Below are 57,671 nucleotides of genomic sequence, written 5' to 3'. Positions count from 1 at the left end.
CGGCTGTGGGGCGTCAACGGAGGTCGCCGAGCCGGAGTGCGGATCATCGGGTCACCTCGTACAACCGGAAGGCATTCGACCGCGCCCATTCCTTCTCGGGGCGCCAGCCGCGCAGCGTCCGCACCGGCCGCACCCGGCCGGTGCGAAGGAGTGCATCCTCCTCCACCGGGTTGCCGTAGACGATCCGCAACCGGCGCGGATGGCGGTCCACGGACTCCAGCAGCCGGGCGACGACAGCCTCGAACAGCCCGCCCACGAACGGGTTGTTGAACAGGGCCACCGTCACCTCGTCGGGAATGTCGAAGGTGGCCGCGTCCGCACGGATCAGCCGCACGTCACGACAGCGCAGCCGGTTCCGGCACGTCTCGACGTTGCGCTGGGCAATCTCGTGCATGCGCTCGGAGAGCTCGACGCCGTAGACCCGCCGGAACGGGTAGTGCAGGGCCGCCTGCAGCACGGCACGCCCCTTGCCGGAACCGAAGTCGATGAACACGTCGTCCTCGGACACCTCCCGAGGGGGCAGGATCCGGCGCAGCCTCATGACGCCGGCCGGCTGGTACCGAACCGACCGGGGATCGGACAGGCCGAGTTCGGCGATGCTGACCTCGCCGTCGGTCTCGACGTGATATCGGCGGTCGAAGAGGGCGTTCCCCACGAAGCGCCGCGCTCGCACGTACGGTGGCTTCACGACCTTCTCGAACACGTAGCCGATCATTGGGACGCTCCACGAGCGATTCCCCGCCTGACGGTCCGGCCGATCGAGCGGGGGCGCACGCGATTGCCGGCGCGGCACCTCCGCTTCGCCCAGGCGACGAGATGGCGTCCGGCGGCCGTCTGGCGCGCCATGTCGTATCCGGCCCTCACGATCGGGTTGGGGATCAGCTCCACGGGCGGCGGGTAACGGAAGACCCGGCCACCGAAGCGGGTCTTGTACCGGTCGGGGCCGGAAAGCGCATCGAGATCCCCCTTGCCTCCGGACAGCAGCGCGGGCACCGACGCCGGGAGCACCCCGCCCAGGTCGAACCAGTGGTAGCCGCTCGCCTTGGCCCACTTCATGGCGTTCCAGTACACCGCGGCAGGCACGTTGAGCCGCCGCCCCTCGTCGGAGCGGTCCAGGCCGAGCAGGCGAACCTTCAAGACGGTGCCGCAGGCAGTGAACACGGTCATCGCCACCGGACGGCCGCGGACCTCGCCGACGAACACGACGAGGTGTCCCGCCGGGGCCAGCTCCCGGTACATGGCGCGCAGGTACTCGATGTCGAAGGGTGTGAAACCCTGGTGCTCGGCTGTCTCGGCGAGCAATTCGGCGAGGGTCGGCAGGTCCTGCTCATTCCCGCGACGAACAATCACCCCTCGTTCCTCCCATGCGTTCGTCCAGGTCCGCAGCCGCTTACTGAGGGCGCGGCGCAAGTGGTCCTCGTCGAAGCGGAGGTCGACGCGCAGTGATGCCGCCGGGGCGACATCCGCGTCGGAGTCCCGGAAACCATGCGCGAGCAGCGCCTCCGAGGCGCGTTCGGCCCCTTCGGGCGGTTGCACAGCCAGCATGCGGAATCGACGGCGGCTCAACTGCGCGAGCGCGCTCGCGATCATGTCGTGCACTGAGTCCGGATCCTCGGTGGCGTGCGATACGACCGGGCCGTACGGGACGTAGCCCAGGGTGCCGATCCCGGGAATGCGGCGCACCATGATCTGCGCGCCGCCCACCAACCGCTTGCCGTGGACGACGAGGATGTACATCGCGCCGTATCCGACGAGCCCGCGGATGCGGGTCCATGCCGATAGTTGCGCGACGTCGGCGAGCGGATTCGAGCAGACCAGGTTGTCCCACTCACCGAGCGTGGACTCGTTCGGGGTCGTGCAGACCACGACCGACATGGAGCTCGTCGTGGGGGTGTGCGGGCCGCTCACAGTGGCTCCCGTCGTGGCGTGCTGCCGGATGACTGCGGTCCCATGGTCAGCAGAAGAACCGGTAGAGGGCGGCCCCGGCGCGCTCGGTCACCACATGCGGCACGGACGGGTCGGTGAGAAGGTCGGTGATCGCCGCGAGGGTCTCCTCCACGTCGGTCCGGCGGCCGAGGGGCTGCCCTCCGGCGTTGAGTGTGCGGATCCGGCCCTCGACGCCGGCCCATCCGAGCTTGTACCTGCACAACCCGGGCTGGTCGAGGTCGGACAGCCCCCAGTCGAGCATCCGGATCCCCCGCCCGTGGGCCCACTGGATCACGTGCCAGTGGATTGCGTCGTTCGGTCGCAGCGGCAGGTACTCCGCTTGTGACGCACCGAACTTGTAGTAGACGGTGTCCTGCCAGACCAGGTACAGCGCGCCGGCGACCGGCCGGCCATCGACGATGGCGAGGGCGGTACGGATCCCGTCTGCCGGGGCGAAGGCCTTCCAGATGCGATCGAAGAACTCGCGGGGCTGGGCGAGCAGCCGGTACTTGCGCTTGCGCAGCTCCACGTGGAGCCGGTGGTACTCCCGCACCGCCTCCCACTCGGCACTGACGACCACGTCGACGCCGGCCCGCTCGGCCGTCGCGATGTTCCGCCGGGTCTGCGGGCGGAACCGTGCGCGCAGCTCGTGCAGCGGACAGGTCAGCGGCGTCGCGTGCCACGCCGCTTCGCCGGTGTGATCGAGCCGCGGGTCGTGGGCGGCCGGTGAGGTGTCCAGGCACCGCAGGGTCAGGGGGACGCCTCCTGCCAGCGCGTCGGCGGCGACGGCCTGCCACGACGCCAGGTCGGCGGCGATGGGGTCGGCCCGGTCGGAGAAGGGCAGGGCCAGGCGCCGCAGGCCACGCAGATCGTCCACGTCGGTCCAGGCGAACCCGGCTCGTGGGCGCCCGAGGCCATCGACCAGGACACGCCCCGACGGCGTGAAGTCGTACATGTCGCTGACGGCCGTGATCCACGGCGGAGACGTGAAGAGACTGCCGCCGGGTCCGCTCGCCAGCTCCTGCCACAGCGGATGGGTACGCGGATCGACGCGCTGGACCGCGGTCACGGACGGCGGCTCCCCTCGACAGGCACGCCGGAGGCGGACAGCTGCGGCAGGCTCATCGGGCACCGTCCCCGCGGAGGAGGGCCGGGATCGTGGCCATGACGATCGCCAGGTCGGTGCCCAGCCGTCGAGTGCGCACGTACTCCAGATCCAGCTCGAGCATGTCCAGCGTTCCCAGGACACTCCGGCCTCGCACTTGCCAGAGCCCCGTCAGCCCGGGTCGGACGGTGAACCGCTCGGCGTACTTCGCCGGGAACATGTCGGCCTCCCACGGCAAGCACGGCCGCGGCCCGACCAGGGACATGTCACCGCGGACGACGTTCAGCAGCTGCGGCAGCTCGTCGCAGCTCGTCCTGCGCAGGAAACGCCCGGCGCGTGTGATCCGGGCATCGTCGTCGATCTTCGTGCTGCCACGACGGCGCGTGTCCTCGCCGCGCAACTCCGCCGCGATCAGCGCGCGATGTGCCGCATCGTCCGCGCCGACGCGCATGGTGCGGAACTTGTAGAGCGTGAATGGCCGTCGCCCCTGGCCGACCCGTTGCTGGCGGAAGAGTGCCGGGCCGGGGGTGTCCAGCCGGATCCAGACGGCAAGGATCAAGGACAGCGGTGCCGTGAGCAGTAAGAGCAGGGCAGCGCCGACGAGGTCCATTCCCCGACGGGCCACCTCGTCCCATGCCGGCGTCCCGTCCTCCACCGGCTGACTAACGTCCATGGGTTCCGGGCCGGGGAGCGGAGGGGTGCCCACGAGTCCATCGGTGGTGGGACTGGCAGACGACGGCCACGCGCTCTGCTGCCTGCCGAGACCCCAACTGGTCCTCCGCGTGGGACGTGGCACCGCTGGCGTGCGAGGAGGCGCACGTCTCAGCACCGGGCCAGGGTTGATTGACGTCGCCGTGCCGAGTTCCCTGGCTCTGTCGTGGAACATTGGTCCGCGGACGAGCGACCGTCAACCCGGATCGGCGCCGTCGGCGTCCCGTCGGGTCGTCCGGTCGTGCCGTGCTCGTGCTGGATAGCCGGGGGAGTCGTGGCGGCCTGGCCTCATCCCCCATCGCACCGGGACGACGGCGCCCTGGCCGGCCGTCGGAGGCGACATGGGCGCCCGACGTCCGTCTGGTGCGGACCGCCGGGCCGGTGAGGGTGTCACTTCCGCACGAGAGCGCTTTCCGTCAGTTGACGATCCGTTATCCGCTCGTTACCTTGCTGGCCGTGCTCACCCCCAACCGGCGCGCGTCGTGACCCGGCACAGCGCCCCCGCACAGTCCCTCCCTACCTTCTGGGTAGCCGGCCTCGCCTTGCTCCTCCTTCTGGCCGGCACGTTCGCCACATCGGCCCCCAGTCCTGAGTCCACGTCGACGTCCACCGCGCCACCGGTGTCCATCCCTTCTCTGGTGGAGGCAGCTGCGCAGAAGACGGCCGACCAGGCCGTCGGCGGCGTCTTCCCCCTCCTGCCGCCGGGCAGCGCCCTGCCCTCGGGTGAGGAGTGCGCCACACGCGTGCAGCGCGACGCGTGGGAGCCCAGGCCGGAGAATGCCACCGCCAATGCGACCCCCCCTGCCGGCCCCGCCCCCTACGGCATGAGCTCTTGGACCACCGCCGCAGCCGACGGCCCCGATTACCGGGGGCGCGTCGACGGGAGCTTCACCGGCACCACCGACGAAATCATCCAGTGGGCGTCCTGCAAGTGGGGGTTCCCCACTGACGTGAACCGGGCTCAAGCCGTCGTCGAGTCGGCCTGGGACCAGGCTGCCGCTGGCGACGGCGGACAGTCGCACGGTCTGTTCCAGATGAAGAGAGAGGTGTGGGGCGGACACCCCAACTCGTCGGCTTCGACGGCCTTCAATGCCGACTGGGCAATGGGGCTGCGCCGTGCCTGCTACGACGGGGTCATGTGGTACCCGGAGCTGCGGGGCAACCTGGAGGCCTGCATCGGCGTCCACTACTCCGGCGACCCGGACGAGTCGACGTGGTACTTCTACACCGACGATGTGCTCGAGTACGAGCGGACCAAGCCGTGGCTGCAGTGGAGCTCGGCTGCGGGGGCCCCGCCCACGGCGATCCGTGGAAGCTGAGCCGGCACGAGCCACGACCGCCGCACGGTGGTAGGCGCCGACGTCCTGCCGTTCACGATCACCTGAGGCCGGCCACTCGGAGAGACGGGCCTGAGCCTGCCGGCGCTCGCGCGCCTACCGAACGACCTGCAGGTGGCCGTGGCCGTGGTCGCCGGCGGACAAACCGTCGAACCGCAGCCGTGAGCACGTCAGAGCTGATCAATCCGAGGCACACTGAACTCCGTCCGCGGGATCAGCCAGTGGTGAGGAAGCACTTCATGCAGCCAGCACCGAGTACCGACTCGGAGGGGCACGTAGGAGTCTTCGACGGGTTCACTGCGGAACGACGCCCGGCCCCGGCCGTCCGGGAGCCCGATTCCGGGCACGCGCCAGCTGTCGTGATCGGATCCGGCTGCGTGGAGATCGTCCGCGCGCTGGCGCTCGCCGGCGTGCCCTCCGCGGTGGTCGCGCCCCGTCATGACGAAGCGCGGTACTCGCGGTACGCAACCACGATCTTCGACTGGGACTGGGGGCTTCCCATCGAGGAATGCGGCGAGCAGTTGCTCGAACGCCTCCTCGAGTTCGGCCGTCGACAGAGCGAGCCGCCGGTGCTGTTCTTCTGTTCGGACCAGGCGGTGATGTTCACCTCCCGCTTCCGGACCCGGCTCGAACCGACCTTCCGCTTCGCCGTGGCATCGCCGGATCTTGTGGAGGACGTGTCGGACAAGCAGCGCTTCAGCAGCCTGAGCGCGCGGCTGTCGCTTCCGGTGCCCGCCACCCGTGTCGTCGAGTCGGCCCAGGCTTTCGCGGATGCCTACTACGACGCACACCTCTTTCCGCTGATCGTGAAGCCGGCTCTGCGCAGCACGACCTGGGCGTCCGCGGAGCCGGCCAAGGCGCTCCGCGTCGACGATCTCGCTGAGCTGAGAGCCCTTGCTCAGACGTTCCGGGCATCGGAGCAGCGGTTCGTCGTCCAGGAGTGCGTGCCCGGCCCGGAGTCCGCGATCGAGAGCTACCACGTGTACGTGGATGGCCGGGGCTCGGTCCGCGCGGAGTTCACCGGCCGCAAGATCCGGACGATGCCGGCCGAGTTCGGGCACTCCACGGCGTTGACCCTCACCGCGGCCACGGACGTCAGGGATCTCGGCCGGGAGCTGGTCACCCTCATCGGGCTGCGCGGGGTGGCCAAGTTCGACTTCAAGCGCTCAGCCCGAGGGAAGCTGTACCTGCTGGAGATCAACGCGCGCTTCAGTCTCTGGCATCACCTGGGAGCCAGGGTGGGAGTCAACATCCCCGCGATGGTGTACGCCGACCTCACTGGTGGTCGATGGGTGAGCAGCCCGACGGAGCGTGCGACCGCTGCAACCTGGGTCCACCCCAAGGACGTCCTCGCGGCGCGGCGGGCGGGTGTCCCGATGCTGCGCTGGTTGATCTGGGCGGCCCGATGCGACGCGAAGGCCTTCTGGGCATGGAACGATCCGTTGCCGCTGCTCGCGGCGTGCGGTGCATGGATCCGCGAGCATCTCCCGACCACTGGCCGACGGAGCTCGTCGCATGACACAGGCGGTTCTCCCACACGGCCCGTGCTGATGGCCCTCGGGATCCGGAAGCGTGACGCCCTGACGGCCGGCGCGTCCCCGAGGCGGGCATCTGGGAGCCGGCAGCGGCGATCCCGACGGACGAGCTGATGCGGATCGGCCTGCTGTCGGATGTGCACGCCAACCACGCCGCACTGCAGGCGGCCCTGCGATGGCTCGAGGACCACGGGGCGGAGCGGCTGCTGGTCGCCGGGGATCTCGTGGGTTATGGCCCCCAGCCCAACGAGTGTGTCGAACGACTGGTCGCGGTCGGCGCGGAGTGCGTCGCCGGAAACCATGACCTCTTCGTCCTCGATCGGCTGCCGCCCACTCGGTTCCCGCCGCTCGCTCGCCATAGCGCGGACCTGACCCGATCGTTGATCTCGGCCGACGTTCGGGCGTTCCTCGAGGCGCTCCCTGTGCGGTTGCACGTGGATCCCATCCTCATGACTCACGGCTCCCTGGACAGCCCCGAGGAGTACGTCGTCGACGAGAGGCGGGCAGGAGAACTGTTGCGCCGCATGCCGCTCGAGGCTCCCGGGAGCGACACGCTCGTCCTGGGGCACACCCACCGGCAGTGGTGCGTGGTTGCGGATCACGGGGCCCTGCGCCCACAAGGCCGACTTCCCCTGCCCGGAACCGCGCGCCTACTGAATCCGGGGAGCGTCGGCCAGTCGCGGCAGCGCGAGAGCCGCCCCCGAGCGCGGTTTGCGCTGTACGACAGCAGCACGGTCAGTGTGGAGTTCATCCGGCTGCACTACGACGTGGACTCCAGCCGGCGGGCACTCCAGCAACTGGGGTTGCCTGATCGCTGTCTGCACGCGCCGCCGCGGGTGCGGGGTCGGATCCGCGGAGTGGCCCGCCGGATCCTCCGCCCCGTCCGCGGCACTCGAGCCAGCCGCATCTGAACCTCGCCCACGGCGGATGACAAGGGTTCCACGTGCGCGGGAGCGGCGGCGCATCGGGTTCAGGGAGGCCGGCGGTCGGGCCCCGTCGCCTGGTCGAGGACCTGGCACACACGGCCGATCTGGGCCACGGTCAGGGTCGGGGACATCGGCAGGGAGAGGATGCGCTGCGCGGCCAGCTCGGTGGTCGGGAGAGGCTCGTCGGCGAACTCGACGAAGGCGGGCTGACGGTGGCAGGGCACCGGGTAGTGCAGACCCCAGCCGATGCCCGCAGCGTCCAAGGCCGCGGTGGCTGCGGCGCGGTCCGCCACCTGTACGACGGCCAGGTGGTGCACCGGTTCGGCCCGCGGATGCTCGGCCAGGGGGAGGCACCCGGCCGGTAGGCGCTCCCGATAGCGCCGCATCGCCCACCGCCTGCGGTCGTTGTCCGCGTCGAGGCTGCGCAGCTTGACGGCCAGGACCGCGGCCTGCAGGGTGTCCAGCCGGCTGTTCCGGCCGCGGAGCTCGTGCAGGTGCCGGCCGCTGCTTGCCCGGCCGTGGTTCGCCAGCTGCCGGATGCGCGCCACGAGCGCCTCGTCGCTGGAGACCACGGCACCGGCGTCACCCAGCGCTCCGAGATTCTTCCCTGGGTAGAAGCTGAAGCCCGCAGCGACACCGACGCTGCCGGCTCTCCGGCCTCCGAATCGCGCCCCGTGCGCCTGGGCGGCGTCCTCGACGATCGCCAGCCCATGCCGCTGCGCGAGTGGGACCAGACGGTCGACGTCGGCCATCTGGCCGAACATGTGCACCGCCATGACCGCCGCCGTCCGGGGGCCTACGGCAGCTGCGGCCGCGTCGGTATCGATCTCCAGCGTGTCCGGTTCCACGTCGACGAACCGAGGTCGTGCGCCCACGGCGCACACGGCTTCCACAGTCGCGACGAACGTGTTGGCGGGCACGATGACCTCGTCGCCCGGTCCGATGCCCAGCGCGGCGAGGACCAGCTCGAGCGCGTCCGTACCGTTGGCGACCCCCACGCAGTGCCTGCTCTCGCAGTACTCCGCGAACCGCGCCTCGAACGTCTCGACCTCCGGACCGCCGATGAAGCGGCCGTGAGTGAGCACGCCCTTCCAGCGCAGGTCCAGGTCCTCGCGCACGAGTTGGGTGATCCCCTGGACGTCGAGGAACGGGATCGACGCGTCGGTCACGACGCGATCCGTGTCGAACGGGGGCGGTGGCCGTCTCGTGACGGTCCCTCCGGGGCCGATCCGGTGCTGGGCTGGTCCGTGGACGCGCCCGCTCCGGCACGCACGTCCTCGCCCGCGACCTGGGTCATCTCGTCCGTCGCAGCAAGCACCCGGACCACTTCGAGGCCACGCTCGCCGGAAGTGTCGGGCCGAGCCCCCGTCCGGATGCAGTCGATGAAGTGCTGATCCTGAACCAGGAGCGGCTCCTGGAACGGGATGTACGGGGAGACGATGTCGCCGGTGCGGTAGGACACGGGCAACGCATGGGCTTCCGCCGGATCGTCGATCTCCTGGACGTCGACACCGATGTCGTAGACGCGGATCCGTTCGTTGTCCGACAGGTCGTCGTAGACGGCCATCTTCTGCTCACCGACGACGGTGACCTGCCGGACCTTGTTGGGCGTCAGCCAGCTGACGTGGACGTAGGCCCGGGTCTGTGACCGAGGGAAGTCCAGGCGGAGGTACGCGACGTCGGCATGCTGCCTGCTGATGTGGCTGTGCGCCCACACGGTGGCGCAGGCCGGCATCTCGTCGAGGATGTACGAGACGATCGAGATGTCGTGCGGGGCGAGATCCCAGATCACGTTCACGTCGCTCTGGTACCGGCCGAGACTCAACCGCGACGTGTCGACGTAGAGGATCCGCCCCAGTGCCCCGGACCGTACGAGCTCCCGGAGCTTCCACACCGCGGCGTTGTACTCGAAGGTGTGGCCGACCATGAGGTGCCGTCCGTGCTGGGCGGCGGCCTTCACCAGACGCTCCGCGTCCTGCACGGACGTGGCCAGCGGCTTCTCCACCAGCACGTGCTTGCCGGCCTCGAGCGCCCGGTGTGCGATGGGCGCGTGGCTGCCGGGTGGCGTAGCGACCACCACCGCGTCGATGTCGTCGAGGACGTCACCAAGATGGGACGCCAGCCTCGCCGAGGGGTAGTGGGCTGCCGCCTCCACGAGGCGCGCCGACTGGCCGTCGACGATGGTGACGTCGACGCCGGGGGTGCTGCTCAGGACGCGGACGTGCTTCGAGCCCCAGTAGCCGTAGCCGATGACGGCGATGCGATCACGGGACGCAGCCGCGTCCTGTTGCCTGCGCGCCGTGCTGTTCCACGCAGGGACTGTGGTTTCGGGGTTGGAGGGGTTGGATGGAGCGTGCATGGCGTGTCTCACCTGACTTGCCCTTGACCGTCTGTGCGCTTGTTCGCAAGCGCGAAGTGAAGTGCTGAGGGGATGCGCGGGATCCCTGAAGGAGTGACCGGCCTGAGCCGGGCTCCAGACATCGTTCGAAACGTCACGGCGATCCGGATGGGCGCGCCGTCGTGGCGATGCGCGCCCTGCTCAGCCGGGGCGAGTGTGCGGGTCGTCCGGTCGGCCGACGACCGGACGACCGGGGTCGGAGGAGCGGGTGGATGCCTGGGCGCGCAGGGCCCCGGCATCCCCGCTGAGGACCGCGAGTGCGGTACCGGAATGGTGGCCGTAATGGGTTCCTGACGCCGAGCTGCTGCCGGAACACGGCGCGGTCGGCGCGGTCGGCGCCGGCGGCGCAGCCAGGGCGGCAGGGGCGGCCGGAGGCAGGGGAGGGGGCGCGCGGAGCGGCAGTTCCTCGGAGGACGGCGCCGACAGTGCCACCGGGGTTGTCACAGCGAGCGTCGTGGCGACGCGCACCTGAGAGCTCGTCCGTCCGCCGAGGCTGCCGGACTCGACGTACCGAGTGACCGCGGCTGCCTGCCCCGTGGTGGAAGTCCACTGGTCGACGGCATTCGAGATCACGCCGAGGCAGGGGATGGACGGCGCGGCCGGCGGAACCGCCCGTGGGCCTGCCGCTTCCGTCGGCGTCGTTCCGACGGGGGGCAGCAGAAGTCCGGAGGGTGGTGCTGTGCTGGGGGTCGTCGCCGTCGCGGTCCTGGTCGAGGCCGTGTCAGCGACGGGCCCGCCACCGGCTCCAGTTGCAGCGGACTGCGATCCGACCGACGGGACCCGGACCGGGGTCGGGACCGCGACCGGGACCGGCATCGGGACCGGGAGCGGAGCGGTGCGGGCGTGACCGTGTCGGCGCTCGACCGCAACAGCGGTGCCGATCCTTGTGGGTGGGGCAGCGCCGCCGCCGGTGACACGCGTGGCGCCGAGATGGGTGACCGGGGCCGGGGTGGTCGCCGGCAGCTCCGAGGAGGCGCCCCGGCGGCCGGGCTTGGGCGGTGTCGGGTCGCTGCGAGCGCCGACCTTCTGCGCGGTGGCGACCGGGCGGTCGGTCTTGGGCGTGTTCGGGGGCTTGGTGGAGTCGACGCGGGACGGCGAGACCGGGGCCGGGGTGGTCGCCGGCAGCTCCGAGGAGGCGCCCCGGCGGCCGGGCTTGGGCGGTGTCGGGTCGCTGCCAGCGCCGACCTTCTGCGCGGTGGCGACCGGGCGGTCGGTCTTGGGCGTGTTCGGGGGGCCGGCGGAGTCGACGCGGGACGGCGAGACCGGGGCCGGGGTGGTCGCCGGCAGCTCCGAGGAGGCGCCCCGGCGGCCGGGCTTGGGCGGTGTCGGGTCGCTGGGAGCGCCGACCTTCTGCGCGGTGGCGACCGGGCGGTCGGTCTTGGGCGTGTTCGGGGGCTTGGTGGAGTCGACGCGGGCTGGCGTGGCCGGGGGCTTGGCGGAGTCGACGGTGGGTGGCGTGGCCGGGGGCTTGGCGGAGTCGACGGCGGGTGGCGTGGCCGCGGCCGGTGCTGCTACCGGTGGCGCGGTGGCGCCCGATCGGTCGGTCTTGGGTGCGGGCAGGTCGATGAGCGGGGCTTCTGCCCGTGGTGGTTTCGTCGGGGACTTGCCCGCCGGTGACGCCGGCGGACCGTGGGGGGCCTGACCGGTCACGTCGGACATCGGACCGGAGAGTGGCGGTGCGGATGGGCCTGGCCTGTCGTTCGACTCGTTCGGGGCCGCGTGGGCCACAGCAGTCAGCGACGCCCAGAGGCTGACGAGGAAGACGAGGACCAGGAACAGCCGGCGGCACCACGACCAGCGCGAAGGGCGCTCGACGGAGGTGCCTCCGTCCGCGATGGACTGCGTCTGCGGGGCGGGCGTTGGTTGCTCGGGCCGACGGCACGGTGACGCGGAACTCCCGGGCATCACCGTCGTGCCCGGTGATGCGGCCGACGTGCCACCGTTCAACGAGGTATCTCCCCTGCGTGACCCCGCACTGCTGCGGCAGTCAAGCCCGACGCGTCCACCTACGGTCGCGGATGGGACGACCATTTCCGGAGCGTTGTGCAGGGTCAACACCCGTGGTCGCCGACCCCGCTCGGCCCAGGCCCGCCCCGGCCGGGCGGAACTATCTGTAATCGGAACGGCCGAAGTAGTGCCGGATCTATGAACGGGGAGGCACTGTCCGCGCCCAGGCAGTGCCGCACCGTGCCCCTGGGGCTGCCGAGTTCCTGCGGTTCCGGCCCGGACGTGGAACCGCTGGGGAGGCGTGGCCAGTGCGCCCGCAACCTCGTCGACGGCGTGGCGGCGGTGCCATCGCGACGGACAGGGCCCGCCCACGACGGCAAGGAGCCGATCGGCCGGCCCGCTGGTGACCTCCCCGACGCAGGGACAGGGAAGATGGGGCAAGCTGCTCAGGTCGCTCACCGATCACCAAGGGGTACCCGTGCGTCTGCTCGTCACCGGCGGAGCCGGGTTCATCGGCGCGAACTTCGTCCACTACACGCGCAGCGCCCATCCCGAGCACTCGATCACCGTGCTCGACGCCCTCACCTACGCCGGCAACGAGGCGTCCCTGGCGACCGTGCGGAACGACATCGAGTTCGTCCACGGCTCGGTGGCCGACGCGGCACTGGTCGACGAGCTGGTCGGCCGCTGCGACGTCGTCGTCCACTTCGCCGCCGAGAGCCACAACGACAACTCGCTGCGCGACCCCTCCCCGTTCCTCGAGACCAACATCATCGGGACGTACACGCTCCTCGAGGCGGTGCGGAAGCACGGGGTGCGGCTGCACCACATCTCTACCGACGAGGTCTACGGGGACCTCGAACTCGACGACCCGAAGAAGTTCACCCCGCAGACGCCGTACAACCCCTCGAGTCCGTACTCGTCCACGAAGGCGGGATCGGACCTCCTGGTCCGGGCCTGGGTGCGCTCCTTCGGCATCCACGCCACGATCTCCAACTGCTCGAACAACTACGGGCCCTACCAGCACGTGGAGAAGTTCATCCCGCGGCAGATCACCAACGTGCTGGCCGGGCTGCGCCCCAAGCTCTACGGCACGGGTGAGAACGTCCGCGACTGGATCCACGTCGACGACCACAACTCCGCGGTGCACGCCATCCTCGACCGCGGCCGCAACGGCGAGACGTACCTGATCGGTGCCGACGGCGAGAAGAACAACCTCGAGGTGCTGAGCCTGATCCTGGAACTCCTCGGCCAGCCGAAGGACGCGTTCGACCACGTCACCGACCGCGTCGGCCACGACCTGCGCTACGCCATCGACGCCACCAAGCTCCGCGACGAGCTGGGCTGGACGCCGAAGTACACCGACTTCCGGGACGGCCTCGAGGCCACCATCGACTGGTACCGCGAGAACGAGTCGTGGTGGAAGCCGCTGAAGGACCAGGTCGAGGCCAAGTACGCGGCGCAGGGTCAGTGACGGCGGTCATCGTCGGGGCCAACGGCCAGCTGGGCCGGGCCCTGCGCGTGCAGTTCCCCGACGCCGTCGCGCTCGGCCGCGGCGACCTCGACGTCTCTGACGGTGGCGCCGTCGCGCGCTACGACTGGTCCGGCGTCGACGTCGTCCTCAATGCCGCGGCCTGGACGGCCGTCGACGCCGCCGAGGACGCCGGCAACCACGCTGCCGTCCGCGCCGCGAACGTCGAAGCGGTCGGCCACCTGGCGGACGCGGGGGAGCGGCACGGGTTCACGCTGGTCCACATCTCCAGCGAGTACGTCTTCGACGGCCGCCACGAGGGCCCGATCCCCGAGGACCTGCCGCCCTCCCCGCTGAGCGTCTACGGGCGCAGCAAGGCCGACGGGGACCGCGAGGCCGCCCGGATCGAGCGCCACTACCTCGTCCGCACCACCTGGGTCGTCGGCGACGGCGGCAACTTCGTCCGCACGATGGCGTCCCTGGCCGACCGGGGCATCTCGCCGTCCGTCGTCGACGACCAGATCGGCCGGCCGACCTTCACCACCGACCTGGCCGCGGGCATCGCACACCTGCTCGGCGCCGGTGCCCCGTTCGGCACCTACAACCTCACCGCCGGTGGTGACCCCGCCTCCTGGGCGGAGGTCGCCGCGGCCGTCTTCCAGGCCCGCGGCCGCAGCGCCGACGACGTCGGGCGGGTGGGCACCGCCGACTACTTTGCGGACAAGCCGCAGGCGGCCCCGCGGCCGCTGAACAGCGTCCTGGACCTGTCGAAGATCACCGCGACCGGCTTCCAGCCCCGCGACTGGCGCATCGGGCTCCGCGAGTACCTCGGCGGCTGAGCCGCTTCGACCCGCTTCGAGCCGGCCCCCGCGGCCCCTCCCATGGGGGGACAGGGGGCAGCAGGAAGACCCCGCTGACGCGTAGTTTCGCAGGTCCGGGCACGCGTCGCTCCCGGAAACACGGGGGAAGGGGAGTCGTGACGCCGAGCGGGGCCCGGTTCAGCATCGTCGTGCCGACCTACCAGCGACGCGACGTGCTCCTCGGGACCATGACCGCCCTCGCCCGGCTGGAGACGCCCTGGCCGATCGAGCTGGTCGTGGTCGTCGACGGCTCCACCGACGGCACCGCCGACGCCGCCCGCGCCGTCCCCCTCCCGTTCCCACTGACCGTGGTCGAGCAGCCCAACCGTGGCGCCGCCGCGGCACGCAACGCCGGTGCCGCCTCCGCCACCGGCGAGTTCCTGCTCTTCCTCGACGACGACATGGTCGCCGACCCGCGGCTCCTCGTCGAGCACGACGCGGTGCTCCGTCAGGGCGCGGACGCCGCCGTCGGCCACATCCCGCTGCACCCGGACTCCCCCCGCACGCTGCTGACCCCCGGCGTGGAGCGGTGGGTGCGCCTGCGCCACGAGCGGCTCACCCGCACCCAGGGGCAGCTCGCGCTCGGCGACCTGCTCACCGGCCAGCTCTCTGTCCGGGCCGCGGTCTTCCAGGCCGCCGGTGGATTCGACGAAAGCTTCAACGTGAACGGGGCCTTCGGCGCCGAGGACACCGACTTCCTGCACCGGCTGCTGAGCAGCGGCGCCGTCGTCCGGTACGCCCCGGGCGCGATCACGTCCCAGCGGTACGTGGTGACGCCGGACCAGTACCTGCGCCAGTGGCGGCAGGGTGGCCGGGCCGACGCCGCCCTCGTCCGCAAGCACCCGGCACTGGCCGACACGCTGGCCGAGCAGCACGGCGCGAAGACGCCGACCGGCCGGCTGCTGGCCCGGTGGGCGCCGTCGGTCCCCTCCCGGGTCGCGCGGGCGCTGGCCGCTCCCGTCGTGGCACGCGCCCGCACGGGCGGCTCGGACCTGCTCACCCGCTGGGCCTTCGCCCGCGTGCGTGACGCCCAGTACTGGCGGGGTCTCGCGGAGGGCGGGGGCCTCCGGACCGGCGCTGCCGTGCTCCTGGCCTACCACGCCGTCGAGGACGTCGACGACGCCGTCATCGGCGACTGGTGCGTCGGCCCGGAGCTCTTCGAGCGGCAGCTGGACGCGCTGACCGCCGCCGGGGTCAGCTGGATCGGGCTCGGTGATCTGCTCGCGTGGCTGGACGGCGCGCCGCTGCCGGACCGTGCCGTGCTGCTCACCTTCGACGACGGGTACGCCGACCTGCTCCAGCACGCCGCCCCCGCCCTCGAGCGGCGCGGCATACCCGCGGTGGTCCTACTCGTCAGCGACCAGATCGGCGGCTGGAACGAGTGGGACGCCCGCCGCGGCGCCGGAAAGCTCCCGCTGCTCACCGAGGAGCAGCTCCACGAGCTGGTCGCCCGCGGCTGGTCCCTCGGCGCGCACTCCCATACGCACGCGCACCTGACCCAGCTCGACGACGCCACGCTGGGCCGGGAGCTGACCGAACCGCTGGCCGGTCTCCGGGCACGCGGGCTGCCGGTCGAGCCGGTCCTCGCCTATCCGCACGGCGAGCACGACGCCCGCGTGCGGGCGGCCACCCGCCGGGCGGGCTACGCGGCGGCCTTCGCGCTCGAGGGCCGCCGGCCGTCGACGGGGGCGCGGGGGCGGTTCGCCCTCCCGCGGATCGAGGTGCGGCGCGACACCACGCCCGAGGCGCTCGTCGACGCTGTCCGCCACCCGCCGCGGCACCCGGCGCGCGAGGTGGAGCGCGAGCTCCGGGGCGTGGCCCGCCGTCTGTTGCGCACCGTCGGGAGCCTCCGCCGGTGACCAGGACCCCACACCCGGGCGCCGAGCCCCGGGAGGCGACGACCGTGCGCCCGACGGCGAGCGACGAGGCGGTGGCCTCCACGATGAGCGGCCTCTTCGGCCGGGACTCCCTCTACCTGCTGTTCTGGTTCCTGCAGGTCCTGGTCGGCGCCCTCGCGACGCCGCTGGCCACCCGCTTGCTGGGCGCCCCCGAGTTCGGCACCTTCGCGGCGGCCAACGCGCTCATGCAGGTGCTCTACGTCGTCGCCGGGCTCGGGCTGCAGGTCGCCGTCCAGAAGTACTTCGAGGAGCGCGGCGCGGACGCCGCTCGCCGGCTGCTCGCGCTCGGCATCGTCGCCGCCGTCGCGATCACCGCCCTCGCCGACCTCACCGGGCACTGGTGGAGCGACGCCCTGGGGTTCGGCGGATACGACGGCGCCGTCCGGCTGGCCGTCCTCTGGGCCGGCGCCTCCGCGATCACCGCGACCGTCCTCGCGCTGCTGCGCAGCCAGGACCGGCTGCTCGGCTTCAGCGTGGTCAGCCTGCTGCAGTCGGTGGCCGCCGAGATCCTCGCCCTGGTCATGCTGGTCGTCCTCGCCCCGACCGCCGAGGCCTTCGTGCTCGGACGCCTGGTAGCCCAGGTGCTGGCCGTCGCGGTGGGGCTGTCCCTCACCCGGCTGCGGTCGCTGCGGCCCGGGGACCTGCCACTCGTGCGGGGCGCGCTGGTCTTCGGTCTCCCACTGGTGCCGGCCATGCTGGGGTCGTTCGTCCTCGGCGCGGCCGACCGGTTCCTGATCCAGGAGCACCTGGGCGAGGCGGCGGTCGCGCAGTACTCGGTTGCCTACAACATCGCCGCGCTGCCCATGCTCGTCCTGAGCGTGCTCAACTCGGTGTGGCTGCCCCGCTTCTTCGCCGCCGGCGCGGGGGCCGACGGCGACGCGGTGGTCACGGCCAGTCGCGACGCCCTGTACCGCCTGCTCGCGCCGGTGATGGTCGGGCTGTCGGTCGCGGCGCCCCTGGTCCTGCGGGTGTGGGCGCCGGCCGAGTTCCGGCCCGACGACCTGCTGCTGGTGACGGCGGTCGTCATCGTCAGCGCCGTCCCCTACACCGCGGGCCTGTCCGCCACCCGGACCCTGCTCACCGCGTCTCGCACCCGGATGATCGCCGGATCTGCCGTCGTGGCCTCGGTGGTGAACGTCGTGCTGAACCTGTGGTGGATCCCGGTGTTCGGCATCCTCGGCGCGGCCCTGGCCACGGCGGCCGCGTACTCGGTGCAGCACCTGCTGCTGCTGGTGCCGACCCGCGGGCGGCCGCTCAGCGGCACCCGGACCCGACTCGTGCAGACGCTGGCCGGGGTCGTCATGGCGCTGCTGGCGGTGCTGCTGCCGGTCACCGCTCCGGGCCTGGTCCTCCGGGCGGTCCTCGCGGTGGCCTGCCTCGGGTGGTTCGCCCGGGCCTGCACGACCGTCCGATCCCCGCGCAAGGAGGCCGTCCGATGACCGCCGCGAACGTCCCGCCGACCGAGGCGGGCACGTGGTGCGCCGAGTGGGAGATGTCGGGTGACCGCGCGCTCCGGGCTGTCCGGCCGCGGACGGCCCAGGCCACCGCGCGGGTGCTCGTGCGCCTGCACGGGGAGCCGCTCGGATACCTGGTGGTGCCCCTCGACGGCGCCGACCCCGACCCCGGCGACCTCGCCCGCACGGCGCATCGGCAGTTCGCCGACCGGATCACGGCCCACCTCGTCGCGGAGGGACTGGCCGGTGACGGGAACGGCCCGTACCCGGCGGCGCAGCCCTCGTGCCCGAACCGCACCGCCGCCGAGGAGCTCGTGACCGTCGTCGTCTGCACCCGCGACCGCGCCGCGACCCTGGCCGGCTGCCTCGATCGGTTGCGGCAGCTGACCTATCCGCACCTCGAGATCGTGATCGTCGACAACGCCCCGTCCGACGACTCCACCCGGCAGGTGGTCGAGGCGGTGGCCGACCAGCGGTTCCGCTACGTCGTCGAGCCGCGGCCGGGCCTGTCCCGCGCCCGCAACCGCGGACTGGCCGAGGCGCGCGGCACCTGGCTGGCCTACACCGACGACGACGTCGCGGTCGACCCCGACTGGGTGCAGGGCCTCGTCCGGGGCTTCGGTCGCCGGGCCGACGTCGGCTGCGTCACCGGTCTGGTCGCAACCGCCGGGATCGACGGCGCCGCCGAGGAGTACTTCGACGCCCGGGCCGCCTCCTGGTCGACCCGGTGCGAGCCGGCGCTGTTCGACCGGCGCGGTCAGGTGACGCCGGCCGTCGACGGCAGCCAGGACACCGCGGGTACACAGGATGCGCTGCACCCGTACTCGCCCGGGATCTTCGGCACCGGTGCGAACCTGGCCTTCGACCGCGCGTTCCTCGTCGAGCTGGGCGGCTTCGACGAAGCGCTCGGCGCCGGCACGCGCACCCGGGGAGGCGAGGACCTGGACGTGTTCGTGCGGGTCCTGCGGGCCGGCCGGACGATCGCCTACGAGCCGGCGGCCCTGGTCTGGCACCATCACCGCGCCGACCGGGCCGCGCTGCTCGCCCAGATGTTCGGCTACGGAACGGGCCTGTCGGCGTTCATCACCAAGTGCCTGCTGCAGCCCGGCACCCGCCGTGAGGTGCTCGGCCGCATCCCGCTGGGGCTGCGCCGGATGGCGGGCATCCGCGCCCAGACGGGGGAGAGGCTCGCCGACGCGGCCGCTCCCCGAGGCGCTCTGCTGCGGGAGTTCCTCGGCTTCGGGGCCGGTCCCGCGCTGTACCTGCGGTCCCGGCGCGACCTGCGCGCCCATGCGAGAGGTGGACGATGACGACCGGGACCCTCACTGCACGAGAGCCGTCGGCCATGGCTCCGCGGTACCGCGCCCACCCCTGGCAGGAGTGGAGCACCTGGGTGCTGCCGGTGGGCACCCTCGGGGCGCTCGCGCTGTGGTTGTGGTCGCTCGGCGACGTCCGACTCGACGACACCGGCGGCTGGGGCCTGCTCTCCGCCCTGCCGGTGAGCTGGTACGCCGCCTTCGCGCTGACGGTCCTGGTCTACCTGTGGGCGCTGATCTCGCGGCGACCGGTCTCGCACCTGCTCGTGGCGCCGCAGGTGCTCCTCGTCGCGATCCTCTTCGCCACCACGGCCCTCGTGTACGACGTCCCCCGGTACCCGTGGACGTACAAGCACATCGGGGTGGTCGAGTACCTCCTGGCGAACGGGGGAGTCGACCGGTCGATCGACATCTACCACAACTTCCCGGGGTTCTTCGTCCTCGTGGCCGGCCTGCACCGGCTGACCGGCATCCCCGTGCAGGACCTGGCCCAGTGGGCCCAGCCCACTCTCGCCCTGATCGCCGCGGCTGCCGTCTACTGGCTGATCGGCGGGCTCAGCACCTCCCGGCGCGTCCGCTACGGCGGCGTCCTGCTGTACACGCTCGGCGACTGGATCGGGCAGAACTACTTCGCGCCCCAGGCGCTGGCCTTCCCAGTGGCCCTGCTCGTGCTCGGCGGGCTGCTGCGCTCCGTCCCGCCCGGCGCGGAGGGTCTGCGCTTCGCCCGGCTCGCCGCCCGCTTCCCGAGGGCGGCCGAGGCCGACCTGCCCCGGCCGAGCCGGTTCTGGCGCACGCGGTCGGCCACGGTCCTGCTCGTCCTGGGGTTCGTCTACGTCGCGGTGTCCCACCCGCTCTCTCCGCTGCTCCTGCTCGCGCAGTCGACGCTGGTCTGCATCCTGCTGCGGCCGGTGCGGCCGTGGCTCCCGGTGGTGTTCCTCGCCATCGAGGAGGCCTGGCTGCTCCAGGCCTGGCCGTTCCTGAACAGCACCTACGACCTGTTCGACTTCGGCTTCCACAACGTCTCACCGCCGCAGGTGGCCGTCGCCGACCCGCTGCCGGGCTACACGGTCGCGCTGTGGGCAGCCCCCTTGCTGATGGCGGTCGTGGCCCTGCTCACCGGGTGGAGCGTGCTGGCCGCCGCCGGCTGGCGCGGCCGCGCCAGCCGGATGGTCGTCCCCCTCGGCATGGCTGCCGTGCCGCTGGTCCTGATCCTCGGCCAGCCGTACGGGAACGAGGGCATCTTCCGCGCCTACCTGTTCGCCCTGCCGTGGATGGCCTTCGTCATCGCGCTGCAGCTCTTCGACGAGGTGCCGGCCTGGACCCCCGAGCGCCGGCTGCTGGCCGGTCTGGCCGTCGTCGCCGTCGCCACCCTGACCCTGCCCGCCAACTTCGCCGGAGAGATGAGCTACCGCGTGGCGGCCTCCGACGTCACCGCCGACGTCTGGTTCGAGGAGGAGACACCGGACGGCTCGGTGCTGCTGCCGTTCGCCTCCTCCTATCCGCTGCGGGCCACCCAGCACTACGCGGACCACCTGCCGCCGGCCACCGAGGGCGTGGAAGGGCTCACCGACCTCCCCGGGTTTTCCGCGGCCGCCACCGACGAGGCCGTCCTCCGGCAGTTCACCCACGACGCCTGCGACACCCGCGCCGGCAGCGGACCGGTCTACCTAGCGCTGGGCCCGTCCGCCGAGGACAACGTGCGGTTGTTCGGGACGGTGCGGCTGTACGTGTACCGGGCCTACGAACGGGCGATCGCCGAGGACCCGTCCTTCACCCGCGTCTTCGAGGACGGGGAGACCGTCCTCTACCAGTGCCGGGGCTGAGCCCCGTCGGTCCCAGCGACGCCGTGGCGCCGAGGCGTGGCCGGCACCGGGCCCTGGGCGGTCACGCCGTTCCGGGACGGCGCCGCCTGTGGTGGACCGCCGTGGGGGTGGGGGTCACCGTGCTGGTCCTGCTGCTCGTGCTGACCCAGCCCTGGCAGCCGGCCGGCGTCCGCGGGGTCAGCGGCCCGCCAAGCGGGTGGGCCCAGGTCTTCGGCGACGAGTTCACCGGCCGGAAGCTCGACGCGGACGTGTGGCAGCCCGACCGGGAGGGGGACCTGGCGGGCATCCCGTTCAACCCCGGCATCGAGGACGCCTGGTTCGATGCGGCGAACGTGGCCGTCGCCGACGGCTCCCTCGTCCTCACCGTCGAGGAGCGACGCCGGACGCTGGCCGGCCGGACGTACGGCTACAGCTCCGGCATGGTCCAGTCCAACGCAGCGATCGCGCTCCGGCCGTCGCGGTACGTGGAGGCGCGGATCCGCTTCCCCGGCTGCGACGGCTGCTGGCCCGCCTTCTGGCTGCACCCGCTCGACCGCTGGCCGCCGGAGATCGACATCGCCGAGTTCCTGGAGAGCGGCAGCGAGAGCCAGCCGCACTTCAACTACATCCTCCCCTCGGAGGAGAAGACCGGTCCCGACATGTACGGCGACCCCGACGTCGACCACCGGGACGAGTTCCACACCTACGGCGCCCTCTGGGAGGACTCCCGTGTCGTCCCTTACCTGGACGGCAGGCCGTACGAGGAGGTCGCCGCCACCGGGAACGTCACCGACCTCCCGATGATGATCATCCTCAACCTCTCCGTCCGCGGTGGCTACGAGCCCGAGGCGGGAGCGCACATGCTGGTCGACTGGGTGCGCGTGTGGGCGCCGGCGGAGCAGGCCGGCTGACGAACCGCGCGCCTACGACGACCGTCGGCGGCGGAGTCGGGCGAGCAGATAGCTGCCGGCCGTCAGGGCCGTGCCCTCGACGATGGTCCAGGCGCGGGCGCCGCCCGCAGGATCGCCGCCGACCAGCTGCCCGACACCGCGCAGGACCCCTCGCGGCAGCGTCCGCCGGACGTAGGTGCGCTCGGTCTCCAGGGCCGCCTCGGCACCGGCCAGCGCGCTGACCAGCGCCTTGGACCGCCCCTCCGCGCGGCAGCGACGCCGGAAGTACCGCCGCGTGACGCGGTCGGGGGAGACGCTGTGGAAGCAGAGGGCCGAGGGTTCGAGCACGATCCGTCCCTTGTCGGAGCGGCGCGCGCGGATCGCGAACTCGGTCTCCTCGCATCCGGCGGCGTCCTTGCCCAGGCGGCCCATCGTGGCGTCGAAGCCGCCCACCCGGTCGAACACCTCCCGGAGGAAGCTCATGTTCGCGCCGATCGGGTTGCGGATGTCCGCGCGGTCGGTGGGCAGCCCCGCGTAGCTGCAGCCGACCACCCACAGGAACTCGTCGGGGAACCAGGCCGGCCGCGGGGCCCGCCAGAGCGGGACGACCCGGCCGCCGACCCCCACGACGTCCGGCTGCCGGTAGGCCTCGAGCATGTGCTCGATCCACGCCGGGTCGGCCACGGCGTCGTCGTCCAGGAAGGCCACGACGTCACCGGTGGCGGTACGGACGCCGGTGTTCCGAGCCCCGGACAGGCCCCGCGACTCGGCGTTCGGGACGCAGACGACGTCCGGGAAGGCGGCGCGAGCGCGCTCGAGCAGCTCGGCGTTGTGGTCGGAGACCAGCACGATCTCCTCCGCCGGGCGGGTCTGCCGGCGCAGGCTCTCCACGGCGGCCTCGATGTCGCTCCACCGGTCGAGCGTGTACGCGCAGACGATCGCGGTGAGGGTCTGCGGGCCCGCAGGAACGGGGCCGGCAGTCATGGGCCGAACACTACAAGCGCGCCGACCGGCGATCGCTGTGCGTCGGGCCTGCCGCGCCCGCGTCGGGCCGGCCCGGTCCGGCCGCGGCGCGCTGACCCCGCCAGGACCCGGGAGCGACTAACGTCAGAAGGCCCCCGCGTGGTGCCCGCCACGCGCACACCGACCTCGAGGACCGCCGTGCACCCGCTCCGTTCCACGCCGCCGCCCTCGGGCGACGGCGAGCACGGTGCTGCGGGAGGCGGCCGGACCCCGGCAGGGGAGCCCCCTGCCGCGCCGCTGCGCCGGGTTCCCGACGTGCCCGGCGCGCCCTGCACCTGCGGGCACGGGAAGCAGGCGCACGAGCACTACCGGCGGGGCAAGGACTGCGCCCTGTGCTCGTGCGGGCGGTATCGCCGTCCGCTCCTCGGTCGCCTGTTCAGGCTCGCGGGCCGGTGACCGGTCGCAGGTGGGCGCGGTGGCGACGGGCCGCCGCCAGAGCCGCCGCGGCCACCAGAACGACGAGATAGGCGCCGTAGGGCACCTCGACGCTCGTCTGCCGCAACGGCCAGAACAGGGGCACGCCCGGTCCGGTCGCCAGATCCCGGACCAGATGCAGCGTGACCCCGGTCGCGAGGCCGAGCAGGGCGATGCGGGCTCGGCCGCGCGCGCCGCCGGCGATGAGCGCCAGGACGGCGAGGGTCGCCGACGAGTGCGAGAAGGGGCGGCCTCCCGCGGCGGCCACGTCCGCGGACCCTAGGTACAGCGGGAGATGGTCGACGTCGATCAGGACCGAACCGGCGAGTGCCCACGGAAGCCATCCGCGCGGCCGGCCGAACGGGAGGGCGGCCAGCAGCACCCAGGCGGTGAGGAGGTGGGCCGGCTCGTCCAGCACGCCCACGACCGGCACAGCCCACGAGCGGGCGGCCTGGACGGCGTCCAGCGCGCAGATCACGGCCACCGCCGCAACCGGTCCGAGCGGAGCCGTGGCGCGGGCGATCCCGGTCCCGGCCACGACCTGCCGTAGGGGTGCCGCGTCGCTCAGGCGGACTGCACGCCCAGCGTCCGGGGTTCCGGCAGGGGCGTCCGGTTGCCCTCGGCGGGATCGGCGCCGCACGGGAGGGAAGCGACCGCGGCCGGGCGCCGGCGTGCGCCCTTGCGGTTGAGGCGCTCGACGACGAGCGCACCGAGCACCCGGAATCCGTCGCGCCACGTGTTCAGGTTGCTCTGCCCGTGGATGCGCGCGAACTCGAAGCTCGGCACCTCCACGATGCGCAGGTCCGCCTTGGCCACCCGGGTGTTGATGATCGTCTCGATCTCGAAGCCGTCGCCCCACAGTTTCCTCGACCGACCGCGGTCCTCGACCTCGAGCTCCAGCGTGGGCAGGCAGTGCGCCCAGAAGGCGTTGTAGCCGTAGCAGAGATCGGTGTACCGAGTGCCGAACAGGACGTTGACGGCCCGGTTGAGCCAGCGGTTGCCCCACGCGCGCATGGCCGTGATGTCGTCGCTCCCGCCACCGGCGACGAACCGGGAGCCCTTCGCGAAGTCCGCGCCGGCCACCAGGGCGTCGACGTAGCGCTCGATCTCCCGCGGGTCGGCCGATCCGTCGGCGTCCAGCATCACCACGACGTCGCCGGTCACCGCGGCGAACCCGCACGCCATCGCGTTGCCCTTGCCGCGGCGGTTCTGACGCACGACCGTCACGTCCGGCCGCAGCTCCCGGGCCACGTCCACGGTGCCGTCGACGCTGTGCCCGTCCACGACGATGACCTGGTGCAGGTCGGCAGGAAGCAGGGCGAAGACGTGCGGCAGGTTCCTGGCCTCGTTGTAGGTCGGTATCACCACGCTCACGCGGGGACGTCGCTGCCCAGGCAGGTCGGTGCCGAACAGGTCGATGACTGCGCCGTTGCGCATGCCGGATCCTCTCGTACGAGACGGGTCCGGTTTCGCCTCTGCTCACCGCCGGGCTATGGCGACCAGATGGCGCCCGGCGGGTCATCGCTAACCCCGTGGAGCTGATGCTGACGCTACGAGGGGGCCTGTGGTGCGCACTCGGTCGAACGAGCGGTCCCCCGCGGTGACGGCGTCGTCCGTGAGCACCCGTCCCCGTCACTCACCGTCACGAGATACTCGGTCCGCCGAATGACAGGGACCTTTCTAGCTGGACGTATGGGTGCTCGTCCACCTGACGGATTGACACTTTCGTGGCAGGTCGTGACGCTTCGCTCATATCGGCCCATGTTTTCCCTCGGAAGGGGGGCATCGCGCGGTCCCTGTGACCGACGCCTCGGCGTCGAGGATCGGCCCGGCGCGCTGATCGCTCGCCATGTCGAGGCGGTTGGTCGCTCCACCTCGACCTCCGATACTGGCGCGCATGGGATGGGACGTGGCGCTGCTCGAGGCGCTGGCGGGGCACCGCACCGAATGGGCCGACGCTGTGGCCCAGGGGCTGATGGACGCGGGGCAGCCGACCTCGACCTACGTCGCCGCGGCGGTCCTCGCCCTCGTGTTCGCCTGGGTCTTCCGCGCCTGGCGCTCCGTCGCCGCCGCGATGCTCGCCTCCGTCGTCGCGACCGTGATCGCGGAGTACGCCAAGGAGTTCATCGGCCGGCCCCGGCCACCGGCCGAGCTGGCGCTGGTACCGACCGACGGGTTCGCCATGCCGTCGTCCATCGGGGCGCTGACGGCGGGCGCGGCGACGCCGTTGATCCTGTGGGGGCTCCGTTCCGGACGCCGCACGGCGTACGTCGTCGTCGCCCTGCTGGTCGCCGGAACGGTGCTCGTCGGCGCCAGCATGGTGTACCTGGGGGCGCACTGGCTCAGCGACGTGCTCGCCGGCTGGTTGCTCGGCGCGGCGCTGGGCCTGGGGGCCTCCCTCGTGCTCGACCCGCGCCCGGCCGGCTCCGAGCGGCGCCTCGGGACGGCCCGCGGCCCGATACCGTAGGAGCGGCTCCGGCCGCACCTGCACCGACCGGTCCGGAACCACGTATCGGCAGGGTCGAGACCCCCTACCTGCGCCGATACCGCATTAGACTCCGCGTGCTGCCGGCGAGGCCTGGAAGAGGCCTTCTACGGGGAGCTGCGACGGTCTGCGGACCGAGGAGGAGGCCAGGTGACCTTCCGCGACCGGTCGACGTTCGACGTGTACGGCGCGGGTGGCCACGCTCAGGTCGTCATCGATGTGCTCAGGGCCCGCGGCATCCGGATCCGGCGCATGTACAACGACGTGCCGGAGAACCAGCACCCGGCCAGCCAGAACGTGCTGCCGGGCATCCGCATCGTGGGGCCCGACCAGTTCCCCGAGCTCGACGTCCCCCTCGTCCTGGCGGTCGGGATCAACGGTGAGCGCGCCGAGCTCGCGCAGGTGCTCGACGCGCAGTTCGGAACCGCCGTCCATCCCTCGGCCCTCATCGCGCCGTCCGCGCGGATCGGCGAGGGGACGGTGGTGCTGACCGGCGCCATGATCCAGCCGAACGCGTCGATCGGGCGGCACGTCCTGATCAACACCGGGGCCAGCGTCGACCACGACTGCGTGGTGGGGGACTACGCGCACATCAGCCCGCAGGCGGCGCTGAGCGGACACGTCAGCATCGGTGAGGGCACGCACATCGGCGTGGGCGCCGTGGTCATCCCGAAGGTGCGCGTGGGCCGGTGGTGCAAGGTCGGCGCCGGGACCGTGGTGATCCGCGATCTGCCCGACCACGTGACGGCCGTGGGGAACCCGGCGCGCATACTGCCCGACCGCAGCGGGGAGGTGCCGCCCGATCCGGAGTTCATCCGGTCCGGCGGCCGGGTCCGGAGTGGGCTGTGGGCCCGATGACACAGCAGGCGTTCGCGCCGTTCGGCGCCCGGGGGATCCCCGCCCGCGGCACGGCGGAGTCCGACACCTACGACCTCGCGTTCGTCGGCGCCGGGGCCTCGACGGCCTACGTCCTGATCTCGTTGCTCACCTCGCTCGCCGACACCCCGCCGGCCGCCCCGCTCCGGATCGGCGTCGTCGAGCGCGCCCCCGATGCCTTCTCCGGGATCGCCTACGGGGGACGCGCGGCCCGCACGGCGTTGCTCATCACGCCGCTGCGGGACTTCCTGCCCCCGGGCGAGCTCCGGCTGTTCACCGACTGGCTCGCCGAGAACAAGCGCTGGGCCTTCGGCGAGTTCCTCGCCGCGGAGGGGCCGGTCTCGGCCCGCTGGTGGGTCAGGCACCGTGCCGCCGTCGAGAGCAACGCGTTCGACGACCTGTTCCTGCCCCGGTACATCTTCGGCGACTACCTGGTCCGTCGGACCAGGCGGGCGATCGCCGCCGCTGCGGACGCCGGCCTCGCGACGACCGAGGTGATCCAGGACGACGTCCGCTCGATCGAGGGCGGGCGACCGGACTACCTGCTCCGGTGCCGCGACCGCGTGCTGCGGGCAGGACGCGTCGTCCTCGCCACCGGCTCCTCACCGGTCCGGCCCCGCCTGCCCGCCGGGGAGGTCGAGGGCGGCGCGGTGCTGCTCGACAGCCCCTTCGAGGGCATGGACGCGGCTCTGGACCGCATCGAGCGGCTCGTGACCCGTCGAGCCGCCGGACAGGAGCCGCCGCACATCCTGCTCATCGGTGGCAACGCCAGCACCATGGACATGCTGTACCAGGTCGCCGACATCCCGGTGGTCGCCGCACGGCGAGCCCGGTTCACGGTGCTCTCGCCCCGCGGGGAACTCCCGGAGCTGATGGATCGCCCCCGTCCGGGTTCGGCATTCCGTGCCGAGCTGCTGCAGGCGCTGGCAGACCAGGAGTCGGTCCGCGCTGCCGCCGTCTACGAGGCCGCGGTCGGCGACCTCGCCCGCGGCCGGGACGCCGGTTACTCCGTCGCCGACACCCTCAAGCCGATCTCCGACGGCGTCGTCGCCGTCCTTCCGCGCCTGTCCAGCGAGGAGGCCCTCGAGTTCGCCGGCCACTGGGGCGTGGAGCTCGGTCGCCATCAGCGGCGGGCCGGGTGGGAGTACTGCGAGGTCGTGGACGAGCTCGTGGCGCAGGGCCGGCTGACGGCGGTGGCCGGGAGCTTCGTCGGCCTCGGGGATGCGGACGGCCGCGGTGTCCGCGTCCGGTTCGACCGGGACGGCGTGGCTCATGAGCTCGACCGCCCGGCCGACGTCGTCATCAACTGTGGTGGCCCGGCCCCGACGCTGCAGGACACCGCGCCCTCCCTCGTCGCGGACCTGATCAGCAGCGGCGTGTGCCGCGCGACCCCGTACGGCGGCGGGATCGCCGTCGACGCGTCGTTGTCGGCCGCGCCCGGCTTCTTCGTGATGGGGCCGCTCCTGGCCGGCAACGTCATCAACGGCTCGCCGGTCTGGCACATGGAGCACTGCGGCCGGATCAGCGCGTTCGGCTCGTCCCTAGGCCCCCGGCTGGCGCGGAGCCTCGCCACCGAGCCGCTGCCCGCCGGGTGACGGTCGACGCGCGGCCGCCTTCCTGACATCGGAGGCGGCCGTCCAGGGCCCTGCCGGCGTGGTGCTCGGGGTCGTGCCCCTCAGGCGGCGTCCCGACGCTCGCCGGTGAACAGGTGCATCGTCGCGGCATCGGGCGCGGAGATGCCCTGGCGGCGCAGCACCGTGGCCAGCGTCGCCGCCAGGATCCGCGCGTCCAGGACCGGGCCCATCCGGTCGACGTACTCGACGTCGGCGGCGAACTTCTCCTCCCAGCTCAGCAGGTTCCGCCCGCGGACCTGGGCCAGTCCCGTCACTCCGGGCCGGACGTCGTGCCGGCGCGCCTGCACCGGGGTGTACCGGTCGAGATACTCCATGAGCAGCGGCCGCGGCCCGACGAGGCTCATGTCCCCGCGCAGCACGTTCCACAGGGTCGGCAGCTCGTCCAGGCTGGTGCTCCGCAGCCAGCGGCCGAACGGCGTCAGCCGCTCCGCATCGTTGGCGACGCTGTCCGAGCTGCCCAGTGTCCGCATCGTGCGGAACTTGACCAGCTCGAACGGCTCACCGTGCCGGCCGGGACGCAGCTGCCGGAAGAGCACGGGGGAACCCACGTCGCGCCGCACGGCGACCGCGAGGACGGCCATGACCGGTGCCGAGACCAGGAGCCCCACGCCGGCGACGAGCACGTCGAGGGCCCGTTTCGCCGGGAGGTAGAGCGCGCGGCGCGACCGGCTCATCGCCGCTCTCCCAGGAAGGCGCCGAGGGCACCCATGACGGTGTCCACCTGGTCGTCCCGGAGCGCCGAACCGCTCGGCAGGGTCAGCCCGCAGTCGAACAACCGGTCGGCGGAGCCGTCGAGGTAGGTAGGCGCACCGGCGAACACCGGCTGCTGGTGCATCGGCTTCCACAGTGGCCGGGACTCGATGCCGGCCGCCTCCAGTGCCGCCCGCAACTCCTCGACCGACCAACCCGTCCGGTCCCGGTCCACGATCACCGCGGTGAGCCAGCAGTTGTCGGACCGGTCCCCGGACCGCTGGAAGATGTCGGCACCCGGGATGCCGGTGAACACCTCCGCGTACCGCTCGCGCAGCGCACGGCGCCGGCCGATCATCCCGTCCAGCCGCTCCAGCTGGGCCAGGCCGAGTGCGGCGAGCACGTTGCTCATCCGGTAGTTGAAGCCGATCTCGGTGTGCTCGTAGTGCACGGCCGGTTGCCGGGCCTGGGTGCTGAGATAGCGGACCCGATCGGCGGTCCGCGGGTCGTCGGTCAGCAGCATCCCTCCGCCGCTGGTGGTCATGATCTTGTTGCCGTTGAACGAGAGCGCGGCGACGGCCCCGAACGACCCGGCGGGCCGGGAGGCGTGCGCGGCACCCAGGGACTCGGCCGCGTCGGAGACGACCGGGACGCCGAAGCGGTCACACACCGGGTCCAGCGCGGTGTAGTCGGCACAGCGACCCAGCAGGTCCACCGGCACGACCGCGGACACGTCCGTGCCCGCCTGCTGCAGGGACAGCAGCGCGTGCTCGAGGAGCTCCGGGCTGAGGACGCCGGAGTCGGGGTCGCAGTCGACGAACACCGGCTCGGCGCCGCAGTAGGTCACGGCGTTCGCGGTGGCCGCGAACGTCAGCGTCGGGACGATCACCGCCGTCCCGGGGCGCACGCCCAGTTCCAGCAGCCCCAGATGGAGGGCGGCCGTGCCCGATGAGAGGGCGACGGCGTGACGACGGCCGCACCGCTCGGCGATCCGCTCCTCGAATGCGTCGACCATCGGCCCCAGCGGGGCGATCCACCCCGACGCGATGGCCTCGGCGACCAGTTCCTGCTCGCGGCCGCCCACGTCGGGGGACGACAGCAGGATCCGCGCGCCCCGCTGGGCAGGTGCCGCCGTCACGACGCAACACTTCGCGAGTCGCCCACGGCGGTGTTCCCCAGCCGCAGGGATCCGTCGGGGGGGTCCGCGGTCGTGTTCGACTCGAGGACGTACCGCCTCGGCAGACGGTCCAGGTCCGTCGGGGAGAGCGGCGGAACGGCCACGTGGCTGATCATGGGATGGATCGGGCGGCTGCCGTGCTCGCCGGAGCCGAACAGGTCCTCGTGCAGCTTCTCGCCGGGCCGCAGCCCGGTGATCTCGATGTCGATGGGCCGCCCCTCCAGATTGATCAGGTGGGTGGCCACGTCGCGGATGCGTACCGGAGTGCCCATGTCCAGGACCAGCGCCTCCCCGTTCCTCCCGATCGCACCGGCCTGGATGACCAGCTGGACCGCCTCGGGGATCGTCATGAAGTACCGGGTCACCTCGGGGTGGGTGATCGTGACGGGGCCGCCGCGGGCGATCTGGGCGGCGAACGTCTCGAGGACCGATCCCCGGCTGCCCAGGACGTTGCCGAACCGCACCGACAGGTACTGGCCGGTGCCGCGCTGGGCGTAGGCCGCGGTCAGCTGCTCCGCGATGCGCTTGGTGTGACCGAGGACGTTGGCCGGGTCCGCGGCCTTGTCCGTCGAGACGTTGATGAAGTGCGTGACGCCGACGGCGGTCGCCGCGGACAGGACGTTCCGCGTGCCGAGCACGTTGGTCTTCCAGCCCTCGTCCGGATACTGCTCGAGCATGTTCACGTGCTTGAGGGCGGCGGCGTGGAACACCACGTCGGGGCGCCGTTCGGCGAACAGGCTCTCCAGCGTCGCGGCGTCCCGGATGTCGGCGAGGATGGCCTGGGGGAGATCGAGGCGGGCCTCGCCGAAGATCGACAGCTCGAGCGCGTGCAGTGCCGACTCGTCCCGGTCGAGCATCAGCAGCTCGCCGGGGCCGAACCGGTGGATCTGGCGGCAGAGCTCGGAGCCGATGGAGCCGCCGGCGCCGGTGACCAGGACCCGCTTCCCGCGGAGGTAGTGCGCGATCTCGGTGACGTTCGTGTCGATCTGCCGCCGGCCGAGCAGGTCGGCGACATCGATGTCGCGGACGTCCCGGATGCCCACGCGCCGGTTGAGCAGGTCGGCCACGCGCGGGAGCACCTTCACCACCAGGTCCGCCTCGGAAGCCCGCTGCGAGATGTCGCGGACCAGCTCCGATCCCGCCGAGGGCAGCGCCACCACCACCACCTCGGCGCCGGTCGCGGCCGCCGCGGCGCCCAGCCGCTCGCGCCCGCCCATCATGCGGACCCCGCGGATGCGGAGATGCCGCTTGGTCGGGTCGTCGTCCAGGAGGCCCACCGGCAGATAGGGACTGGCCGGATCGGCCAGCATCGACCGGACCAGCTGCTCGCCGGCGATGCCGGCCCCGAACACGAGGGTGCGCTGCCCGGTCCGCGGGCGGACGGCGCCCTCCCGCTGGCTCCTGAGGGCCAGCCGGAAGCCGATCATGATGACGAAGGAGAGGACGGCGGCGATGGCCGGGACGCTCAACGGGAGCAGGCGGGGGGAACCCGCCAGGGCGACGACGGTCAGGACCGCGAGCGCGGTGATACCGACGGCGGCGCCCAGGCTCTTCAACTCCTCGGCGCTGCCCACCGCGTAGCGGCCCTGGTGGAGCCGCAGCACGGTCGAGGCGATGGGGAAGACCAGCGTCGTCAGCGCCATCCCGACCAGCAGCCCGTTGGTGTTCATCTGGTCCAGCGAGCCCGTGTACCTGGCCGTCGTGGCGAGGACCAGCCCGGCTGCGAGGGAGATCAGGTCGCCGCCCAGCATCGCGAGGCGGATGATCGTCCAGCGCCAGTTGCGGTCCTTGCCGGCCATGCCAGCCTCCGATCCCGATGCCTGCCGTGTCGGTGCCTGTCCAGTCCCTTCGGAGGGGTTCGCCGTCCCGCGGACCAGTGCGCGACGGCGTCGCATGCCGCTCACTCGTGGGGCGGGAGTCGGTCGGGAGCGCCCGCGCCGGGGCGCGCATCGGGGTCGGCCGACGATCCGGCGACCATGGTCTCGGTCGTCCTGCGATGGCCCTCGGCCCGGTAACCGCGGGCTCCCGGGGAGCCGACGGCGGCCCGCCGGGGCACCCGGTTGAGCACCACGCCGAGGGAGGGGACGCGCACGCGGGTCACCATGGCCGCGGCCTCGGCCAGGTGCTCGCGCCTGGTCCGGCCGTAACGGGCGACCAGCAGGCAGCTGTCGGCGACGGCGCTCAGCACGGCGGCGTCGACGACGGAGAGCAGGGGTGGCGCATCGAGGATCACCTGGTCGTACTGGTCGCGCAGCACGTCCAGCAACGAGCGCATCCTGGCCGAACCGAGCAACGCCTCGGGGTCGGAGGGAAGGGGACCGGCACCCAGGACGGACAGTCGCCCGCCACGCCAGGGCCGCACCACGTCGTGCAGCTCTGCCGACCCGGTCAGGACGTCGGTCAGGCCTGGACCGTCCGGGAGACCCAGGCAGTGGGTGACCCGCGGGCGGCGCAGGTCGCCGTCGATGAGGAGTACCCGCTGACCGGACGCGGCCAGCGAGGCCGACAGGTTGACCGCGACGGTGGAGGCGCCGGCGCCGGGCAACGGGCCGGTCACGACGACGGCCTGCGGCCGACGCCGCCCGTCGAGGTGGCGGAGATTCACCCGCAGAGCCCGGTAGGCCTCCGCGGCCGGGGACTGGCCGAACACATCGGCGGGCAGGCGGGTCCGGGCCCATCGATGCTGCTCGAGGACCCGCCCGACCACGTGGGCGCCGGCCGCCTCCTCCACGTCGTCGTCCCTCCGGACGGCCCGGTCGGTCCGGGTCCGCAGCAGGGCGACCCCCGTGCCCAGGACCAGGCCGATGGCAGCTCCACGACCGAGGGTGCCGGGAACGTCGGGGCTCGCCGGTTCGGGGTTGAAGTCGGGTGTCTGGATCGTGCTGACGGCGACGGTCGACGAGGACGCGCCCGCGGGGGTCTCCAGCTCGGTCACCCGGCTGGCGAACTGGCGTCCCAGGGACGTCGCGATGGCCTGTGCGCGCTCGGCCGACGTGTCGGTGACCTTGACCTCGAGGACCACGGTCTCCGGCACGGGTGCGGCGGTCACCTTCGCCGCCAGCTCCCCGGCGGTCAGATCGAGCCCGAGCTCGTCGACGACCCGCTCGGCGAGGTCCGGTGAGGTGAGTATCTGGGCGTAGGACGCGACCCGTTCCTGCGAGAAGAGGTTGCCCTCGTAGGCGTCGGCCGTGTCCGTGGCACCGACCGCGCCCACGAAGAGCTGTGTCGACGAGGTGTAGGTCCGCTCGGTCGTCCAGGTCAGCAGGCCGGCCGCGCCCAGCCCGAGGAGCACGCCGAGGACGATGAAGTAGCTGTGGTCCCGTAAGGACCTGAGCGTGACGTTGCCCTGCACGCGCCCCCCGTTTCACCAGCGGACTCCTCCCAGTGGAGTCCGCACGTGTGTCGCTGTGTCGGTCGAGCGACCAGGGGCGGACGGTAATGCCGCAAGTGGGTCGTGTGACCTTCGTTCTGCGCGGCAGTTGGGACGACGGGGACCGTGGGCGCGGCGGTTCGCCGAGGATCGGCGCATCGTTCTGCGGATATGACGCACAGTGGTTGAGGAACTGCGCGGTGACGCAACGGTCTGTCGTCATCCTCCGTCACCTCGCGATTGCGTCTGCGCTGTCGACAGCGACGGCCCGGGCAGTCCGTCGCTGGTGACGGCGGCATGTCCGGTGCCGGCCGGGGTCCGCCACCGCCCAAGACGCGGTGGGACGACCTCGCCGTGACAGCGGTCCTCTCCTCGGTGCATTCACGCAGCGTGAGGCCTTATGGACCCCGCCCGGCGGCGTTAGCCTCCGGGACGTGGACTTCTCCCGACTCCCCGAGGGACGGCCGACCCCTCTGTCCGTCCCTCGCGGGCGCGTCGAGCGCGGCTGACGGTGGCCAGCCCGGAGTTGCAGCCGCCGTCGAGCGCGCCCGAGCCCGCATCCGTCGCCTCGGTGGGCGACGTCGAGGTCGTCCCCCTGGACGAGTGGGACGCGCTGATCGCCCGCCTCGGCGGACTGGACACCTACACCCGGGCGGCGTACCACCGTGCCTCGGCGCTGCTGGAGGTGCCCGGGACCGAGCCGGTGCTGCTGCACTTCCGGCACCGGACCGGCGAGATGGCGCTGCCGCTGCTGCTGCGGCTGCTGCCGGACGGGACGGGCTGGGACGCCACCAGCGCCTACGGGTACGGCGGGCCGACGGCGAGGACGGGCGGCGCTCGTCCCGCGTTCGGACGCGCCCTCGACACGTGGGCCCGAGCCAACGGGGTCGTGGCGACGTTCCTGCGATGCCACCCCCTGCTCGACAACCACCGGTTGCTCCCGGCCAGGGCCGAGACCGTCCTCGTCGGTTCCACCGTGGCGTGGGACGTGTCGCCCGGGCGAGACCTGACGGCCGGCATGCATCCGCACCACCGACGGGCGGCGCGCCGAGCCGAGCGAGCCGGCCTCGAGGTCGCCGTCGTGCCCCGACCGGACTCGCTGGCCGACTTCCGCGAGCTCTACGTCGCCACCATGCGCCGCCAGCAGGCACACCCCTTCTTCTACTTCCCGACCGAGTACTGGGAGGCCCTGCTGGCCGACGGCGGGACCCTGCAACCCGTCCTCGTCGAGGGCCGGCTCGAGGGCCGGCTCGTCGCCTCACTGCTGTGCTTCGCCGAAGGTTCCCGGCTGCACTACCACCTGGGCGCCTCGGACGAGGCGGCCCGCTCGATCGGTGCCTCCAACCGCTGCTTCCTCGCTGCGGCCGAGTGGGCGCAGGCCCGCGGCATGACGCTCTTCCACCTCGGCGGCGGGGTCGGCGGCTCGGCGGAGTCCTCGCTGTACGTCTTCAAGCACCGCTACGACCCACAGAGCGAGCCGCTGCCGTTCCACATCGCCAAGATCGTCCACGACCGCCTGCGGTACCGGGAGCTGGCGGGGACCGATGACACGGACGGGTTCTTCCCACCCTGGCGCGCCCCCTGAGCACGGCTGCCGGACAGCAGCCCGGAGGGCGGCTCGCCGGCCCGCGCTTCACTCGGTCGGGCGGCTCCCGTCCCGGTGCGCCGGCTGCGAGCGGCCCAGCGTGTCGAGGATGGCTGCGCCGATGCCGTCGGCCGCAGCGGTCACGCTGAGCGAGGTCCGCACGTCCGGTACCTCCCTGAGGGCGCCCCGCGCGTCGTCGTCCTGGATCAGCCGGGCCAGGGAGTCGACGTCGCCGTCCGGCGCGACCCGCACCAGGGGCGCATCGCGGAGGCCCTTCACGTCGAAGCCGTAGCTCCAGCGCCCGACCGCCGCCGCCTCGAGCGCCACCCGGGGCAGGCCCTCCCACTCGGCGGTGTGGAGGAGGGCGGTGGCAGATGCCAGCGCCGGGGCGACGCGGCCCCGGCCGTCCGCCCGGATGACCCGGTCGAGCCCCTGCGCGGCGATCTCCCGCAGGACCGCAGTGTGCAGTGGCCCGTCGCCCAGCATGCGCAGCCGCACGTCGCAGCCTCGGTCGACCAGCCGCCGGATCACCGCGACCGCCAGGAGGGGCCGCTTGCGTGGCGTGAAGTCACCCACCCACAGCAGGTCCAGGCTCCCGTCGGGGACGTCGGCCTGCGGATAGTCCTCCAGCGGGACGCCGACGCCGTACGGCAGCCGGTGCACCCGCGGCCCGCCGTGCCGCTCGAACCAGGCCTGGTCGTCGCGGTTGATCGTGATCACGCCGGCCGTCCGGCGGAGCAGGGCCGTCTCCACGACCCGCCAGGGGAGCGCACCGGGTTCGGTGTCCCGGCCCCAGTGCAGGCCATGGCAGAAGTAGATGACCGGGGCGCGCAGGCGAGCCGCTCGCACCAGGGCCGAGGCGGTGGCGGTGTTGGTGATGACGACGTCGTGGTCGAGTTCCCGGGACCAGGCCCGGACGGCCCGGATGGCGGTCGGAACGCTCCAGGACGGTCGCTGGCTGAAGCCGGCCAGCGGGGTCCAGGCGGGCAGCCGGGACTGCGTGCCGCTCGCCGAGGAGACCGCGAACCCTCGTTCCTCGAGCCGCTCCACGATCGCCGGGAAGAAGGCGTCCAGCGTGCGCCCCACGCTGGTCACCAGTCCTACCCGGACGGGTCGATCAGGCACGCCGTCCCCTTTCCCGTGCACGTCGGTCACCGGCCACGCGCCTCCGTCTCGCGTCCGGACGGGGTCGGTCCCCCGCGGTCCGGGCTGCCGTCCGTGGGCGGCACCCCCCGGGGTGTGAACATGGGCCCCCCGGCCCGGACGGCCGCCGGCCCGGCCGTGCGGGCAGTTGCCGGGCGGAGCACGAACGCGACCATGGCGCAGCCGATGGCGGCGGGGATGAGGATGTCCCCGTCGAGGACGCGCATGTGGATGGGCGTGGCCGTCAGGACGGCCATCAGCATGCTCAGCGCCCATGCCGAGCCGGGATGACCGCGCCGTGGCCAGACGGTCAGGGTGTGCAGGGCGAGGCCCGTGAACAGGAACACGACGAGGACCCCGGTCAGCCCGAAGTCGAAGTAGGCGTCGCCGAACGCCGTGTAGGTGTTGAAGGGGATGGGGATCTCGACGTAGCTGGCGAACGGGGCGGGGGTGGGGATGTCGACGCCCACCAGTTGCACCAGCTTCACGACCGCGTAGACCGACCGGCCGAAGGCGCCATAGGGCCCCTCGCCGTCGGGCGGTTCGTCCAGCGCAGCGGAGAAGGCGCTGACGCTGCCCAGCTGGTACAGCAGCGGCTGCACCAGGAAGTCGGGCAGCCAGCCGGCGGTCCGCAGCCCCGGCTCGACCTCCGACTTCTCGAGCGCCTGCCCGACGAAGGAGAAATAGACCAGACCCAGCGCGCCCACGAAGGAGAACAGGCTCGCCGTTCGCCAGTGCGACGGCGCGACGGGTGGCCTCCTGCGGGGCAGCCCAGGCGTCCTGGAGAGCAGGACGAAGAAGAAGACGCTGGTCACGAGCACCGTGACAGTGGCCGTCCGCGAGGGTGACTGCATCGTCGCGGTCAGGGCCACCGGAAGCAGCAGGTACCACCACCACCGGTGGCACAGGCCCCCGATCACCGCGAAGGCCCCCAGGAGCGGGGCCAACGCCATGGCGACTCCCACGCTGCCGCTGAGCGCCAGGTCCCCGTAGAGCTCCGCCCAGCGGACCAGCTTCGCGTCCGCCTCGCCGAACGGCCGGCCCAGGGCCGCCGAGATCGCGCTCCGGTACTGGACGACGCCCCAGCCGACGATGCCCAGCACGATGACGGTCACGAGCACCAGGCGTCCGACGTGGAAGGTCACGGGCACCGGGGCGCGGGGGTTCTCCCCGGGACGGGAGGGCGCCTCCCGGCGAGGCGACCGGCCGAGCAGCAGGGAGGGCATCGCCAGGGCGGTCAGCCCCAGCAGGATGGCTGCGGCGACCCGCATCCGGGGCGGCACGAGGTCGGCCGGGTGGGCGGCGAAGAGCAGGGAGATGGACAGCCACAGCGCCACCGTGAGCGTCAACGGGTGGAGGAGGCCGAAGCGCGCGTAGCAGGGCACGAACAGGGCGATGCAGCCGATGATGAGCAGTGCGGTCGACATGGCTCTCCCTACGCCCGGCCGAGCGGCCGGCCGTGCCCGCTCCCGGCAGTCACGACAGCACCCTGACAGTGCCCGGGCGCAGCAGTTCCCGGGCGGCCAGGCGCAGCGCGCGCAGCCGCACCGACCAGCCCTCCGGCTGCCGCGTCAGGGTGCGGACGACCAGCTCGACGGCGGTGATCGCCACGGCGGCGGCAGCAGCGAGCGTGCCCGCGCGCGCCGCGAAGTAGCGGATCCGGGAGACCCGGAAGACGCAGTACGACGCGGCGGCCACCGTCCGCGAGCTCGCGCCGGCCGCGTGGGTGCCGTACCGCTGGGTGTCCATGACGACGTGGCCGCGCTCCCGTGCGCGGTCGCAGAGGTCGACGTCCTCGAAGTACAGCTCGAACCGTTCGTCGAAGCCGCCGAGCGCATCGAGGAACGTCCGTGCGGCCATGAGGAAGGCGCCGTCCACCTGGGCCACGGGCGTCGTCGTCGTCCCGAACGGCCGGGGGTCGAAGGAGACGCGCGCACCCAGGACCGCGCGGCGGAGCTCGTTCCACAACGTGACCCGGTAGCGCGCGTTGAGCAGCACGTCCTCGTCGCCGCTGGCCAGGCCACCGGCGACGACCAGGGACCCGTCGGCAGCGCAGGCCTTCACCAGCTCACCCACCCCGCGCTCGAGGACCACGTCGGGATTGAGGAAGGTGACGACCGGATCCCCGGTGGCCCGGTACCCGATGTTGCACGCCGTGGCGAACCCAAGGTTGGCGCCGGGGTCGATGTAGCGGACGCGGCCGCCGGTTCGCCTGACGACCTCGGCGGTGGCCGGGTCGCTGCTGTTGTCCACGACGACGATGTCGCCGACGTCCGGGTCGGCCATCACCGGGGGCAGCCCGTGCCGGAGGTGCTCGGCGGAACGGAATGCCACCACGACCACCGCTGTCCGGATCACGCTGCGCTCCCGGACAGCGCCGAGCGCAGGCTCCGCTTCAGGAAGACCGCGGTGACGGCGTACGCGACGCTCGACATCACGGCCGTCCCGACGGAACCGCCGATCATCGCCGCGGGGACGTAGCCCACGGAGAGCGCGAGGGCCAGCACCCCGAACATCCACACGTGGGCGCTGGACCCGAGTGCCTGCAGCCCGCTGAGCGCGACGCGCGAGTACCCGGCGACGACCACACCGGGGAGCACGATCAGCACGAGCGTGACCAGGCCGTCGAAGTCCGACAACGGGCCGAGCGCGAGGAGGAGGGCGAGCACCGCGATGCCCAGTGCCGCGACCACCGAGAGGGCCGCGTTCAGGCGGACGGTCCGGTGCAGCTCACCGGCCCACCGTTCCCCGTCGAGCCGGGCCCGGCTGCCGAACACCGACAGGGCGAAGACCTCGGGGATGATGAGCGCGAGCTCGGTCAGCGACAGCGCCAGGCCGTAGACGCCCGCCGCGGCCGGACCCAGCAGGAGCGCCACGACGAGGACGTCGGCGCGCAGCATGACCATCTGACCGATGCTGCCGATGTTGTTGGCCGTCGCCGAGCGCAGGAACCGCCCCCACGGGCTGCCGCTCCAGACCCAGGGACCACCTTCGCGGAAGTGCCGGCGGAGGTAGTACGCCGTCAGGACGACGCCGGCCACCACCGACAGGGCCCAGGCCGCGAACACCGGCAACGGGGACCGGGTGGTGAGCAGGGTCGCGCCGGCGCCGAGGAGGTAGAGCAGGCTCTGGACGACGACCGTGACCTGGTACTCGCGGTTGCGGGCCAGTCCCTGCAGGACACGGCCGGAGAAGAGCTGGACGACGACGAGGGCGCCACCGACGAGGACCCAGCCGGTCTGGGTCACCGTCGAGGGGATGCCGTTCGACGTGGTGTCTCCGGAGCTGCCGACCAGCACGAGGACCAGGCCGGTGAGCGACAGGATCGCCGAGAGCCCCCCGACCAGTCGGACGCCGTGCCGGAACGCGCTGCGGTCCCTGGTGCGGAGGTTCTCCACCACGGGCACGTGCAGGCTGCCGTACGCCAGTGCGCCGCACAGCAGCGCGCCGGTCATCAGATAGGTGAGGACGCCCCGCAGCTCAGGTCCCAGGAATGCCGCCGTCACCAGGGTGAGGGCGAAGCTGACCCCGAGGGGGACGACCTGGGCGATCAGCAGGTCGAGGAACCCCCCGGAGCGGAGCAGGCCCAGCGGCCCCTGGAGCACCCGGCCCACCCGTGACGGCGTGCGCCCGGCCGCCGGGTCACGGGGCGGCTCGCTCGCAGTCTCCTCCGGCAACACGGCCGGAACCCGGTGCTCTGTGCTCACGGCCGTTCCGGCCGCGCCGTGGGGCTGACCGCCACGGCGGAGTTCGCCGTCCGAGGCGCTCCGCGCCCGGGGGCGCCGATGTGGAGGCGCCGGTCGATCAGGTCACGCCGCGCCCGGCGGTCCGGGTCGGCCGGATAGGGGTGGCGGTATCCCCGGGCACGCGCGGACCTCGGGGGCACCCGGTTGAGGACGACGCCGAGCAGCTCCGCCCGCTCCCGCGCCAGCACGGCGGCCGCACCCGAGAGATGCTCGCGCGGCGTTCCGCCGTAACGCGTGACCAGGATGCAGCCGTCGGCCCACGCGGCCATGACCGCGGCATCGGCCACCGGAGCGAGCGCCGGCGCGTCGATGATCACGACGTCGTAGCTGTCCTTCAGGGTGTCGACGAGGGCGCGTAGCGACAGCGAGTCGTGCAGGGCGCTCGGGTCCAGTGGGACCGATCCCGCGGTCAGGACGAGGAGCGAGTCCTCACCCCACGGCCGGACGGCGTCCTCGAGGGAGGCCCGCCCGCTGAGCACATCGGTCAGCCCGGTGTCCTCGGGCAGGTCCAGGTACCGGGACACGCTGGGGTTGCGCACGTCGGCGTCGATCAGCAGTGTCCTGGCTCCGGCCTGGGCCACGGTGACGGCCAGGTTCGCGGCGAGCACCGACGAGCCTTCGCCGCGCAGAGCGCTCGTGACGACGAGGACCCGCGGCGGGGTGTCCCGGTGAGCGTGCAGCAGCCGGCCGCGGACGGCGCGCAGCGCCTCGCGGTTGGGGGAGTCGGCGCGCAGCCCCGCGAGCGGGCCGACGTCCCGGAAGCGGTGGTCCTCCACGAGCGCCCCCAGCACGTCCCGCCCGGTGCACTCGCGCACCTGTTCACGGGTCACGATCCCTCGCCCGAACCGGGCGGGCAGCAGGACGGCCATCAGGCCGGCCAGCAACCCGAGCGAGATCCCGAGGGCGACGTTGCGCGTCACGTCGGGGCTCACGGGCTCGGTCTCGAGCGTGGCCGCGTCCAACGTCGTCACCCGAACTGCTGGATCGACCGCGCCCGCGGTCGTCTCCAGGACGGTCACCTGCTCGATGGCGTGCCGGCCGAACGAATCGGCGATCGCCCGTGCGCGCTCCGGCGAGCCGTCGGAGACCGTCACCTCGAGGATCGCCGTCTCCGGGACCGGCCGCACCGTCACCTTGGCGGCCAGCTCGTCGGGGGTGACCTGCAGGCCGACATCGGCGATGACGCGGCGGCCCAGCCGGTCGCCTTCCAGCACCCGCACGTAGGACTGCACGCGCTGCTGGGCGAACAGGCCCCCCGCATAGGCGTCGGCATTCTCCGCCTCGCCGGTCGCACCCACGAACAGCCGGGTGGTCGACGTGTACACGGGCACCGCGGTCCAGGACGCGGCCGCCGCGGCGGCGAGGCCGATGAGGAGCCCGGCGATCAGGACCCACCACCGCTCGCGCACCGCGTGCAGTGCATTCGTCAACGTCAATGTGCCCCCGCTCGAGATGACGAGCCCGTGCCTGAACAAAGCTTCCGGCAGACTGCTGCCCCTGTCCTGGTGGCCGGAGGCAGCCACAAGGTACCTGCGAGAACGGGTCCCGTTAACCCCTCGCGTCCCGGTGATCGTCCGCTGTTCCGGCAGCTCCACGGGGCGCGGGCGCCCAGCTCCGGCCGCCTCCGTGTGCCGGCGGTCACTGCGACGGCGACGCGCGAGCCGCTTCCGGGGGCCGGGAGTGGCTATAGTCCGACGCCATCCCGGGGGCCGGGCGGTCCGCGCGAGGGCTGCGGCGGCGCGGACGAGCGTCGGTGGTCGCCCGCATGGTCACTCCCCGCCCGCACCGGGAGCCACGGCGGCGGACGAGGGGAGCGCACGTGACGAGGTCCGCTGTTCTACGTGGCTGCTCGGTCGCGCTCATCGCGCTGGTCGCGATCGGCCTGGCGGGCGGCGCCGTGGTGAACGCGGGTCGTTCGGCCGCCGACGAGCCCAGCGGGGCCCTAGCCGTCGTCGTCGGGGCGCGCAGCAACATGCCGCGGCCGAGCCTGGACGGCGCCGCGGCGTCGGCGCGGGACCTCGCGGTGGCGCAGCAGTCCTATCTCTCCGTCGTCGTCGCCGACGGTGCTCCGTACACGCTCGGCCGGCCCGGACCACTGACCGCCGACGCCGCACTCGAGGCCGATCGCGACGAGCAGCGGGAGGCGAACCGGCGACGGGTCGACGACGCCGTCGCGGCGGCGCGTGCCAGGACGCCGGAGACCGATCTGCTCACCGCCCTCACCCTGGCCGGTGCCAGCATCGTCGACCGGCCAGGACTGCGGACCCTCGTGGTCGTCGACTCCGGGCTGTCCACCACCGGTCCGATGGACTTCGGACGGCCCGGCATGTTCGACGCCGACCCGCGGGAGGTCGCGGACACCTTGGCCGACTTCGGGCAGCTGCCCGACCTCGACGGCTTCTCGGTCGTGTTCCAGGGCCTGGGTGACACGGCCCCGCCGCAGCAGCCGCTCGACGCGGCCCGGCGCACCCAGCTGGTGGAGCTGTGGACGACCGTCGTCGAGCGGGCGGGTGCGGCGGTCGTCGACATCGAGGTCTCACCGCTGGCCGGCACCCCGGAACCGGGGCTGCCGCCCGTCCGGCCGGTGGCCGTCGATCCGGGGTTCACCTGCACGCCCACGCGTCTCACGCTCTCCGGTGGCGGCCTGGGCTTCCGTCCCGGCGGGGCGGTGCTGCGGGACCCCAGCCGGGTCGCGGACGTCCTCCGGCCCTACGCCGAGCAGATGATCAGCCGCGGCACGCTCGTGGCCGAGGTGTTCGGCAGGTACTCCGAGGGTGAGCCCGCGGCGGTGACGGAGCTGACCGAGCTGCGGGCCCAGGAGGTGGCCAACGTGCTGATCGCGCACGGTGTGCCCATTCCGCAACTGCGCGTCAAGGGCTTCGGCAGCGACTTCCCGGAGTACGTGCCGGACCGGGACGCCACCGGTCACCTCATCCCGGCGACCGCGGCGCTCAACCGGACCGTGATCATCGAGTTCACCGAGCCGGTGACCTGCATCTGATCGTGGACGACGGGAAGCGGGGCGGGGGCCCGCGGGCGGAACCGCCCGTCGCCGGTGACGGCGCCCCTACAGTGGCGCCCATGACCGGGGGACAGCTCGTCATCGGGTCGTCCTACGGGGCTGCAGGCGCCAGCATGCGCGTCCGCGTACTGGACTGGTTGCGGTTCCTCCGGCTCGAGGCAGAGGTCCTGGACTACCTCGGGACGCCCAATGTCCGGCCGGGCACCCTCCTGCGGCAGCCGCTGCGCGTCGTCGCGGCGGAACGACGGCTGCGGAGCCTGGGTCGGCGGCCCGCGTGGGAACGGCTGCTGGTGTCCCGGTCGATGGGACCCTTCACGCGGGGGCGGCTGGAGGCCGCGCTGCTGCAGCGGGCCGGCTGGGGCGTCTACGACTTCGACGACGCCCTCTACGCGGATGCGCGCGGTGGTGTCCATCACTTCTTCGGGGAGGCGGCGGGATGGTCGACCGCCGTGCGCGGCGCGGACCTGGTCATCGCGGGCAACGCCTCCTTGGCCGAGGCCGCCGCACGGATCCATCCCGAGGTGCGGGTGATCCCCAGCTGCGTGGAGCCGCGGGACTACCCCCGCAAGACGTCGTACGCGGTCGGTCCCGTCCCGCGGTTGATCTGGATGGGCTCACCGTCCACCGAACCGTTCCTGCAGCCCGTCGCACCCGCCCTGCTGCGGGTGCACCGCCTCACCGGTGCCCGACTCACCGTGGTGAGCGCGGGGCGGCGTCCGCTGGGGGAGCTCGACGTCATGACCGACCGGGTGACGTGGGACGGACCCCGGACCGACGCCTTGCTGGCCGACGCGGACTGCGGCATCATGCCGCTTCCCGACACGCCGTTCACCCGGGGCAAGTGCGCGTACAAGCTGCTGCAGTACGGCGCGGCGGGGCTCCCGGCGGTGGCGTCGCCGGTCGGCGTCAACGCCCAGGTCATCGAGCAGCTCGACGGGCTCGCGCCGGCCGACGCCGAGTCGTGGGCGGAGGCACTCCTCGGCATGGTGCAGGAGCCGGAGGCCAGGCGCCGGACCCGCGGCCATGCGGCGCGCCGTGCCGTCGAGGACCACTACAGCTTCGACGCCTGGCAGTCGGAGTTCCTGCGCTCGGTCCATCTGCCGGAGCGTCCGGGAACCGGCCCCGCCCGGCAGGCGTCCGCCCCGGGTCGGGCCGGGGGGGCCGCGCCCGCGCCGGACCGCACGCGCTGAGCCGGGACCGGACATGTCGCCTGGCTCTGCCGCTCCGCCGTCCTCCCGGAGGCGCGTCGGCGTGGTGGTGGCCGTGGTGATCCTGCTGGGGCTGGGCCTCCTCTGGGTCACCGTGGGGAGCGACGAGCAACCGGGCGCGGATGGATCGCCGGGAGGCGCGGGGCCGGCACCGTCCTGGGAGGTCACCGTGCCGGCCGACGCCGTGGACGTCCGCGACTTCGGCGCGACGGGCGACGGCGTCACCGATGACGCGCCGGCGATCCGGCGGGCCCTGAAGAGCGCTACGGCGGTGCACGTCCCGGCGGGGACCTACCGGCTGAGCAGCTACGTCCGACCGCGGTTCACCGTGATCGATGCCGATTTCGTCTTCCGCCTGCGGGACGGCCAGCGGATCACCGCCGATCCCGGCGCAGTGTTCACGATGGCCGACGGAGTCATCCCCGCCTCGCCCGCGGCATGGGGCGGCAACATGTTCCTCGCCGACGGCACGAGCGACGTGACGATCTCGGGCCTCACCCTGGACATGAACGGCGCCAACAACCTGGTGCCGGCGGGACGGACCATCACCGGCTACGGCCTGTACCTGTACGCCGCCGAGCGGGTCACGATCGAGGGCGTCACCATGCGGGACACACCTGGCCAGAACTACGTCGTCACGCAGGGTGGCGGCAGTGACATCAGGGTCGCGGACTCGACCTTCCTGAACGGGGGTACGTCGATCCCCGACAACCGCGAGCAGACCGACTTCTCCGCCCTGTACTTCACGTCCACCGGGGTGCAGGTCGAGCGGATCGTCATCGACCACGACGAGGCCCCCTTCACGTTCAGCGGGGGAGTGGAGCTGCACGGCTCCGAGGAGTCGGTGACCGACAGCGAGATCCGCAGGAGCTGGCCGGCGGTCTACATCGGCCCCGACGTGTACTCGGGTCTGGAGGTCCAGCGCGACATCGAGGTCGCCCGCAACCAGTTCGTGGACTGCGGGCGGGGCGTCGTCTTCAATGCCCTGGGCACCGGGGACATCGACGTGGTCAGCATCGTCGACAACGTCTTCGACATGGCGCTCTTCCCTGCTTTCGAGGACGAGCCCGTTCGGGCCATCGACCAGGACATGCCACCGGAAGGCAACTGGACCTACCACCACATCGTCACGAACCTGTCCATCAGCTGGAACACCTTCCGCGGGGGCGGCGCCGCGTCCGATGCCACGATCCGGCTGTCGCAGATCCACAGTGCGGTGATCGTGGGCAACCGCATGGAGGAGATCGCGGGCACCGCGCTCGAGCTGTCGAGCTCTCCCTGGGACACCCGCAACGTGCTGGTCGAGAACAACGACATCCAGTGGCAGGCGCCGCTGGACCTGCCGGCCATCGCGCTGTCGTTCGACGGCAGCTCCACCACCCCGCGCAAGCCCGCATTCGGTGCCCAGAACATCACCGTGGCCGACAACCGCATCCGGCTCGGTGGCGCCGTCCCGGGGTCGTGTGCCGTCTACGCCAACTGGGTCGACGGCGCGGACGTGCGCGATGTCGTCCTGCGCGGAAACGCCTTCGACGACATCGACTCCGCCACGTGCGGCCCGCAGGCGGGGGCCCTGTCGTCCGGTCCGTGACCTCTCGGGTCGATCCGGGATCCGTTCCTCGGGGAACCCGCGACTTCCGACCAGTTCCGTATCGGTAGCCGTCCGCATGCGATGGGTAAGGTCCGCACGACACTTCGACTCCCGGGTGACTTCGGTCCGGGACCGGACACGAGGCGGATTCGATGACGGCCCTGCTCGCGGCGGCACTCGGGTGGCCTGCTCTGGCGGTGGCACTCGGACTGCTCGGCGGACGCCTGCTGCGTCGGGCCGACTCCCGGGACGCCGCCCGGAGATCAGCCCGACCGACCGGCACGGGGGCCCGTGTGCGGCGTCCCCGCGGGGGTCACGCGCTGGTTGGCTCGGGCTCCAGGCGGTAGACCGACCATCCCCGCGCCCGCGAGTGCGGAACCAGGCGCGGGAACTCCTCGAGGGTCTTCTCGTGCACGGGGTTGATGTAGGCGAAGTAGACCGGGTCCCCGGCCTCCTTCCGGCTGTCGCAGAGATGGCCGAGCAGCAGCCGCAGGGTGGTCGGGCCGAACGAGTTGAACAGCGCGATGAGGAGCGGCCCCTCGGGCAGCGGGCACGCGGCGGCGTCGCCCTGGATGACGTCGACCTCCTGACTGCCGGACGTCCGGCCGCGTCGACCCGACCGCCAGCGGCGTACGTTCTCCGCCCCCTCGGCCGCCAGCTCACCGTCCAGCTCGACACCGACCACTCGGCCGAATCCGAGTTCCGCGGCCAGGATGACGGCGCGGCCGCGACCGGCACCCAGATCCAGGAACGTCGTCGCCCCGCGCTCCACGGGGACCGTCGAGACGAGGCGCCGCAGCAGCGGTAGACCGATGGGCTGGTAGTAGTTCGGGTCACCCCCGACCGATATCCCGGCCAGGTCCCGCTCGTTGCGTACGAAGCCGCGGGTCCGTATGCCGCGCCGCAGGTCGAACAGGTACTCCGCCGCGAGTGCCAGGGGCGCCCGGGACAGCTCACCGGCGAGCCGGACCGCCTCGGCGCCCAGGCCCCGAAGCCCGTCGCGCCGCAGGGACGCCGTGAGCCGCTGGCCTGCTCGGGAAATCTTCCACGCCACCGTCGAGATGATCACTCGTGGTCCTCGCCGCTCGTCGCCGCCGGGTCCGGTCCGTGTGGGCGCAACGAAACGTCGAGGGCCTCGGCCGGTCAATCGACCGGCCCACAACTCGGGGTCGTGAGTGCTGGCGCGCCGCCCGGGTCAGCGCATCGCCATCGTCGTGTCGCGCCACGTAGTTCCTACCCCGTGGGCGTGCGTTCCCTTGTCCCCGATCGGCGGCCGGTGGATGATGAGCGGGCCATCCTGTGACAGGCGGGCCCCGTACTGCGAATTCCAGGCGGACGAAGAGGGACCCATGATCCCACTGCTGATCATCGGGCTCGTGTGGCTGTCGCTCACCGCGGTGATGTGCATCCTGATCGGCCGGGCCATCCGCAACGCGGACGTGCACGACGAGGAGCAGGCGCAGCGGGACTGGGCGACGCAGGGCGCGCGCCGGCTTCCGGAGTCGGTCGCCGGCGGACGAGAGCAGTCGACGTTCTGCCCGCCGGCTCTCGTGGATCCGCTCGACCTGTCCGAGCTCTCGGGCGACCCGGGACGCAGGTCGGCGGGCCGTCCCCGGCGGAGTTCGGCCGCCGTGCCACCCGCCGTTCCCCGGCCGCGGCGGCACGACGGGCCGGGACGCCCGGAGCGACCGACGTCCTGACGACGAGGGAGACGGCGGCCTCGGCAGCGGCCCCCTCCCGGTGGCGGTGGGACGGCGTGCCGAGCCCGTGCGGATGTCGGCATGGCGGTCCGACGGGTGAATCCGGCGGTCCTTGCTCCGACGTCATCGACGTCCTGAGCCACTCGTGACGGTCCGCCCCCTGTCCCCGTGAGGGGCCCCGGGTCTCAGGGGTGGTCCCCGGTCCGTCCGCTCACCGGCCCGCGCAGGGCGGCGCACAGTGAGTGCCACAGGATGGTCAGGTCCACGGTCAGCGACCAGTTCTGCAGGTACCGCTCGAGTTCGATCGCGGCGGTCTCGCGCGTGCGGGGCGCCCTGCCCGAGACCCACGGGCCGATGAGACCGGGCTTCACCGACAGCCACGGATAGGGGGCCGGGATGCCTGGCCAGGCATCCCCGGCGGGTGCACGCGGACCGACGAAGGACAGGTCCCCCTTGAGCACGTTCACCAGCTGCGGCAGGTCGTCGAGGTTGTACCGGCGGAGAGCGGCGCCCGTGCGCGAGACGCCGGTACGGAACCGCAGCAGATCGAAGCTGCGCCCCCATTGCCCCACGCGCCTGTCGCGGGCCAGGACCGGGCCGTCCTCCTGGATCCACAGCAGCAGGGCGATCAGCAGGAGCCAGGGTGCGCAGAGCACCAGCAGGACGGCAGCGCCCCCGCGGTCCAGCACCGCTTTGGCAAGTGGACGGTCGGTGGCGGGGTGCGGTGGCAGGGACCGGTCTAGCGACATGTCGGCCGCCTCTCCTGCAGCTCCGGGAAGGCATGCCGGAGAAGGGACGGAGAGGCGGTCGGTGCGGAGGCCGTGCAGGTGCAGCCACGGGCGATCATCGTCATGCGGATCACGTCCTTCGGGCGCGGCCGCGAGCCGCGCCGAGCGAGCCCGGCAACCAGCCGGGATGCGATGGGGAGAGGTGCAACGGAGCAGTCAGCCGAGGGGTCTGCCCGACGGTCGCCGCCCGCCCGTCACGTCGCGGGCTCCGGACGAGGGCAGGGCGGTGCCACGGCGCCGCTGATCAGTCGGGTCGGCTGGCCGGATCATCCGTGCGGGAGACGGGATGCGTACAGTCGGCGGGGGTCGCCCGCAGCGCCGGTCCCACCGGCCTGGGCACGGCCTCGCCGGCGGTCGCCGCGGCCACCGGCTCCCCGCCGCGGCCGAGGTCCGCGCGCCCGAGGCCGGTCGGCCCGCAGCCGGCCCCCGTCAGGGTCGTGGGCGTCGGAGGGGGCATCGGCGGGAGCGAGGGGCCCGGCCCGGTGGGCGTCGACGGCGGGGGCGCGGGGGTGGCGGCCGGGGCGGCGGGAAGGTCGCCGGAGGGTGCTCCGGTCCGCGCGTCGCCGTGCGTCCGCACCGGAGCCCCGGCGGGAACCGCCGGTGCTGCGCTGCGTGATGCGGGACCGGCCACGGTCCGTGCCGCCTCGAGCGGATCGCATGCGCGTCCCGCCTCGGCAGTCGCCGAGCTGTCGAGCGAGGGTGTCGTCGAGGTGCTCGGGCTCGGAGTCGAGGTGCTCGGGATCGAGGTGCTCGGGGTCGAGGCGCTCGAGGTCGAAGTGCCCGGCGTGGGCGTGCCGGAGCAGGTGTGCGGTGCTGCCGGGGGGGCGGCGGGGGCGGCGGGTCCGTTGGCGGGGACACAGACGACAGCGCCGTGCGGAGGAGTGGTTTGGCGCGGCGCGGCGGCGGGAGCGCACTGTGCTGGGGCGGCCGTCTCCCGGGCCGTGGCGTTCGTGCCCTGTGCGGACGAACCGGCCGAGGTCACGGACACGGTCACGGTCACGGTTGACAGGGACGCGACCGACGGTGCGCCCGGGGGGACACCGCAGCTCCCGGTGGGGCTCGCTGCGGGCGAGTTCGGCACGGCCGTCGACGGTGTGCCGGGGGCCGTCGGCGGCGGGGGAGCGGTGGCAGGCGTCGTCTGCGGGGCGGTCACGGTCGAGGAGCCTTGAGCCGGGCTCGGGCTCGTGGTCGGCGCCGGTCCCGGGACCGGAACGAGGGACTGAGCCTTGACCGGAGCCGGAGCCGGGGCCGGACCGGGCGTCGAGGCCGAGGTGGGAGCGGGGGTCGGAGCGGCCGGGGAGGCGTCATCGGAAACCGGCTCGCTCGGCGCGCTGGGCGTCGTCGGCGTCGCCGTGGTCGTCGGGTGTGTGTGCGCAGACGAGGCCGGCGGCTCGGTCACCGGCGGGGGGCTCGCCGCGGGAACGGCAGCCTGATTGCCGTCCCCTGCAGCGGATGCGGTCTCGTCCGTCGCCGTCTGCGCCTGCGGCGAGTCGCCCCCCGAGGCGGTCACCGGTTCGTGCGCCCGAGCGGCACCGGCGAGGACGGAGAGGATCACCCAGATGGCCAGCGTCAGGAGGCACCCGGCAACCAGTCGGGGCAGCCACCTCGATGCGACGGGATCGCCGGGCGCGGCGACGGGGCCGGGCTCCACCGGTCGGAGCGGCCCCGGCTGCAGCTCCCGGCTCGGAGCCGGGGCCACGGCAGTCACCGGGAAGACGTTCGGCGGTGGGTCGCTGGGCGTCAACCGGTCGGGCGTCCATTGCGCACTGGACGGCGTGGAGATCACGCATGGGCATCAGACGTACCGAAACGGTAACGCCTCGGGCTCAGTCGGATACTCACCGGGTCCAGTCGAGGAGCTCCTCGGCGGGCCAGGTGTTGACCACCCGTTCCACGGGCACGCCGCACTCCAGTGCCCGCTCGCAGCCGTTGCCCTGCCAGTCCAGCTGGCCGGGGGCGTGGGCGTCGGTGTCGATGGCGAACTCACAACCGAGTTCGACGGCGAGAGCGAGCAGTCGCTTCGGCGGGTCGAGCCGCTCGGGGCGGGAGTTGATCTCCACCGCCGTGCCGTGCTCCACGCAGGCCTCGAACACGGCCGCCGCGTCGAAGTCGCTCTCCGGCCGGGGTCGCTGGGTCCCGTTGCGCTGGCGTCGGCCGATGACCAGCCGGCCGGTGCAGTGGCCCAGGATGTCGGTGTGCGGGTTGGCGACCGCCGAGAGCATCCGCGCCGTCATGGACTTCGAGTCCGCCCGCAGGTCGGAGTGCACGCTGGCGACGACGACATCGAGCCGGCCGAGCAGCTCGTCGGTCTGGTCCAGGCTGCCGTCGACGTTGATGTCGCACTCGATGCCGGTGAGGATCCGGAACGGCGCGAGCTCCTCGTTCAGGGCGGCGACGACGTCCAGCTGCTTCTCCAGCCGGGCGGGGCTCAACCCGTTGGCGACGGTCAGCCGGGGGGAGTGGTCGGTCAGCGCCATGTACTCGTGCCCCAGGGCCATGGCGGCCTCGGCCATCTCGCGGATCGGGCTGCCGCCGTCGGACCAGTCGGAGTGCACGTGCAGATCCCCGCGCAGGGCGGTACGGAACTCGGCGACGTCGTCGGCTGCCGGGACGAGTTCGGCGTAGGCCTGCTCGAGGGTCGCGAGGTACTCGGGGACCTGTCCCTTGTGCGCCTGGACGACGACGGCCGCGGTCTTGGGGCCGACACCCCTGAGGTCCTTGAGCGTGTTGGTCCGGATCTTGAGGTCGAGCTGCTCGTCGTCCAGGCCGTCGACCACCGCCGCGGCCGTGCGGAACGCCTGCACCCGGTAGCTGGGCTCGCGGGCGCGCTCCAGGAGGAAGGCGATCCTCCGGAGCGCGGCCGCGGGCGGGAGCGGAGCGGTCAGCGGGACGCCTTCTTCAGGCGCCTCTCGGCCTTCCTCTGCGCCATGGCGGCGCGCCTCTGGGCCTTCGCGAAGCTCTTCTCGGTGCTGGCCGCGGTCTTCTTGGCGGCGCGGCGGGCGCGATAGCCCACCGACGGCTTGCCCTCGGTGTCGACGGTGGCCAGCAGCAGGCCGCCGAGCAGGCCGAGGTTCTTCAGGAAGTGGGAGAGCTGGCCGAAGCGCTCCTTCGGGTCCTCGTGCTCCCAGAAGCGGTGCCCGGCCAGCGTCGTCGGGACGATGCTCGCCGTCAGCGCGAGGGCGGAGAGCCGGGGGAGCTTGCCGAGCGCGAACAACACGCCGGCGCCGACCTTCACCCCCGCGTCGATCCTGACCCACTGCTCCACGTCACGGGGAATCTGCACGGGCAGCTGCTTGTCTGCCTGGTCGGTGATCTTCTCGACGACCGGCTGCGCACCCGGGACCCGTGACTGCGGGTTGCGCAGGGTGTCGATGCCGCCGTAGATGAACGACGAGGCGAGCAATGGCCGGGCGATCCGGCGGACCAGCATGGCGTCCTCTTTCCCTCGGTACCTGTGGTGCGTCGGGTCGTGCACTGCCCCGAAGATCACTCCGGCAACCCCCGGCCCGACCGTAGCGACAAGGGCGGACACCTGCCCAGCCGATCGCGGCCTGGCTCCGTCAGTCGGTGCGACAGCAGTACACGCTGAGGGGGGCGCGCTTGCTGAAGCGGAACTCGGTGGCCTTCTCCCCCATCTCGCCGTCGTAGGCCACCTGCTTCGGCCCCGACCGCGAGACCACCCGCACCTCCTCGGCGGCGAAGTGGCCGTAGCTTCGGGTGTGCTCGCTCACGCCGAGCAGCGTGGCCAGCACCGCCCGCGTGCGGCCGAAGCGCAGATCGGCCCGCAGGTACTGGACGTCGAGCAGTCCGTCCTCCAACCGTGGCCGCCAGGCGGGGGAGAGCCCACGCGGGGTGTAGAGGCAGTTGCCGATGAAGACGATCCAGACCGACAGCGGCTGGCCGTTGACCACCAGCGACACCGGCGCCTGCTGCCGCAGCACCTGGGCCGCGGCCACGGTGAGCGCCAGCCACTTGCCCATCCGGCCCGACAACTGGTCGCGCCGGCGCACCATCTCGGGGTAGGCGCCGATGCTCGAGGTGTTGAGGAACGGCGTCCCGTTGACGTCGGCGACGTCGACCTTGACGGCCTGCCCGGAGACGACGGCGTCGGCGGTGTCCTGCGGCGTCTCCAGCCCGACGTCCCGCGCGAAGTGGTTCAGCGTGCCGGCGGCGATGACGGCCAGGGGAAGACCGTGCTCGATGGCGACCGCCGCGGCCGCGGCGACGCTGCCGTCCCCGCCGGCCACCCCTAGCGCCTTCGCCCGACCCGAGTCCGCCGCCTCGCCGAGCAGCTCGGCGACCCCGGCCTCGCCGGTCAACTGCAGCACCTCGGCGCGGGGCAGGACGCGGCGGATGTCGGCGGCCGGGTCGTAGTCGTCCGGGCCGGAGCGTGGGTTGACGGCGACCACGAGTCCCTCGCCGCCGGGCAGTGCGGGCGCATCGGAGGCATCGCGGACGCGGGCCGGCTCCTTCGGGCGCACCGGCCACCAATGCTGGGTGGCGGCCGCGACGGCGCCGCCCACCGCGAGCCCGGCGACGACGTCCCCGGGGTAGTGCACGCCCACGTGCACCCGGGAGTAGGCGACGCCGAGCGCCACCGGTGCCAGGGCGCCCCCCGCCAGGGGGCTCTCCATCGCCAGTCCCGTCACGAACGCCGCGGCGGAGGACGAGTGCCCGCTGGGAAAGGACAGGCTGCCCGGCTCCCGGCGCAGCCTGCGGTGGCTCTGCAGGTTCTCCAGATCCGGTCGCACCCGACCGAAGAACCGCTTGAGGAGGAGGTTCACCAGCGCGCTGGAGCACGCCATCGAGCCGATCCCTCGCACCGCCCCCCGGCGCAGCGGCCCCTTGCGCACGCCGAGCAGGACGCCGAGGACCAGCCACAGCCGACCGTGGTTCGCGAACGTGGACAGGCGCCGCAGCCAGCGGTCGGCGGGCGTCATGGGGAGGCCGCCGATGAAGGCGTGCAGGCGCGCGTCCCAGAGCCGGGGTGAGGGCACGGTCGGACGCTAGTGGAAGGACCCCCTCCTGCCCGACCCTCGCACGCTCGGGCCGGGTCCCTGGAGGAAGCCGATCAGGTCTTCTGGCGTGCGCGGTAGGCGGCGACCGTCGAGCGGCTGGCGCAGGTGTTGGAGCAGTACCGGCGGCTGGCGTTGCGGGAGGTGTCGACGTAGACGTTCCCGCAGCCCTCCGCCGAGCAGACGCCGAGGCGCTGCCAGCCGTGCTGGACCACGACCTGGGAGAGCCCCATCGCCACCGTCGTCGTGAGCTGCTCCAGTGCCGGGGCGTCGGGCCGGGCGTAGTGCAGATGCAGCTCGCCGTCGTGGTCGGTCGCGTAGGGCCGCGGGCGCGCGAGAGCGAGGAGCTGGTTGAGCCGGGTGAGGACGTCGGCCTCCGACTCGGCGACCGCGACGGCCCTGATCAGCTGCCCGGTCTTCGCGGCCTGCGCTGTCTCACCGGGTGACAGGTGGAAGGAGGTCCCCGGCGCGAACCACTCCTCGTGCGCTGTGAGAAACGCCACGACTCCGTCCGGGGGATCCAGTTCGGCGTTGGCCAGGTCGATGGCCAGTTCGACCGCACTTGACCCGTAGGTGTCGTAATCCATGTGGCTCCCTACGTCGCGGTGCTAGCCTCAGGGAACTAGGTAGGCGGTCAACGGTGTTTCACCGCCTACTGTTCCAGCCCTGCAGTGTGAAACGAGTTCTGACGTGCGTGCCTACCTGAGCGTGTGGCGGATTCCCTCCGCCCCGGTGCTCCTTCTCGCCGGCTTCGCCGGACGACTTCCGTCCGCCATGGTGCCGCTGGCGCTGCTGCTGATGGTGCAGCAGCAGACCGGTTCTTACGCGGTCGCCGGGCTCGCGTCGGCCACCCTGGGTATCGCGTCGGCAGTCATGGCGCCCGTCCTCGGGCGGCTGGCCGATCGGCGGGGCCCTCGCCCGATCCTCTTCGCACAGGCGGCGGCCTATCCGCTGCTGCTGGCGCTGCTGATCGCCGTCGTCCTCGGTGGCGCGGCAGACGCGGTGGTGATCGGGGCCGCCGCCCTGGCCGGCACGGCGACGCCGCTGGTGTCCGGCACGGTCCGTGCGCTCTGGTCGCGGGTCGACGTCCGGCTGCGCTCGACCGCGTACGCGCTGGACGCGACGGCGACCGAGCTGGTGTTCGTGGTCGGGCCGTCGCTGGTCGCGACGTTCGCCGTCCTCGCCTCGCCGGCAGCGGCCGTGGCCCTCGCGGGAGTGCTCGGCGTCATCGGGGCTCTGGGCATCGCGACATCGGCGGCGACGCGGGCGTACGTCCCCGTGGTCGGCGCCCGGGCGGGTCTCTTCTCCACCGTCCTCACCCCTGGCATGCCCCGTCTGCTGCTGAGCGGCGCTGCGCTGATGCTCGGCTTCGGTGCGCTCGAGGTCGCGATCCCGGCCTTCGCCGACTCCGTCGGCTCGCCCGGTCTGTCCGGTCTGCTGCTGGCGGTGTGGGCACTGGGCTCCACCGCGGGTGGTCTGTGGTTCGGAGTCCGCGTGCTGAGCACCTCGCTGCCCCGGCAGTACCGGCTGCTGCTGCTCGGCGTGACCATCGGCCTGGCGCCGCTGGCCTGGATCTCCAGCCCCTGGGCGCTCGGGGTGCTGCTGTTCCTGGGCGGGACGGCGGTCGCCCCCACGCTCACGGTGCAGAACACGCTGGTCGGCTCGATGGCGCCGGTGCACGCCACCACCGAGGCCTTCACCTGGCTGTCGACGATCACCGTCGGCGCGTCCGCGATCGGCGCAGCGCTGGGCGGCGGGCTGATCGAAGGCCCGACCGGCGTGTCCGGCGCGCTGGTGCTCGCCACCCTCGGTGCGGCGCTGGCCGTCGTCGTCACGCTCCTCCCCGGTCGCCGGCCGTCCCTGTCCGTCGGCACCGTTCGCGAGTCGGTGGCCGCCTGACCTGCGCACTCCCGGCCCGGACCACCCGGGCTGGGAGTGCCGCCGGGGCCGCTGGTAGTCTCTCTCCTCGGTGGTTCCGAGGGGGACTCGGACCCCGGGAGGCTTCGCCTAGTCCGGTCTATGGCGCCGCACTGCTAATGCGGTTTGGGTTAATCCCCATCCCGGGTTCAAATCCCGGAGCCTCCGCGCACGACAACTGAACACAGGCACCCGTAGCTCAACGGATAGAGCATCTGACTACGGATCAGAAGGTTAGGGGTTCGAATCCCTTCGGGTGCACGTCTGGTTGAGACACCGATCTGCCGCGCAGCCCCGACGGGGGAGGCGCGGCAGATTCGTTTCGTGCCCGTGCTGCGTCGCGGGAGCCGTTCCGGCATCGCGGCTGCCCCGGTGCCGGAATCCGGGGCACGCGTCCTGCGCCGCGTCCGGGGAGATGGTGGGGGCGGGAGGCCGGGCCTGGCGGTCTGGCCGCGTTGGTCGGTCTACCCAGCTGTGGATAGCCACTCTGATGCCGGCTCTCCCGCCCGACCACCACTGTGAGCCGTGTCACAGGCGTTCGTCAAGACGGGCCCGGAGTGTCGCTCCCGGCGAGTTCGGTCGTCGTCCGCCGCAGCGTGGAGTGGGTGCGCGCGTACGTCGCGTAGACCACCGCCGCGATCGCCAGCCACAGCGCGAACAGCGCGAAGGTGATCCCGGAGAGGCCGGCGATCAGGTAGATGCAGAACGCGATCGACAGCACCGGGACGACGGGATAGCCGGGCACCCGGAAGCCGCGCGGCAGATCCGGGGCGACCCGCCGCAGCACCATCACCCCGATCGACACGACCGTGAAGGCCACCAGGGTGCCCATGCTGGTCAGGTCGATCAGGAAGTCCAGCGGTACCAGGCCGGCCAGCAGTCCGACGAACACCGCCACGGCGATCGTGCCGCGCACCGGCGTCCGCCGGCGGTGGTCCACCCGGCCGAAGAGCGACGGGATCATGCCGTCGCGGCTCATCGCGAACAGGATCCGCGTCTGGCCGTACATGACCACGAGCGTCACCGAGAAGATCGACACCACGGCGCCGGCGGCCAGCACCACGGCCGGCCAGGTGGCGCCGGTGACGTCCTCGAGGATCACGGCGAGCCCCGCCTCCTGCCCCTCGAACCGGGACGCCGGCTGCGCGCCCACCGCTGACACGGCCACCAGCAGATAGACGACGGTGACCACCACGAGGGCGCCCACGATGGCAAGCGGCAGGGTCCGGCGGGGGTCGCGCACCTCCTCGCCGGCAGTGGAGACGGCGTCCAGGCCGATGAACGAGAAGAAGATGGACGACGCGGCCACGCTCACCCCGGCCACGCCCATGGGTGCGAAGGGGGTGAAGTTGCCGGCGTCGAAGGCACTGAACGCGACGGCCACGAAGAACAGCAGGACCGCGATCTTGACGACCACCATCGTCACGTTCGCCCGCGCCGACTCCCGCACGCCACCGATGAGCAGCACCGCACAGAGCGTCACCAGCACGATGGCCGGCAGGTTCACCGCGCCACCGGCCCCCGGGGCGGCCGACAGCACCTCGGGGAGCCGGACGCCGATCGTGTCGTCGAGCAGCTGGTTGACGTACTCACTCCACCCGACGCTGACCGCCGCGGCGCTGACCCCGTATTCCAGGGCCAGGCACCAGCCCACGCCGTAGGCGACGACCTCCCCCAGGGTCGCGTAGGCGTAGGAGTACGAGGACCCCGCCACCGGGATCGTTGAGGCCAGCTCGGCGTAGCAGAGCGCGGTCAGGGCGGCGGTGACCGCGGCCAGCGCGAACGAGAGGACGACGGCCGGGCCAGCCTCGGGGACGGCGGTGCTCAGCACGAAGAAGATCCCGGTGCCGATCGTGGCCCCGATGCCCAGGCTGGCCAGCTGGATCGGACCCATCCGCCGGGCCAGCCCCTCGCCGTGGCCGGCGTCGTGGCCTGCCTCGTCGACCAGGGTGGCCACCGGCTTCCGGCGGAACAGCTGCGCGCGCAGGGACGGAGCGGTCACAGGGGCCCGGTGCCCTCGCCGCCCGGCGGACCAAACCCCGCGAACCCGGGGTCGCGATTCCCGACCGCGACGGCGGGCCGGTCAGACGGTATGACTCGACCGCTCCCGGGAGGAGGGGTTGCGGGTCGGGGCCCCACTCACACAGGTTCGTGGGTTGCCAGGTAGGAGCCCCTGCCCGGCCTATCCGACAATGTGTGGGAGGCCCCGATGGGTCTGGAGCGTACGAGCGTCGGGCTGGATGTGCACGCACGATCGGTGTCGGCGACAGCGATCGACGGTGTCACCGGTGAGCTGATCAAGCAGCGGCTGGTGCCGGACCAAGAGGTGGTCCTCGACTGGGTGCGCGGCCTGCCCGGGCCGACGGCGGTGGCCTACGAGGCCGGGCCGACCGGGTTCGGCCTGGCCCGGGCGCTGACCGCGGCCGGGATCCGGTGTGAGGTCGCCGCCGCGTCGAAGATCGTTCGGCCGTCCGGGGACCGGATCAAGACCGACGCCCGCGACGCGCTGCTGCTGGCCCGGTTGCTGCGCCTGGATGACATCGTGGCCGTGCGGGTGCCCACCGTGGCCCAGGAGGCCGCCCGGGACCTGGTCCGGGCCCGGGAGGACGTCCGCGTCGATCTGATGCGGATCCGGCACCGGATCTCCAAGCTGCTGCTGCGCCACGGGCACGTCTACTACGGCGGACAGGCGTGGACCGGCAAGCACGAGC

General features: G+C 72.7%; 48 protein-coding genes and 2 tRNA genes. 24 read left to right on the top strand and 26 right to left on the bottom strand.

Annotation, left to right across the window (positions count from 1 at the left end; translation table 11 throughout):
- Positions 1 to 43: 43 nt before the first annotated feature.
- The 4 genes from CHB94_RS18995 to CHB94_RS18980 all read right to left on the bottom strand — a co-directional run bounded on the left by CHB94_RS18995 (position 44) and on the right by CHB94_RS18980 (position 3,704).
- Positions 44 to 715 (bottom strand): methyltransferase domain-containing protein, encoded by a 672-nt coding sequence (locus CHB94_RS18995; protein ID WP_089338130.1) that lies wholly within the window; start codon positions 713 to 715, stop codon positions 44 to 46.
- Positions 712 to 1,875 carry a lipid II:glycine glycyltransferase FemX gene (locus CHB94_RS18990; protein WP_089338129.1) on the bottom strand — a complete coding sequence of 388 codons (1,164 nt, stop codon included), beginning with the start codon at positions 1,873 to 1,875 and terminating at the stop codon, positions 712 to 714. The genes CHB94_RS18995 and CHB94_RS18990 overlap by 4 nt, the downstream gene beginning before the upstream one ends.
- Before the next feature lie 79 nt (positions 1,876 to 1,954).
- Complete coding sequence (locus CHB94_RS18985) at positions 1,955 to 2,995, bottom strand: lipid II:glycine glycyltransferase FemX (RefSeq protein ID WP_089338128.1); 1,041 nt, start codon at positions 2,993 to 2,995, stop codon at positions 1,955 to 1,957.
- 52 nt (positions 2,996 to 3,047) lie between these two features.
- Positions 3,048 to 3,704 carry a sugar transferase gene (locus CHB94_RS18980; protein WP_089338127.1) on the bottom strand — a complete coding sequence of 219 codons (657 nt, stop codon included), beginning with the start codon at positions 3,702 to 3,704 and terminating at the stop codon, positions 3,048 to 3,050.
- Positions 3,705 to 4,362: 658 nt separating this feature from the next.
- On the opposite strand from CHB94_RS18980, the gene CHB94_RS18975 reads away from it, so the two are divergent.
- The 3 genes from CHB94_RS18975 (at position 4,363) to CHB94_RS18965 (ending at position 7,525) form a co-directional block, all read left to right on the top strand.
- Complete coding sequence (locus tag CHB94_RS18975) at positions 4,363 to 5,061, top strand: hypothetical protein (RefSeq protein WP_141137558.1); 699 nt, start codon at positions 4,363 to 4,365, stop codon at positions 5,059 to 5,061.
- A gap of 395 nt (positions 5,062 to 5,456) precedes the next feature.
- Positions 5,457 to 6,728, top strand: a complete 1,272-nt coding sequence (locus CHB94_RS18970) for a carboxylate--amine ligase (protein WP_141137557.1) — start codon at positions 5,457 to 5,459, stop codon at positions 6,726 to 6,728.
- Complete coding sequence (locus CHB94_RS18965; RefSeq protein ID WP_089338124.1) at positions 6,728 to 7,525, top strand: metallophosphoesterase family protein; 798 nt, start codon at positions 6,728 to 6,730, stop codon at positions 7,523 to 7,525. The genes CHB94_RS18970 and CHB94_RS18965 overlap by 1 nt, the downstream gene beginning before the upstream one ends.
- Positions 7,526 to 7,584: 59 nt before the next feature.
- Here CHB94_RS18965 and CHB94_RS18960 read toward each other — a convergent pair whose 3' ends face one another.
- The 3 genes from CHB94_RS18960 to CHB94_RS24620 form a co-directional block, all read right to left on the bottom strand.
- Positions 7,585 to 8,709 carry a DegT/DnrJ/EryC1/StrS family aminotransferase gene (locus tag CHB94_RS18960; RefSeq protein ID WP_089338123.1) on the bottom strand — a complete coding sequence of 375 codons (1,125 nt, stop codon included), beginning with the start codon at positions 8,707 to 8,709 and terminating at the stop codon, positions 7,585 to 7,587.
- Complete coding sequence (locus CHB94_RS18955) at positions 8,706 to 9,899, bottom strand: Gfo/Idh/MocA family protein (protein WP_089338122.1); 1,194 nt, start codon at positions 9,897 to 9,899, stop codon at positions 8,706 to 8,708. The genes CHB94_RS18960 and CHB94_RS18955 overlap by 4 nt, the downstream gene beginning before the upstream one ends.
- Before the next feature lie 180 nt (positions 9,900 to 10,079).
- Positions 10,080 to 11,597 carry a hypothetical protein gene (locus CHB94_RS24620; protein ID WP_141137556.1) on the bottom strand — a complete coding sequence of 506 codons (1,518 nt, stop codon included), beginning with the start codon at positions 11,595 to 11,597 and terminating at the stop codon, positions 10,080 to 10,082.
- A gap of 766 nt (positions 11,598 to 12,363) precedes the next feature.
- Between CHB94_RS24620 and rfbB the strand changes: the two genes are divergently transcribed.
- The 7 genes from rfbB (at position 12,364) to CHB94_RS25340 (ending at position 21,597) form a co-directional block, all read left to right on the top strand.
- Positions 12,364 to 13,359 (top strand): dTDP-glucose 4,6-dehydratase, encoded by a 996-nt coding sequence (gene rfbB / locus CHB94_RS18945; protein WP_089338120.1) that lies wholly within the window; start codon positions 12,364 to 12,366, stop codon positions 13,357 to 13,359.
- Positions 13,356 to 14,195, top strand: a complete 840-nt coding sequence (locus CHB94_RS18940; protein WP_217899382.1) for an SDR family oxidoreductase — start codon at positions 13,356 to 13,358, stop codon at positions 14,193 to 14,195. Before rfbB ends, CHB94_RS18940 begins: the two co-directional genes overlap by 4 nt.
- A 137-nt stretch (positions 14,196 to 14,332) precedes the next feature.
- Positions 14,333 to 16,075, top strand: coding sequence for a glycosyltransferase (locus tag CHB94_RS18935; protein WP_089338118.1), 1,743 nt, complete (start codon positions 14,333 to 14,335; stop codon positions 16,073 to 16,075).
- Positions 16,072 to 17,553 (top strand): lipopolysaccharide biosynthesis protein, encoded by a 1,482-nt coding sequence (locus CHB94_RS18930; protein WP_089338117.1) that lies wholly within the window; start codon positions 16,072 to 16,074, stop codon positions 17,551 to 17,553. Before CHB94_RS18935 ends, CHB94_RS18930 begins: the two co-directional genes overlap by 4 nt.
- Entirely contained in the window at positions 17,550 to 18,878 is a 1,329-nt protein-coding gene (locus CHB94_RS18925) for a glycosyltransferase family 2 protein (protein WP_089338116.1), read from the top strand. Before CHB94_RS18930 ends, CHB94_RS18925 begins: the two co-directional genes overlap by 4 nt.
- The gene (locus CHB94_RS25345; RefSeq protein ID WP_176445640.1) at positions 18,875 to 20,707 is read left to right on the top strand and encodes a hypothetical protein; all 1,833 of its coding nucleotides are present in this window, start codon (positions 18,875 to 18,877) and stop codon (positions 20,705 to 20,707) included. Before CHB94_RS18925 ends, CHB94_RS25345 begins: the two co-directional genes overlap by 4 nt.
- A 101-nt stretch (positions 20,708 to 20,808) precedes the next feature.
- The gene (locus CHB94_RS25340) at positions 20,809 to 21,597 is read left to right on the top strand and encodes a glycoside hydrolase family 16 protein (RefSeq protein WP_176445639.1); all 789 of its coding nucleotides are present in this window, start codon (positions 20,809 to 20,811) and stop codon (positions 21,595 to 21,597) included.
- 12 nt (positions 21,598 to 21,609) lie between these two features.
- Here the strand turns inward: CHB94_RS25340 and CHB94_RS18915 are convergent, their stop codons facing one another.
- The 3 genes from CHB94_RS18915 to CHB94_RS18905 form a co-directional block, all read right to left on the bottom strand.
- Entirely contained in the window at positions 21,610 to 22,560 is a 951-nt protein-coding gene (locus CHB94_RS18915; protein WP_089338115.1) for a glycosyltransferase family 2 protein, read from the bottom strand.
- A gap of 415 nt (positions 22,561 to 22,975) precedes the next feature.
- Positions 22,976 to 23,551 (bottom strand): metal-dependent hydrolase, encoded by a 576-nt coding sequence (locus CHB94_RS18910; RefSeq protein ID WP_176445638.1) that lies wholly within the window; start codon positions 23,549 to 23,551, stop codon positions 22,976 to 22,978.
- Positions 23,552 to 23,577: 26 nt separating this feature from the next.
- Positions 23,578 to 24,450, bottom strand: a complete 873-nt coding sequence (locus CHB94_RS18905; RefSeq protein ID WP_089338113.1) for a glycosyltransferase family 2 protein — start codon at positions 24,448 to 24,450, stop codon at positions 23,578 to 23,580.
- 460 nt (positions 24,451 to 24,910) lie between these two features.
- Between CHB94_RS18905 and CHB94_RS18900 the strand changes: the two genes are divergently transcribed.
- The 3 genes from CHB94_RS18900 to CHB94_RS18890 all read left to right on the top strand — a co-directional run bounded on the left by CHB94_RS18900 (position 24,911) and on the right by CHB94_RS18890 (position 27,969).
- A complete protein-coding gene (locus tag CHB94_RS18900) occupies positions 24,911 to 25,480 on the top strand; it encodes a phosphatase PAP2 family protein (protein ID WP_176445637.1) in 570 nt (189 codons plus the stop codon).
- A 168-nt stretch (positions 25,481 to 25,648) separates the two neighbouring features.
- The gene (locus CHB94_RS18895) at positions 25,649 to 26,356 is read left to right on the top strand and encodes an acetyltransferase (protein ID WP_089338111.1); all 708 of its coding nucleotides are present in this window, start codon (positions 25,649 to 25,651) and stop codon (positions 26,354 to 26,356) included.
- Positions 26,353 to 27,969 (top strand): FAD/NAD(P)-binding protein, encoded by a 1,617-nt coding sequence (locus CHB94_RS18890; protein WP_141137554.1) that lies wholly within the window; start codon positions 26,353 to 26,355, stop codon positions 27,967 to 27,969. Before CHB94_RS18895 ends, CHB94_RS18890 begins: the two co-directional genes overlap by 4 nt.
- 80 nt (positions 27,970 to 28,049) lie before the next feature.
- On the opposite strand, the gene CHB94_RS18885 is transcribed toward CHB94_RS18890, so the two are convergent.
- The 4 genes from CHB94_RS18885 to CHB94_RS18870 form a co-directional block, all read right to left on the bottom strand.
- On the bottom strand, positions 28,050 to 28,682 hold the full coding sequence (locus CHB94_RS18885; protein WP_089338109.1) for a sugar transferase: 633 nt from the start codon (positions 28,680 to 28,682) through the stop codon (positions 28,050 to 28,052).
- Entirely contained in the window at positions 28,679 to 29,836 is a 1,158-nt protein-coding gene (locus CHB94_RS18880; RefSeq protein ID WP_217899381.1) for an aminotransferase class I/II-fold pyridoxal phosphate-dependent enzyme, read from the bottom strand. Before CHB94_RS18880 ends, CHB94_RS18885 begins: the two co-directional genes overlap by 4 nt.
- Positions 29,833 to 31,674, bottom strand: a complete 1,842-nt coding sequence (locus CHB94_RS18875) for a polysaccharide biosynthesis protein (RefSeq protein ID WP_089338108.1) — start codon at positions 31,672 to 31,674, stop codon at positions 29,833 to 29,835. The genes CHB94_RS18880 and CHB94_RS18875 overlap by 4 nt, the downstream gene beginning before the upstream one ends.
- A 101-nt stretch (positions 31,675 to 31,775) precedes the next feature.
- Positions 31,776 to 33,227: a tyrosine-protein kinase domain-containing protein gene (locus CHB94_RS18870; protein ID WP_089338107.1), complete on the bottom strand. Its 1,452-nt coding sequence runs from the start codon at positions 33,225 to 33,227 to the stop codon at positions 31,776 to 31,778.
- Between the two features lie 529 nt (positions 33,228 to 33,756).
- Between CHB94_RS18870 and CHB94_RS18865 the strand changes: the two genes are divergently transcribed.
- Positions 33,757 to 34,830 carry a GNAT family N-acetyltransferase gene (locus CHB94_RS18865; RefSeq protein ID WP_089338106.1) on the top strand — a complete coding sequence of 358 codons (1,074 nt, stop codon included), beginning with the start codon at positions 33,757 to 33,759 and terminating at the stop codon, positions 34,828 to 34,830.
- A gap of 48 nt (positions 34,831 to 34,878) precedes the next feature.
- On the opposite strand, the gene CHB94_RS18860 is transcribed toward CHB94_RS18865, so the two are convergent.
- From CHB94_RS18860 to CHB94_RS18840, 5 genes are read right to left on the bottom strand one after another with little or no spacing between them, the layout of a single operon-like run.
- Entirely contained in the window at positions 34,879 to 35,955 is a 1,077-nt protein-coding gene (locus CHB94_RS18860; RefSeq protein WP_141137553.1) for a glycosyltransferase, read from the bottom strand.
- A gap of 26 nt (positions 35,956 to 35,981) precedes the next feature.
- Positions 35,982 to 37,400, bottom strand: a complete 1,419-nt coding sequence (locus tag CHB94_RS18855; RefSeq protein WP_089338104.1) for an O-antigen polymerase — start codon at positions 37,398 to 37,400, stop codon at positions 35,982 to 35,984.
- Positions 37,401 to 37,449: 49 nt separating this feature from the next.
- Entirely contained in the window at positions 37,450 to 38,331 is an 882-nt protein-coding gene (locus CHB94_RS18850; protein WP_176445636.1) for a glycosyltransferase, read from the bottom strand.
- Positions 38,328 to 39,680 carry an MATE family efflux transporter gene (locus tag CHB94_RS25335; protein WP_176445635.1) on the bottom strand — a complete coding sequence of 451 codons (1,353 nt, stop codon included), beginning with the start codon at positions 39,678 to 39,680 and terminating at the stop codon, positions 38,328 to 38,330. Before CHB94_RS25335 ends, CHB94_RS18850 begins: the two co-directional genes overlap by 4 nt.
- Entirely contained in the window at positions 39,677 to 41,242 is a 1,566-nt protein-coding gene (locus tag CHB94_RS18840; protein ID WP_254920772.1) for a tyrosine-protein kinase domain-containing protein, read from the bottom strand. Before CHB94_RS18840 ends, CHB94_RS25335 begins: the two co-directional genes overlap by 4 nt.
- A 296-nt stretch (positions 41,243 to 41,538) precedes the next feature.
- Between CHB94_RS18840 and CHB94_RS18835 the strand changes: the two genes are divergently transcribed.
- The 3 genes from CHB94_RS18835 (at position 41,539) to CHB94_RS18825 (ending at position 45,540) form a co-directional block, all read left to right on the top strand.
- On the top strand, positions 41,539 to 42,720 hold the full coding sequence (locus CHB94_RS18835) for an OmpA family protein (RefSeq protein ID WP_089338100.1): 1,182 nt from the start codon (positions 41,539 to 41,541) through the stop codon (positions 42,718 to 42,720).
- An 80-nt stretch (positions 42,721 to 42,800) separates the two neighbouring features.
- Positions 42,801 to 43,931, top strand: a complete 1,131-nt coding sequence (locus CHB94_RS25795; protein ID WP_089338099.1) for a glycosyltransferase — start codon at positions 42,801 to 42,803, stop codon at positions 43,929 to 43,931.
- A gap of 61 nt (positions 43,932 to 43,992) precedes the next feature.
- Positions 43,993 to 45,540 carry a glycosyl hydrolase family 28-related protein gene (locus CHB94_RS18825; protein ID WP_217899380.1) on the top strand — a complete coding sequence of 516 codons (1,548 nt, stop codon included), beginning with the start codon at positions 43,993 to 43,995 and terminating at the stop codon, positions 45,538 to 45,540.
- Positions 45,541 to 45,853: 313 nt separating this feature from the next.
- Here CHB94_RS18825 and CHB94_RS18820 read toward each other — a convergent pair whose 3' ends face one another.
- Positions 45,854 to 46,609: a class I SAM-dependent methyltransferase gene (locus CHB94_RS18820; protein ID WP_089338097.1), complete on the bottom strand. Its 756-nt coding sequence runs from the start codon at positions 46,607 to 46,609 to the stop codon at positions 45,854 to 45,856.
- Between the two features lie 280 nt (positions 46,610 to 46,889).
- Between CHB94_RS18820 and CHB94_RS18815 the strand changes: the two genes are divergently transcribed.
- Positions 46,890 to 47,240, top strand: coding sequence for a hypothetical protein (locus CHB94_RS18815; RefSeq protein ID WP_089338096.1), 351 nt, complete (start codon positions 46,890 to 46,892; stop codon positions 47,238 to 47,240).
- A gap of 185 nt (positions 47,241 to 47,425) precedes the next feature.
- On the opposite strand, the gene CHB94_RS18810 is transcribed toward CHB94_RS18815, so the two are convergent.
- Positions 47,426 to 47,989, bottom strand: coding sequence for a sugar transferase (locus CHB94_RS18810; protein WP_089338095.1), 564 nt, complete (start codon positions 47,987 to 47,989; stop codon positions 47,426 to 47,428).
- A gap of 749 nt (positions 47,990 to 48,738) precedes the next feature.
- On the opposite strand from CHB94_RS18810, the gene CHB94_RS24615 reads away from it, so the two are divergent.
- A complete protein-coding gene (locus CHB94_RS24615; RefSeq protein WP_141137551.1) occupies positions 48,739 to 49,197 on the top strand; it encodes a hypothetical protein in 459 nt (152 codons plus the stop codon).
- Between the two features lie 57 nt (positions 49,198 to 49,254).
- Positions 49,255 to 49,461: a hypothetical protein gene (locus CHB94_RS18800; RefSeq protein ID WP_089338093.1), complete on the top strand. Its 207-nt coding sequence runs from the start codon at positions 49,255 to 49,257 to the stop codon at positions 49,459 to 49,461.
- A gap of 405 nt (positions 49,462 to 49,866) precedes the next feature.
- Here the strand turns inward: CHB94_RS18800 and CHB94_RS18795 are convergent, their stop codons facing one another.
- The 4 genes from CHB94_RS18795 to CHB94_RS18780 all read right to left on the bottom strand — a co-directional run bounded on the left by CHB94_RS18795 (position 49,867) and on the right by CHB94_RS18780 (position 53,630).
- Entirely contained in the window at positions 49,867 to 50,913 is a 1,047-nt protein-coding gene (locus CHB94_RS18795) for a PHP domain-containing protein (RefSeq protein WP_089338150.1), read from the bottom strand.
- Positions 50,910 to 51,458: a DoxX family protein gene (locus tag CHB94_RS18790; protein WP_089338092.1), complete on the bottom strand. Its 549-nt coding sequence runs from the start codon at positions 51,456 to 51,458 to the stop codon at positions 50,910 to 50,912. Before CHB94_RS18790 ends, CHB94_RS18795 begins: the two co-directional genes overlap by 4 nt.
- 130 nt (positions 51,459 to 51,588) lie before the next feature.
- Positions 51,589 to 53,025, bottom strand: coding sequence for a bifunctional phosphatase PAP2/diacylglycerol kinase family protein (locus CHB94_RS18785; RefSeq protein ID WP_089338091.1), 1,437 nt, complete (start codon positions 53,023 to 53,025; stop codon positions 51,589 to 51,591).
- Positions 53,026 to 53,099: 74 nt separating this feature from the next.
- Positions 53,100 to 53,630 (bottom strand): CGNR zinc finger domain-containing protein, encoded by a 531-nt coding sequence (locus tag CHB94_RS18780; RefSeq protein WP_089338090.1) that lies wholly within the window; start codon positions 53,628 to 53,630, stop codon positions 53,100 to 53,102.
- A gap of 103 nt (positions 53,631 to 53,733) precedes the next feature.
- Between CHB94_RS18780 and CHB94_RS18775 the strand changes: the two genes are divergently transcribed.
- The 3 genes from CHB94_RS18775 to CHB94_RS18765 all read left to right on the top strand — a co-directional run bounded on the left by CHB94_RS18775 (position 53,734) and on the right by CHB94_RS18765 (position 55,221).
- Complete coding sequence (locus CHB94_RS18775) at positions 53,734 to 54,942, top strand: MFS transporter (RefSeq protein ID WP_089338089.1); 1,209 nt, start codon at positions 53,734 to 53,736, stop codon at positions 54,940 to 54,942.
- Positions 54,943 to 55,039: 97 nt separating this feature from the next.
- Positions 55,040 to 55,128, top strand: a tRNA-Ser gene (locus CHB94_RS18770).
- A gap of 20 nt (positions 55,129 to 55,148) precedes the next feature.
- Positions 55,149 to 55,221: transfer RNA gene (locus tag CHB94_RS18765), tRNA-Arg, on the top strand.
- A 280-nt stretch (positions 55,222 to 55,501) separates the two neighbouring features.
- On the opposite strand, the gene CHB94_RS18760 is transcribed toward CHB94_RS18765, so the two are convergent.
- Entirely contained in the window at positions 55,502 to 56,962 is a 1,461-nt protein-coding gene (locus tag CHB94_RS18760) for an amino acid permease (protein WP_089338088.1), read from the bottom strand.
- Positions 56,963 to 57,169: 207 nt separating this feature from the next.
- Here CHB94_RS18760 and CHB94_RS18755 point away from each other — a divergent pair.
- The coding region (locus CHB94_RS18755) for an IS110 family transposase (protein WP_141137550.1) at positions 57,170 to 57,671 on the top strand (502 nt) is incomplete at its 3' end.

It is taken from the genome of Blastococcus mobilis, from assembly GCF_900188025.1.
Classification (GTDB): Bacteria; Actinomycetota; Actinomycetes; order Mycobacteriales; family Geodermatophilaceae; genus Blastococcus_B; species Blastococcus_B mobilis.
This window is presented reverse-complemented; position numbering and strand designations above follow the sequence as displayed.

Bases quoted from the DNA above. Each gene is read 5' to 3' on its own strand.
- CHB94_RS18900 (WP_176445637.1), top strand. From the start codon at position 24,911: ATGGGATGGGACGTGGCGCTGCTCGAGGCGCTGGCGGGGCACCGCACC.
- CHB94_RS24620 (WP_141137556.1), bottom strand. From the start codon at position 11,597: ATGTCCGACGTGACCGGTCAGGCCCCCCACGGTCCGCCGGCGTCACCG.
- CHB94_RS18915 (WP_089338115.1), bottom strand. From the start codon at position 22,560: ATGACTGCCGGCCCCGTTCCTGCGGGCCCGCAGACCCTCACCGCGATC.
- CHB94_RS18990 (WP_089338129.1), bottom strand. From the start codon at position 1,875: ATGTCGGTCGTGGTCTGCACGACCCCGAACGAGTCCACGCTCGGTGAG.
- CHB94_RS18790 (WP_089338092.1), bottom strand. From the start codon at position 51,458: ATGCTGGTCCGCCGGATCGCCCGGCCATTGCTCGCCTCGTCGTTCATC.
- CHB94_RS25345 (WP_176445640.1), top strand. From the start codon at position 18,875: ATGACGACCGGGACCCTCACTGCACGAGAGCCGTCGGCCATGGCTCCG.
- CHB94_RS25795 (WP_089338099.1), top strand. From the start codon at position 42,801: ATGACCGGGGGACAGCTCGTCATCGGGTCGTCCTACGGGGCTGCAGGC.
- CHB94_RS18980 (WP_089338127.1), bottom strand. From the start codon at position 3,704: ATGGACGTTAGTCAGCCGGTGGAGGACGGGACGCCGGCATGGGACGAG.
- CHB94_RS18815 (WP_089338096.1), top strand. From the start codon at position 46,890: ATGATCCCACTGCTGATCATCGGGCTCGTGTGGCTGTCGCTCACCGCG.
- CHB94_RS18905 (WP_089338113.1), bottom strand. From the start codon at position 24,450: ATGCGCAACGGCGCAGTCATCGACCTGTTCGGCACCGACCTGCCTGGG.
- CHB94_RS18925 (WP_089338116.1), top strand. From the start codon at position 17,550: ATGACCGCCGCGAACGTCCCGCCGACCGAGGCGGGCACGTGGTGCGCC.
- CHB94_RS18780 (WP_089338090.1), bottom strand. From the start codon at position 53,630: ATGGATTACGACACCTACGGGTCAAGTGCGGTCGAACTGGCCATCGAC.
- CHB94_RS18890 (WP_141137554.1), top strand. From the start codon at position 26,353: ATGACACAGCAGGCGTTCGCGCCGTTCGGCGCCCGGGGGATCCCCGCC.
- CHB94_RS18855 (WP_089338104.1), bottom strand. From the start codon at position 37,400: ATGTCGACCGCACTGCTCATCATCGGCTGCATCGCCCTGTTCGTGCCC.
- CHB94_RS18885 (WP_089338109.1), bottom strand. From the start codon at position 28,682: ATGAGCCGGTCGCGCCGCGCGCTCTACCTCCCGGCGAAACGGGCCCTC.
- CHB94_RS18875 (WP_089338108.1), bottom strand. From the start codon at position 31,674: ATGGCCGGCAAGGACCGCAACTGGCGCTGGACGATCATCCGCCTCGCG.
- CHB94_RS18995 (WP_089338130.1), bottom strand. From the start codon at position 715: ATGATCGGCTACGTGTTCGAGAAGGTCGTGAAGCCACCGTACGTGCGA.
- CHB94_RS18955 (WP_089338122.1), bottom strand. From the start codon at position 9,899: ATGCACGCTCCATCCAACCCCTCCAACCCCGAAACCACAGTCCCTGCG.
- CHB94_RS18810 (WP_089338095.1), bottom strand. From the start codon at position 47,989: ATGTCGCTAGACCGGTCCCTGCCACCGCACCCCGCCACCGACCGTCCA.
- CHB94_RS18965 (WP_089338124.1), top strand. From the start codon at position 6,728: ATGCGGATCGGCCTGCTGTCGGATGTGCACGCCAACCACGCCGCACTG.